This window comes from Enterococcus sp. C50 (assembly GCF_040887505.1).
GTDB classification, from domain to species: domain Bacteria; phylum Bacillota; class Bacilli; order Lactobacillales; family Enterococcaceae; genus Enterococcus_B; species Enterococcus_B thailandicus.
In genome coordinates this window covers 1-57671 of record NZ_JBFOFW010000007.1, presented here as the reverse complement: position 1 = coordinate 57671, position 57671 = coordinate 1, and the positions used below count along the sequence as shown (strand labels likewise).

Here is a 57671-nt window from a genome sequence, read left to right as displayed (position 1 = left end):
TTTACGCACTGCGCTTCTTGCACATATTGTGCACGCAGTGTTTGATACAATTCATTTTTTCGATACTCAGTTGTCTCATGGTTAAGTTTCCTAGCAATAAAATATTTAAGATGCGTCACAAAACGTAAATAGTAGAATGAATCTTCTGGGAACTCTTTATGAAAATGATACGTAATAATATTGTTCACATCACTGATAATTTTAATGTAAGGATCTACTTTTTCACGCTCACCAAGACTTGCTTGACTATTGATAAAATGTAAGGCGTAGGCGTGTGCTTCTTGTCTAGGAATTTGTTTACCTGTCTCTTCCGCCAAATAGTTCACCGCCCAATTTCCCAGCTCAAATTCTTTCGGGAAAAACTTTTCGATTTCAATTCGAAACGGTGCACTTAAAGAAATTCCTTGGTCTAAACGTTGCAACATGTAGTTCGTGTGATCCGCAACATTTAAAAACAAAAGATCTGTCGTTGGTAACTGGAGTTCTTGCTCAGCTTTTTTGACAATTTGATGAGAGTAGTTCATGACTTCTAGCGGAAACTGAGCCAAGTTAATCCCATTTAAATTGGAATCATTTAATTGATATACTTTTTCGACTTCATCTTCTGCAATCGTTTTAGGAAATTTTCCAAAGCCAATTCCCACTTCTGCAACAATAACTTCTTTGCCATCTTTCATCGCTAATGCAAAATTGTTGTTGATACTCTTGATGATCTCCAACTCGCCACCTCCAATCTAAGACAATAAAAAAGCCAACATTAATACACTGCTCCCACAGTCTATTACATGCTGGTTGATGCCTGGTCGGACCAGTAACACGCCTTTTATGTGAACATCATAACGGTAACTTCTTCAAAAGTCAATGATAAATGTAACCGTTTTTCGTTTTTATTACAAATGTTATACAATTTTCCTTATTTTTCTATCGAAAATAAGAAAAATTCTGTTATTACAAATACGCATCACTTATACAAGAGCAAGGGTTGAACCTCCTACTGTTTCTAGTCAGTAAAAAGTTCAACCCTTGCTCTTTTTATTCTTTAATGAAGTAAACGAACAAATTAAGACAGCCGCAATCAGTTGTTCTTAATTTGTTGCGTTAAGGAAATCATCTCGAGTAATCCTTGTGCCACGTTTGCCCCATTATTTCCAGCTTTTGTGCCTGAACGTTCAATTGCTTGTTCAATTGTTTCTGTCGTCAGAACACCAAACATAACTGGAATTTCTGATGCTAAACCAACTTGTGCCACACCTTTTGCTACTTCATTACTAACCAATTCGTAATGAGTCGTTGCTCCACGAATCACCGCCCCAAGAGTCAACACACCATCATATTGATTCGTTGCAACGATTTTTTTGGTCATAAAGGGAATTTCAAAGGCTCCTGGAACCCAATAAACATCAATATTTTCTTCTTCTACGCCGTGACGAACCAAGCTGTCAATTGCCCCGCTTAGTAGTTTTGATGTAATAAATTCGTTAAATCGTCCAATAACAATCCCAATTTTTTTCGTTTGTCCATGAAAGTTTCCTTCAAAAGTATGCATTGTTTTCTCCATTCTCAAATTGATAGTAAGTGATGAAATCTTGTTTTTTTCGTTTGTAGATACGTATAGTTTTCTTTTTCTGGCGGGATCTCAAGCGGCACGCGTTTAACGACCTCAATTCCTTGTTCCATCAACTGTGTCACTTTTTCTGGATTATTCGTCAATAATTCGATTCTCTGAATACCCGTTTTCTTTAACATTTCTACCGCAAATTGGTACGTTCGCTCATCTGGCTCAAATCCTAAAGCAAGATTCGCATCATAAGTATCAATACCTGTTTCTTGTAGTTGATAAGCCAATAATTTATTTTTTAAACCAATGCCTCTGCCTTCTTGACGTAAATAAAGAATAGCGCCTGTTCCTCTTTCCGAAATCATCCTCATAGCTTCATGAAGCTGGCCGCCACAGTCACAACGGTGGGAACCAAATACATCGCCAGTCAAACATTCAGAATGAATACGCACGAGTAAAGGTTCTTCACTCTTTCGCACATCACCTTTTGTTAGCAATAAATGTTCTTCACCAGCGTTGTCCTCAAACAAAGTTAATTCAAAGTCACCGTATGCTGTAGGTAGTTGAACAGTTGGTCGTTGCTCTTCCAAATATTGTTTCAACTCTTCGACAGTAATAAGTGGCATCTGCCAGCTATGCGCCAAAACTTTTAGTTGCTCCAAACGTGCCATTGTTCCATCTTCATTTAAAATCTCACATATATAGGCAGCTTCTGATTGATTGGTTAATTTTGCTAAATCAAGTGCAGCTTCCGTGTGTCCTCTTCGCTTCAAGACGCCGCCTTCCTTGCCTATCAACGGAAAAATGTGGCCTGGTTGATGGAACATCGTAGCTTTCGTTGTTGTTTGCCCTAAAGCTTTGATCGTCTTTGCTCGATCGTAAGCAGAAATACCAGTTACCGTTGTTTCATAATCAACACTGATCGTAAATGCCGTACCAAATGGATCGGTATTTTTTTGGACCATCTCCGTTAACTGTAGCTGCTTGGCACGTTGAAGAGAGATTGGCGCACAAATGAGTCCTCGAGCAAATTTAGTCATAAAATTAATTGTTTCTGGTGATACTAAGTTTGCAATCCCAACTAAATCTCCTTCTGCCTCCCGACTTTCATCATCTGCTACGATAATTAAGTTTCCTTTTCGTAATTCTAGTAAAGCTTCTTCAATTTTTTTATGGTTCATCTCTCTTGTCCTTCTTTCACCACTTAAGAATTCCTTGTGCTTTTACATACTTGCCTAGTAAGTCAGTTTCAATATTGACCAACTGTCCTTGAACCAGTTTTCCTAAATTCGTTTGTTCTTTTGAGTGTGGAATCAAGCTAACCGAAAAGGTCTGCTCGGTCACTGCTGTAACAGTTAAACTAACACCATTGATTGCAATCGATCCTTGCGGGATAATTTCACCTTTAAAAGTACCCGGTAATCCGAAAACAAAAACAAAGGCATTTTCTTGCATTCTTTTTTGTAGCAAACGAGTCGTACCATCTACGTGCCCGGTTACCAAGTGTCCTTCTAGTCGTCCGTTATAAGGCAATGCGCGTTCCAAATTGACCGGATCTCCGACTTTCATTTGCGAAAAAGTCGTTCGCTGATACGTTTCTGGCATCATTTCCACACAGAATCGTTGATTGTTGATTGCAATAGCCGTTAGACATGTCCCATTGATAGCCATACTGTCTCCAATTCGATAATTTTCTAACAATTGTTCAGACGCTTCGCAAGTAAGTTCGATTGTGTGTCCATGTCGTGTAATCTTAGTCACTTTTCCCTGCTCTTGAATCAATCCAGTAAACATTTTATACTCTGCTCCCCACGATTTTTATTGTGTTGTCTAACGCTTGGACTGTGACATTGTTCAATTCTGTTACTTTTTCAACATGTCGACCAGAGGACATACTCGCAACACTATCACCACCTAAAATTTTAGGTGCAACATAAGTAATCAGCTCTTCCCAACACGCACTTGCCAAAAAAGCATCATGGATTTTTGCACCACCTTCAACATACACAGATTGGATCAGTCGTTCTCCTAATTTTGTTAATACCTCGGAAATCAAAACTTTCGGCAGATAAATTACCTCAACATGTTTCGGTAATGTCCGACAAATTTCAGACTGTTCTGTAAAAATCAAAACTGGCGCTGTTTCATCTTGAAAAACAGCAAGATTTTCGTGTTCGAACACCCTTCCTCGTCGATCTAAGATTACTCGATAAAACGGAAAATCGTTTATCGTACTTGTTAACTTGGGATTGTCAGTCAAAATAGTTTGACTTCCTACCAAAATTGCTTGGTAATTCGCCCTTTCTTCGCGAACTTTTTGCACCACATATTCACTTGTTAATCTGGTTCGTTGGTTCAATAATGCTAACTTTCCATCTAATGATATTGCTTGTTTTAGCGCAACAAATGGCCGCTTCTTTTCAAAAAAATAATTGTAATGTCTGTTTAAATTTCGAACCTCTTCTTCTAACACACCAACTAAAACATGAATCCCATGATCTCGTAGTTTTTTTATTCCCTGACCAGACACTATAGGATTAGGGTCTACTTGTCCGACTACTACTTGCCTGATTCCAGCAGCAATAATTGCCTCTGTACAAGGTGGTTGTTTTCCGTGATGGTCACAAGGTTCTAGAGTGACATAAATTGTTGAATTGAGTAGTTTTTCGGGAGTATCGCATAAATAATCAATTGCTACTTTTTCCGCATGCGCATCGCCATATGCTAAATGTGCGCCGACTGCTAGGACTTGATTGCCTTTCACAATGACTGCACCGACTAAAGGGTTCGTAAATGTTTTCCCACGCCCTTTTTCCGCTGCTAGAATCGCTTTTTTCATAAATCGTTCATGCAAATGAATTCCTCCTTTCCAAACAAAAAAGCCCCGTGTAATTACACGAGGCTCATAGTCAAAATAAACTCAAAGAAGCACGACAAAAAAAGGGACACTTTTCCCGTCATTTTTTCGATAAGTTTTTCTTCTCCCATCCAGACTTTAACTGTCGGTTCTAGATTTTCACTAGATCAACCGCAAACTATTGCGGGTCACGGACTTCAAGTTAGACTTGTCACCGTCGGTCGGGAATTACACCCTGCCCCGAAGAAACATATTCAATTAACAAAAAAAGCATAACGTTCAAAAAAAAGAATGTCAACTGCTTTTTTCTTGTGCTTGATTCGCGACTTGCTTCAATCCATCGGAAAATGTTTGTGTCGCTTACGGTAATTCAATGGTGTGATTCCCTTGATTTTTTTGAATGAACGTACAAAGTAACTGGCCTCAACATAACCTAATTGATCACTAATTTCGCTGATTGTTAAATCTGTTGTCCTCAATAATTGTTCCGCCCAATAGATTTTTAATTTCGCATAAATTTGACTGAAAGGTTCTCCAAACTCTTCTTTCAACTGTCGGCTTAAGTAGCTTGGACTCAAATTCGTTACATCGGCTAACATATTTAGATCGACATGACTTCCTTTATTAGCAAAAATCAGATCAATTGCAGGTTGCAGCATTTTATTTTTGGCTAGATACCTATCTTTTTCTGTCCCTAATTGGTTTTCCAATAAAGATTGACGAATGTCTGCTTGCACTGTTTTTAAATCAACTGATTGATCCGGTACTTCTGCTTTTTTTGAAATGCGGAGTGTCTGCTTATACGCTTTGATTAAATAATCTTTTTTGATTGCTTCCGTTACGATGTATTCGCTTAAACTTTCTAACATTACAGCTGTTCTCTGCAAATCAGCCAAGGTAAACTGGGGATATTGTTCAAATAATTCGTGATGTTCTTCTTTAAATGCTTCCAATCTTTCTTGGTCTTCTACTTGTAAAACTTGTTCTAACTTTTCTTGTCCATCTATTAGCAGAACTTCTCCAGCCATGATTGCACCAACATATTGATTATCAACCATAATTGGGATTGCCATATCAACAATATTAAAATGACAACGGTAAATAAACGGCTCTCCTGTTCGAACAGCTTCCAGGCCTCCTCTTGAATCACATTTTTCACAATAAACAGCCAATTCAGGGTGATTACGTACTAACTGGCAAAAAGGTTGAACTTGGCTGTGTTTCGTAATTGGTCTACCCCGATAATCTACTAAAATAATGGCCAAATGTGTAGCGAGGGCTAGACTTTCTTGAACTTTTTCCCATTTATCTAAATCTAAAACTTGTTCGATATCAAATAAAGTTGTGCTCATTTTCTCACCTCTAGTTAGTAGTATAGGACGATTTTCTAAAAATGACAAAATAATCCTATTTCACAAAATACTTCAACACATTCTCGAAAGAAAGCGGTATCAAAGTTCAATGATTCTTTGATGATAACGCTTTATGCTATAATAGTAAACGATAACAAGGAGGAACTACTGATGAGAAAAGCACTAATTTTACCAACCAAATATGTACAAGGTGAAGATGAATTACTGAACTTAGGTTACTTCGTATCGACTTTTGGGTCTTCTGCATTACTGATTGCAAACCCGGCTGATGTGGATCGTATTCGACCACAACTAGATGCTACCGCAGAGAAATTTGGCGTATCATTTATTGAAGGCGGTTTCAGTGGTGAAGTCACTCGAGCAGAAACAAAACGATTGCAACAAGTAGCTAAAGAACAACACACTGATTGCATTATTGGTTTAGGTGGCGGAAAAGCGATTGATGCTTCAAAAGTTGTAGCTGAGGGTGAAAAACTAATTATTGTTCCAACAATTGCAGCACAAGATGCGCCAACCTCTCACTCGGCTGTTTTGTACCATGAAGACGGTTCATTTGACGACTATGCTTACTTTAAACAAAGTCCAAGCGTTGTCTTAGTGGATACAAAAGTGGTGGCAAAAGCACCTACTCGTTTCTTGGTTGCTGGTATGGGTGACGCATTATCAACTTATTTTGAAGCACGTGCAACGCATGATTCTTATTCCCGCGTTAACGCAAGTTTGCCAATGGGTTCAAGAGAAGGATTAACTCCTCCGGCTAGTGGCACTTATGCTGCCTTAGCGATGGCAAAATTATGTTGGGAACATTTACAAGAAGACGGCTTGAATGCAAAAATTGCTTGTGATGCGAATTTAGTGACTGAATCATTGAGTAAAATTGTCGAAACAAATATTTTGTTATCTGGTTTAGGATTTGAAAGTGGTGGTTTAGCTGCAGCTCATGCCATTCATAACGGAATGACTGTTTTACCTGGTGCACATAGTTACCTTCATGGTGAAAAAGTTGCTTTTGCCACCTTAACTCAGTTAGTTCTGGAAGATGCAAAAACGGAAGAAATGAATGACGTCATGGACTTCATGGCTTCTGTTGGATTGCCATTGACGCTAGCTGATCTAGGTGTGGATCACATTACTTATGAAGAAGCACTTGAAGTAGCAAAAATCGCTTGCATTCCTGAAGAATCCATTCATTCAATGCCGTTCCCAATTGTTGTCGAAGATGTCGCAAACGCTCTAATCGTCGCTGATCGAATTGGACAAGCCTACAAAGATAGAATGCGTAACTAAAAAGGAGTTTTTTGGAATGAAAAAAAGTATCTTACTCGTTTCTCATAGTCAAATGATTACAGATGGGCTCAAAGAAATGATTGAGCAAATGGGCAAAAGTGAGAATGTCGTGCTCTTTTCCCTGGGTGGAACTTCTGACGGAGAATTAGGTAGCGATCCAACCAAAATTGTAGATGCAATCAATGAAGCAACTGATAGTGATATCTTTTTTGTCTTCGCTGATCTTGGCAGTGCTGTCTTAAGTGCTGAACTTGCATATGATTTATTAGAACCAGAACAACAAGAAAAATATGTGTTAGTTGATGCCCCCTTAGTTGAAGGAGCATTCGCAGCTGGAATCACAGCAAGTGTTTCTGACGATCCCGACCATATTGTCAATGAAGCAAAGCAGGCAGCAAAGAAAGGTTGGAAATAAAATGAAGAAAATCATTAATGAACCACAAAATATTATCGAAGAAATGCTTGAAGGAATGGTAAAAAGTTATTCAACACTTGTTCATCGCGTCGATGATTCCAGAGTAATTGCTAAAAATCAAACAGAGAATGCACAAGTCGGATTAGTTTCTGGTGGCGGAAGCGGACATGAGCCTGCACATGCTGGTTTTGTCGGTGACGGAATGTTAAGTGCAGCGGTTTTAGGTGATGTCTTCACTTCTCCTACACCAGATCAAATCGAACGCGCTATCGAAGCAACCAACCAAGGCAAAGGTGTTTTATTGATTGTTAAAAATTATACTGGTGACATCTTGAACTTTGAAATGGCAAAAGACTTAGCCGAAATGAACGACATTCCAACAGAAATCGTTGTTGTTGATGACGATATTGCTGTAGAAGACAGCACTTATACCGCTGGAAAGCGTGGTGTTGCCGGAACAGTTCTTGTTCATAAAATCTTAGGTGATGCTGCACGAAGTGGCGCTTCTTTAGCAGAATTAAAAGAGCTCGGTGAAAAGGTTGTCCAAGCAACCAAAACGATTGGCGTTGCTTTAGCAGCGGCAACTGTCCCTGAAGTTGGAAAACCTGGTTTTACTTTAGCAGAAGATGAAATCGAATTCGGCGTTGGTATTCATGGAGAGCCAGGATATCGTCGCGAAAAATTACAACCTTCAAAACAATTAGCACAAGAATTAGTTGAAAAATTAGTTCAGGCTTATCCAGAAACGCCAAAAAAAGTTGGTGTCTTGGTCAATGGTATGGGTGGCACTCCTTTAATGGAACAATTTGTCTTTATAAATGATGTGTTAACTTTACTTGCGGCTAAAGATATTGACGTTGATTTCCACAAGGTTGGGAACTATATGACCTCTATTGATATGCAAGGTCTTTCTCTAACATTAATTGATTTGACGACACCAGCTTGGACGGAAGCTTTAACAAGTCCAGTTACAACCATTTCATGGGGCTAACTTAAGAAAATGTTTGACTAAAGGAGAATGACAATGGATTTAACAGTCGAAAAAATACAAGCATGGTTGAATGATTTTTCTCAAGAAATCGAACAAAATAAACACATGCTTAGTGAATTAGATACGCCAATTGGTGATGGTGACCATGGAAACAATATGGCTCGTGGCATGGCAGCTTATCAAGAAGCATTTGCTGCACAACAACCAAAAACCATTACTGATACATTTAAAATCTTAGCTATGTCTTTGATTTCAAAAGTTGGTGGAGCTTCTGGTCCGTTGTATGGTACGGCATTCATGAATTTTGCCAAAGCAACAAAAGAAGTTACTGCCATTACAAATGAAGAACAGCTAGGTGAACTTATACAAGAAGGATTGAACGGGATCCAATTACGTGGAAAAGCCAATGTAGACGATAAAACAATGGTCGATGTTTGGGCTCCTGTAGCTGAAATACTCAAAAAAAATCAACCTTTAACAGTGGAAGAAATCACAGCTGCCAAAGAACATACAAAAGAGTTACAAGCCAAAAAAGGACGCGCTTCTTACCTTGGTGAGCGTTCTATTGGCCATATTGATCCGGGTGCTGCTTCCAGCGCTATTTTGTTCCAAACGTTATTACCTTATCTTAACTAGAAAGAAGCAACTGACATGAAAACAAATTATGATTTTATGATGCCTAGCGTCAATTTCTTTGGTCCTGGGGTCATTGCCAAAATTGGTGAACGTGCAAAATTGTTAGGCATGAACAATATTTTGATTGTAACTGATTCTTTTTTACATCATTTAAAAGATGGACCTGTCAAACAAACAGAAGAAAGCTTACGATTAGCTGGGATTTCTTATACTATTTTTGACGGTGTCGAGCCAAATCCTAAAATTCGTAACGTTCAAGCCGGAGCTGCGATGTATCAAGAAAATAATTGTGATAGTATCATCACTGTTGGTGGTGGTTCTGCCCATGATTGTGGTAAAGGAATTGGGATTGCCCTGACAAATGGTGAAGATCTTGCAAAATTAGCTGGAATCGAAACGTTGACCCAACCATTACCACCACTGATGGCCGTGAATACCACCGCTGGAACAGCTTCTGAAATTACACGACATGCCGTGCTAACAAACGAAGATACACATTTGAAATTTGTCATTGTTTCGTGGCGAAATGTACCTTTAGTTTCTTTCAATGATCCATTGTTGATGCTTGATGTTCCAAGTAAATTAACAGCAGCTACTGGAATGGACGCTTTGTGTCACTGTGTAGAATCTTACGTTTCAGAAAATCGTAATCCAATTACAGATGCTCAAGCAATTCAAGGAATGAAATTGATTGGCCAATATTTACGTCGAGCAGTTGCGAATGGTCATGATGTTGAAGCACGTACCAATATGGCTTATGCTTCTTTACTTGCCGGAATGGCATTCAACAATGCCGACCTAGGTTACGTTCATGCGATGGCACATCAATTAGGTGGTCAATATGATGCCCCACATGGCGTTTGCTGCGCTGTGTTAATGCCGACTGTTGAACGTTGGAATATGATTGCTAGTCCAGAACGCTTTGCTGATATTGCTACTTTCTTAGGAGAAAACATTACTGGATTATCTCCAATGGAAGCAGCTGAAAAGGGAATTCATGCACTCGAAAGAATTTCTGAAGATGTTGGTATCCCAACAAATATCAAATCAATTGGGGCAGACCCAAAAGATTTTGAATTGATGGCTGAAAATGCGTTAAAAGACGGCAACGCCTTTTCAAATCCACGCAAAGGTACAAAGTCAGACATCGTTGAATTATTCACCCGTTCTTACGAAGCCTAATTTTTACTTAACAGAGAAAAAAGGATGAAGCAAAACGAAATAACGTTTTGCCTCATCCTTTTTCGTGCATAAAATTGATTAATTCAAAACAACTTTTTCTAACAATTCACCAGATTGATGCGTGCCATCCAACCTTTTTTCACCATGAAGTGTCACTACGCGCTCCATGTTCAAGATGATGACCATGACTATTGTTGATTTTTTTTGCGTGCGAATATAATCTAAATCCATCTTTGCAATTTTTGTTTTACTTGAAACTTTATCTCCAGCTTGAACAAATAGCTCAAATCCTTCGCCATTCAACGAAACTGTGTCGATTCCCATATGAACCAAAATTTCCACGCCATTAGTTGTTTTGATTCCAATCGCATGTTTAGAAGGAAAAATTGTGGTAACAACTCCGGATACTGGCGCATAAATTTCACCATTGATCGGCTCAATAGCAAATCCATCTCCCATCATTTTTGTCGAGAATACTTCATCGGGAACATCCTCTAAAGGTACATAAGCACCTTGGGCTACCGCATGTAAATCAACTTCATTGGTTACAAAATCTTCTGTTTCTTCTTTTGGTACAAGTAGATATGTCACTAGAAACGAAGAAACTAAAGCAATCAAAATACCTAGCACTGCAAAAATAAAATATTGCCCAATGTAGGCCGGCAAACTAAAAATACTCGACAAAATATAACCATAAATTCTAACCCCAAAAAAGCTAATGAATGCTGAAGCTAAGGCACTACCAATCGTAGCCGCAGCAAAAGCTTTCTTATACTTCGATAAAATACCAAATAGCGCTGGTTCAGTGATTCCTAAAATACCTGAAATTGCTGAAGATAAGACAAGTGTTTTTTCTTCTTTTGTCGTTACCTTGGTATAAATTGCTGCAGTTGCACCAGTGATTGCCATGTTCGCCATAAACATCATTGGCATCAACATATCATAGCCTTGATTTGCAAAATTTTGTAACGCAATCGGGGTCATTGCATGATGAAGCCCCGTAAATATCGCGATTGGGCGAATTGCGCCAACGACAATTCCAGCTAAGATCGGTGATATTGCAAATAGCCCTTCTACCCCACTTGCCAATAAGTTTCCTAGAAAAATACTGATGGGTCCAATGACCGTTAACGAAAGTATTCCTGCAATAAATAATGACAACGTTGGCGTGAAAACAGTTCGTAACACTTGCGGTAGAACTTTGTCGACCCAACGATAAATATAACTTAATGCTAATACGGCAAAAATAATTGGAATAACTGTTCCAGCATAATTAAATACAGGAACTGGAACTAAGCCAAATAATAAGAATTGAGAGACTTCTCCTTGTGCAACAGCTGCCGTCATAGTTGGAAATTGCATAGCTGCTGCAATCGCAATTGCTAAATACTGATTCGTTTGAAAAATTTTCGCAGCAGATGCTGCTACAAAAAATGGCAAGAAAGTAAACACACCGCTTGCAATCATATCAATAACCAAATAGGAATCTGTTTGATTTGAAAGTACATTCAATGCTACCAATCCAGCCATCAGTCCCTTGATCATCCCAGCACCAGCAATCGCCGGCACCAGCGGACCAAAAACTCCAGAAACCGTATCCATAAACAATGATACAAGTCCCTTCTTTTCACCTGAATCAACTATCCGTGTTTCCTCCAACCCTAATTCCTTTGCCAATGGACGAAAATAGTCTGCGACATCCGTTCCAATAACTACTTGTAGTTGGTCGCTCTGATACTTTGTCCCAACCACATGTGGAATTTTTTCTAACGCCTCATAATCAACTGCTTCAACTTTTTTTAAGTTAAATCGTAAGCGTGTCATACAGTGCCAAGCATTATTAACATTCTCTTTTCCACCAACAGCTTCAATGATTGCTTGTGAAGTTTCTTTATGATTCATTTCCCGCTCCTCCTTGTTTGCGTTTACACGAGCTATATTAGCATGGAGACATCTCGTTGTAAAACCAGTCCTATTATACAAATAACTAACAAAAAACTTTATTTAACAACATTTTCAAACAAAAAAAATGATAATTGGACTGATTTTTAAAGCTATACGATCTTTTTTTTAGACCAAATTGACAGCGCTATAAATGACATGTTTTACTAACTACGAAGCACAAGATTATTTTCTATAGGAGTGAATATAATGACACCAACAATTATTACGAACATAAAAAGTTTTGCGATCAAACCAGATCGGCATAATTTATTAGTGGTCAAAGTTGAAACAAATAAGGGCGTTTTTGGCTTAGGTTGTGGTACTTTTCAGTTCCGCCCACTAGCTGTCAAAACTGTTGTGGATGACTACCTCAAACCTCTACTTATAGGGCGAGATGCAAATCAAATTGAAGATCTTTGGCAAATGATGAACGTTAATTCTTATTGGCGAAATGGTCCAATTACTAATAATGCAATTTCAGGCGTTGACATGGCTTTATGGGATATCAAAGCAAAGTTAGCAGATATGCCACTCTATCAACTACTAGGCGGAAAAGCACGCACGGCAATTCCCGCATACACACATGCAGTTGCTGATAATATTGACGATTTATTCAGTGAAATCGATCGTTTCTTGTCTGATGGATACCAGTATATTCGTTGCCAATTAGGTTTTTATGGAGGTAATCCAAAAAATTTGCAAACACCTGAAAATCCAATCGCTGGTTCTTATTTCAATCAAGAAGAATACATGGATACCACACTAAAAATGTTTGCTACCATTCAACAAAAATATGGTCATCGATTTCAGATGCTTCATGATGTTCATGAACGTCTTCATCCAAATCAGGCGATTCGTTTTGCAAAGGCTGCTGAACCTTATCATTTATTTTTCCTAGAAGACCTTTTGCCTCCTAATCAAAATGAATGGCTTACACAACTCAGAAATCAAGCTTCTACACCTATTGCTACTGGGGAACTATTTAATAATCCAATGGAGTGGCAAGAACTTGTACGAAATCGAATGATCGACTATCTGCGTGCACACGTTTCTCAGATTGGTGGAATTACACCTGCACTAAAATTAGCTCATTTTTGTGATGCAATGGGAATTCGTATTGCTTGGCATACTCCATCAGATATCACACCAATTGGCTTAGCTGTAAATACACATTTAAATATTCATCTTCATAATGCTGCTATTCAAGAAAATATTGATGTGCCAAAAAATACACAACAGCTTTTTGGGCATATTCCTCAACCTAAAAATGGTTTCTTCTATCCAATTGAAGAAGTCGGCATTGGTGTTACATTTAATGAAGAACTAGCGGCTGAATTTCCGGTTGTTTATCGACCGCATGAATGGACACAAAGTAGGACGCCAGATGGGGCAATTGTTACGCCGTGAGAAAGGTTGTGAGAGAAGTGCTTAGCTCCAATAAATAAGAAAAAATTACCAGAAATTGCTTCCCAAATTTTTGAGTAATTTAGGCTTATTTGGAAGGAGTTACTTCTTGAACACCGAGGAAAAGGTTGTGGCGCAAAACGCTCAGCTCCGACAAGATAGTAAGCAGGCACTCAAAATAGCTTCTCATATTTTGTAGTGAATGCAAACTATCTTGTCAGAGTTGTTTTGGGAACACCGTGAATAAGGTTGCAGCATAAAGCGGTTAGATTTGAAAAAAACAAGTACCAACAAAAAAATTCAAGATATACACTAAGAGGCAAAGACAATTCAACTGATTGTCCTTGCCTCTTTCTCATTAGCTCATCAATCAATTCTTGATTGATGAATCATTCGATCAAATGGACGAATATAGGTAACCGAGTAATCAATAGCTGTAATCTCACTATATTCAAAAATCCGACCATCAGCCAATAAAGCTCGATTTTTGATTTGCATTGCTGGTGTTCCTCTTCTAACCATTAAAACTTCTGATTGTGCCTTTGTTAAAGTCACTGGTGTGTAGTTACTAATATAATGTGAAATTCGGTACCCTTCTTTTTCAACAAAGCGTTGAATCGAATGTTCGACTACTTCTTTTGTTACTTTAGGGAACAATTTAACTGGCAACAATGATTTTTCTAGTTGCTCAATTTTATAGTTCACTAATCGAATTCGCGAAAATGACCAGATTTCTTCTCCAACTTCTAATTGAAATAGTTGACACTCTTCACTACTTGCTAAACGTTTTTCTAACGTCAACATTTTAGACTCTATTCGATCATAAGGCGTGCGTGTCAAAGAATTAAATATCAATGGGTTCTTAACCCATTTTTCGTGAACAAAGATTCCTGACCCTTGAACGACGCGCACAATTCCAATCTCCTCTAAGCTTTTGATTGCTTGTTGAATCGTAAAACGAGATACTTGGTATTTTTGTGCGAGTGTTCGTTGGGCAGGCAACTTACCATCCTTGAACTCTTCTTGATAAATTTTACTCAGCAAATCTTGAACAATAAATTCCTTTTTTTTCATAAAAAAACTCCTCATCCATACATGATGACAACTCATGATAAGCAGACCTATCTTTCATTTTTCCCAGTTATTTCTTCTAGTATAGCAAATATTCACACGTTTTATTATTCATCAAAAAAAGGCTACGACAAAAGTCGCAACCTTTTTTAGTTACATGAGTTGATTCAAAGTGACTCTTCTATATAGATATAACTTACATTTACTACAAAGCATTGGAAGTTACTTTGAGTGCCTGCTCATTATCTAGTCGGAGCTAAATGTTTTGCGCCACAACCTCTATTTACGGTGTTCCCAAAGCAACTTCTTCGGCAATAAGTCCTCTTTTCTTAAAATATGGAAAACTATTTTTAGAAAAGCATTCTTATTGCTTGAAGCTAAACGCTTTGCGCCACAACCTTATCCACGGTGTTCCCAAAGCAACTTCTCGAAATAACTCACAACTGGTCAAAAATATGAAAAACTATTTTTGGCAGTTGCTCTTTATTCTTTCGAAGCGAACCGCTTTGCGCCACAACCTCTATTTACTCGTTACCGTCCCAATAATTTCGTTCACTTCACCATCTTGGCCAGTTGTTACTGAGAATGTATCGATTTTATCTGGATTTGTAAAGACAACGATCATGTCAGCTTCTTTACCACTTGCCTTCAAACTTGCTAGATTGACTTTTGCAAGCATTTGTCCACGTCCCACTTGTTGTCCTTCTTTAACAAAGACAGTGAATGGTTCACCATTTAATTGAACAGTATCGATTCCCATGTGAACTAAGACTTCAATTCCAGAGTCAGTTACTAAACCAATCGCATGTTTTGTAGGAAAGACACTTGTCACTTTCCCAGCAACTGGCGCAAAAATTTCGCCTGATTCAGGAATAACTGCAAAACCGTCACCCATCATTTTTTGTGAGAACACTTCGTCACCGACTTCAGTGATTGGAATCACTTTCCCAGTAGCTACAGCATATACATCTTGTGTTTGTGGTCCTTCTGGTTTGCTGATTTCTTCGGTAACTACTACTGTCCCAGCTGATTGGCTGACAGGACTTCCATGTAATTTACTCATTTCATCTGCTACAAATTGAACCTCTGTTCCAACAATAACTTGGATATTTTGATCATCAATTACTTTCAATCCCGGAACACCAGTTGCTTTGATTTTTGATTGATCAACTTGTTTTGTATCTTTCACTTGTAAACGAAGACGTGTTGTACAGTTATCAATTGATGTCACATTGCTTGCTCCACCAAGAGCCGCATAGATGCTATCTGCTAAAGCAGAAAACTTATCGTTACCAGTTGCTAAATCAGGCGTTTCTTCACCTGTACCTTCTTCGCGGCCTGGTGTCATCAAGTTAAATTTCTTGATAACAAACATAAAGGTAACATAGTAAACGACAGCCATAACCAAACCTAGTAAAATCAACATGTATGGTTTATTCGCAATTGGTACGCGTAAACTCAAGAAGAAATCAATAAAACCAGCACTAAAGTTAAATCCTGCTGTCCAATGGAAAAGTGCTGCTACAAACATTGAAATACCTGTTAAAGCTGCATGAACAACATACAGTGGCCAAGCAACAAACATAAATGAAAATTCTAGTGGTTCAGTAACACCAGTAAAGAATGAAGCAAATGCAGCTGCTAACATCAATGAAGCTGTTTGTTTTTTCTTCTCTGGACGAGCACATTGATAAATGGCTAACGCACCTGCTGGCAATCCAAACATCATTACTGGGAAGAACCCAGCTTGATACATTCCTGTAATTCCTTTTGTTCCTTCACTTGCCCAGAATTTACCAATATCATCAATTCCTGCAAGGTTGAACCAGAACACATTGTTCAACGCATGATGCAAACCTGTTGGGATCAATAGACGGTTAAAGAAACCATATAGTCCAGCACCGACTGCTCCCATTCCAGAAATTAATTCACCAAATGAAACAAGCGTATTGTAAACTGGTGGCCAAATAAAAATCAATAATGCCGAAATCAAAGTCATTACACCAGCAGTTACAATGGGAACTGCGCGCTTCCCGCTAAAGAAAGATAAAGCCATTGGCAATTTTACTTTACTAAAACGATTGTACATTGCTGCGGCAACTAGCCCAGCCAAAATCCCAATAAAGACATTTTTGTTGTTAATTGCGCCAAACGCAATGTTTACTTGTTCAACATCAACTTTTGTGAACAATGCAACTGATGCACTACTTACCAAAGTCATCGGTGTCAAGAAAGCAACCAACCCTGCCAAAGCAGAAGAACCATCTTTGTCTTTCGACATTCCTAATGCCAAGCCGACCGCGAACAACAATCCTAAATTATCTAAAATCGTACTACCAGCTTTAATTAAAAAAGCCGCCAAAATATTATTGCCACCCCAACCACTTGGGTCAATCCAATAACCAATCCCCATGAACAAAGCTGCTACAGGTAATGTTGCAACTGGCAACATCAATGAGCGACCCATTCTTTGCATATAAGCTTTCATCTTTTTCTCTCCCTAATTTTTAATCACAAACGGCGCTACGTAAGCGTTCAATGTGGATTGCTAAGTATCCCATTTCCTCACTCGTAATCGACATTTGATATTGTTTAAGTAATAAAACACGAATTTTTTTCGTCATTTCATAACTTGCTATATATTTTTTCTTGACCATTTTTAAAATATCTTCATCCAAAACAGCGTACTGCTGGTTCTTATAACGTTGTAATAATAATCTCAAGTGATTTGCTAAACGCGTGTAGCTCAAAGACATCTCTTGCGTATGCAAATCAACCTCAAGCTCTGCTTCGATTAAACGAATCACATCTGAAATAATTGTCACCTCTCGAATACTTCGATGATTGTTCAATTGATTTCTGCGACTCGAATGAATATGAATGGCAATATAGCCTGCCTGATCGTAAGTAAATGGCACATCTAACGTTTTCGTCAAATGTTCTACTGCCCATTGTGCAATTTGAAATTCTTCAGCGTACAAAACTTCGATTTCTCGTAATAGTTTGTTACGAATCACGATACCATTTTTCATATTTTCGGCAGCAAATGCGATATGGTCTGTTAATGCAATCAAAATATGTTCATTCAACGGCTCCATTAAAATCGTTTCTGCATGCTGAATGATTTCCTCAGCTGCAAATAAATATTTTTCATCAATTTGATTCAATAAGTTTTGCAAACGAAGTTGTCCTTCCGGTTCCATGACAAAGAGGCGCTCGATGTCCTTCATAAAAATAAGGTCATTTCGTTTCTTCTCAAAGCTGATTCCTTTTCCAATTGCAACTTTTTCTTGTCCGTCATCGTCTACCAACACAGCATTTTGATTAAAGATTTTTTTGATTTTCATAATGAGTTCCTTTTCTGCAGAAATAGGTTTTTGATTTCACAACTAACAATCATTTTCCAGAAATTTTTTGGCCTAAAGAATTTCCAGACAAAAGAAAAGCATGGAAAAATCACCTGGAAAATTGCTCTCCCACGTCATCTTTCCATGCCTAGTATGATCTAGTCACATGAAATCAATATTGTTAACAATTAAATTGTATAGACCAAATAGTATTTTGTCAACCGCTTTCTTTATTTTTTTATTTTTTGCGTTTGACAGTTGCTTTAACTTAACTCTGGCCAGAACTCTTTGTTTGCTTCGTGAAGCTCATCTAAAACTTTTTTACCCACTGTATAGTTAGGAATTGTTTTATTTAACATAACTGCTTCTAATGCTGTTTGATACGAACCTGACAAAGCTGCATCGACTGTCATTTTTTCGTAAGCTTTTTGCATCTCCATCAGTCCTTTTTGGAAAGTTGGTATGTGTCCGACGGTAATTGTTTCTGCCCCCATACTTCCCACATATGCTGGAACTTCGATTACTGCTTCTGGATCAAAATTTGCGATTGAGCCCTGATTTTTTTTGTTGACCGTAAAGCGTTCGCGCGTATTGTGGATAATCGCATAGGCAATATCCACAATATAATTTCCGTGGACACCCGCGTGTAAGCTTGAATCTTTGGCACTGCCATTAGCAATCACACGCCGACATTCTTCGTAAATTCGTTTTTCACGACCTTGCATTACGTAATCGCCACGAGTAAACGAAGGATCATCATGCACAATCATTTCGTCTGGTGTTAAATAATACTGCAAGTAGCAATTTGGGAAATATTCTGGGAACCGTTTGAATAAACTAATCATCTGACGATAGGTATCGATCCAATATTGATCTTCTTTCGTTTCATCATTTGATTGTAATAATGTATCGATTTTACCAGAAAGAACGTCTTCTCTTAAGATTGGTAAAAGGTCTGTTCCTGTCTCATCAATAATATTCGTCCACCAACCAAAATGATTCATTCCAAAATATTTAAAGGTTAAGTCACGTAAATCTTTATTGAAATATTTAGCTATCGCACCTTCAATTGAAATCGGCATATCACAAATACACAATACATTTGCATCAGGAAATTCTCGATAGATTGCTTCTGACAAAATGGCTTCTGGATTTGTGTAATTGAGAATCCACGCCTTTGGACAAATTTCTTTTACCTTTCGAATAATTTCTAACACTGCTGGAATCACACGCATAGCAAATGAAAATCCACCTAGTCCACAAGTTTCTTGCCCAACAACACCATTGTTAAGACAAATTTTTTCATCAATTGCACGTTGTTTGTTCAAGCCTGGTCTAATTTGCATGAATAAGAAATCAGCATCAACTAATGCTTCATCAATGTTTGTTGTATAACTAACTGCCACTTTTGAACCTAGTTCTTGATAGTACATTTTCGTATATTGGCCAAGTAGTGACACTCTTTCTTCATCAATATCATATAAAACTAATTCACTTAGATTCAATTCTTCTGCACGTTTTCGTAAAACTTCTAAAATTCCTGGTGACTGTGTTGATCCTCCACCAATCATTACAAATTTATTTCCCACTGTTTTTTTCCTCCATTTATCTTAATTATTCATTTCTTTTAGATGAGTCAGATACGCTTCTACTTTTTCCCGTTCTTCTTCTACACCCATCCCAATAATAATCTGGATATGCTTTCCTTTATCCACAATACCTGACGCCTTCACTTTTTGTTTCAGTAAGTCGATGTCAACTTTTTGTTCATCTTTTACATCTACTCGTAGACGCGTATAGCAGTTAACGATGCTTTCAATATTTTCCGCACCGCCTAAACCAGCAACAATTGTTTGTGTTTGCGGCTCAAATTCGCTATCGATACCTGTTGTAACAACTGTTTCATCAAGTGCCGCAAGTTGAGCTTCACTTTTCTCGCGTCCTAAAGTCGGAATATCTAAACGAACAATCAATTGCTTAAATACGACATATTCTAAGACAGCCGTTGCAAGAAACATAATTGGAATCAAGTACTGATGACCTAGCCGACTTGGAAATGCAAAGCTGTTGATAATCATATTGATGCCTGTATCAAATTGGATATTGATACCCACTAAATTTGTAAAGAATAAGCTTAGTCCGTAAACAACTGAATGTGCTAACCATAAAACAGGTGACAAGAATAAAAATAAAAATTCTAATGGTTCAGTCACACCCGCTAAAAATGCCGTTGTAACCATTGGAATTAAAATAGCCGCAACTTTTTTACGATTCTCGATTCTAGCTGTTTTCCAAATAGCAAAAGCAATCCCAATAGGCAATGAAATCGAACCAAAATTAGATAGATAACCAATAGATGGATGCATTGATGTGATTTGACTAGCATTCCCCAATTCTGCCAGCCAAATATTGTAAGCTCCTTCATAAACTTGACCTGCAATTTCGGCGCTTCCCCCTAATGGTGTATAAAAAATCGGCATCCATAAGAAATGATGTAATCCAAGTGGTAGCAATAAACGATTTAAGAAACCATAAAAGAAAAATCCGGCTGAGCCAGCAGTTGTTGTTGCCTTAACTAAGCTTTCAACACCGAAATTAATCATTGGCCAAACATAAGTAATACCCATTGCAAACAAAATCGTAACAAAGACAATCAATAAGTAAACAGACTTTGTCCCAGAGTAAGGTGAAAGATACCGGTGCAACTTAATCTCACCAAATCGATTCACCATCCAGCCAACCATCACTCCTAATGAGATTCCTAAAAAGACACCCATGTCTGTGACTTGAATCCCGAAGACCATTCCTTGACCAGTTCCATAAAGACCTTGTTCACCTGCGGTTGCCAAACGATCAGTTATTGTTAACCATGAATTATTTGCGTATAAGAAAAGCAAGTAAGTAATAATTCCTAAAATGGCGGCATCCGTTTTGAACTTTGGTTTTGCTAAAGCTGCAGCAATCCCCACACAAAAAATCGCACTTAGCTGGCCAATCATACCTGAAGACAAAATATTAAATACAAAATTCCCGACATCTTTGGTGAAAGTTGGCATCATCTCAAGTTTTAAGATTGCACAGACAGACAAAATAATCCCTGTAACAGCCATGAACATCACTGGTTGGATAATTGCTTTAGAAAAAACACTAGCCGACTTCATAACTTTCTCTTTCATTCTATTTCTCCTTTTTTAGTTTGGCTTTATGCTACTAAGCTACTTGCTAATGATTGACAATCAAGTGACCTGCTGAGATCTCTTGATAATTACACAACGTGATCTCTTGCTCATCCAATAAATTTTTTAATTGTTCAGCACACAAAATGGCAACTTCTTTGGTTCGTTGAAGATGAAAACTTGAGCCAAAGTATAACGACTCATCAACAAATGCTGGATGAACCATCAATTCAGTCACCTCATCATCTTCTACTTGTTCCACTACTGATTGGATCTCGGCCAAACAAGCAGCCATATTTTCAGCAAATGATTGATTCAAATCACGAATCGAAGGATAATTCATCAAATCAAGAAATCCACTGATATTTTTTTGATAAGGTAAGTTGATTTGTTTTTCCAAATCAAATGCGTTTCGAAAACATAGCTGGTATTTTTCAGCAATTCGTTGCGTAATCGCTAAATTTTCTGGGAATGTATGCACATGATGATGGCTATCTAAATGGGTTAGTTTCAAACCATTTTCCAACAAGTAATCGATTTGACTTGACCATTCATGGAAAATCTCTTCTTCTTTCATAAGCGGACGATTTTTTTTATAATCTTCCAAATGATAAAATTGCCCTTCTTCATTTGTTAATGACGTTGCAGGTGTCAATGGTTGCCCGCAAGTCAATACAAGATGCCCACCTACGCCAAGTCCCTGATTCTCTTTTGCAAGCTGAATCGCTCCGTCTCTTCCTGACATGTTCGCCATCAAAGTAGTCGAAGTTAATACCCCATCTTGATAGGCTTTGATAATTCCTGCGTTGACAGCTGCAGAATAACCAAAATCATCTGCATTGATAATTACTTTTTTCATGCTTAACCTTCTTTCATCAAAGAAAATAGATTCATACAATTGTATTTGCTTTCTTTATAGCCATAGTATAGTATCTTAATAAAGCGCATACAATGCTTATTTAACAGGTTGGCTCCGTTTTCACACACTGAAAATATTTTCAAGAGAGGAACTATTCAATGACAAAAATTTATTATCTTAATCGTTTATTCCCAAATAACTCATTTCATTCAGACGATGAACGAATGATTGAAAAAATTGTCGAAGCAATCCATAGTGATGAAAACTTAGATATTCGCAATATTGCCAAGATCAATTACACCTCGCCTTCATCAATCAGCCGTCTAGCTAAACGAGCAGGATTTAATAATTTCAAAGAACTTATTTTTTTTCTTTCCAATAAGTTTTCTGCCTCTTCAGTCAATCAAATCGAAGAACTTTCTTTTGTGACAACTAATCATGGGTGGGAAAAAATTGATTGTTACTTCAATGAAGCTTTTTCTGAGAGAAAGATTTATCTGTTTGGCGAGGGATTTTGCCAGTTCCTCGTTGATTATACTTACCGAAAATTATTACTAAAAAAAATTTATGCAATCGACTTAGAGGGAGTGGAAATTAGCCTCGTTACTGACGAAACCCCTCATACCTTGATTACTTTTTCTCAATCTGGTGAAAATCAAAATGGTTTAATCAAGATGAACGAGTGCAAAAATTACGGTGGACATGTTATCACGATTACGGCTAACGAAAACAGCAGTTATGCCAAAAAAGGAGATCTCTCATTTCTAGTCGAAAGTGGTACTGTTGACTCTGGACCAGAAAATCAACAACTGAATTATTTTTTCGGTAATGCTTTAAATTTGATTGAGTATCTGATTGCTCGTTATGCCAATTGATAACACTACTAAATTTGCTATTGTTTCTATTCACTTGTTGAATCAACGCATGGATTTTTACCAATCAGCGATGCAAAAAAAGGACGCTAATCTTGTACCCACTTCCAAAACATTAGATTTTTAATCTATTTTTTTGGGCGGTACATTCCTCGCGTCCTTTTTCTGATATTATTTATTATTTTATAAGCCTCACCGTTTCCCGTAGAAAAAACAAAATTTCCTTTGGTCTTTTTAGTCAATCATTTCCCATTGACTTCTCCAAGCGCCAGTGTGAATAGGACTACATTCAAGGTAGCCTAGGTTATTTTCTATATGGATTACTTGTGTCGGTTTCCAACGATTCACGAACCGAGTGTAATTACCGACGGTTTCTTTTTTCCACTGTGCACTGTAATACGTTTCTGGCACTACGCCGTGTTCTACATAACCTTTTTGGTGCTCATTGTGTAACAACTCATTTGTCCTTGCATTTTTAATCAAAAAATACTCACCTTTAGGAATCATTTGCCACTTTTCAAGATTTTCGTTTGTCGTAGACAGAATCACCTTGTCTGATTCCGTAGCCAAACTAAGAAATTCACCTGTCTCACGATTTTTAATTCCTTGTTTTGGTATATCATAGCCCGCATCTTTTTTATAAACCCGTACATAATCAATCGCCCATTCTTTAGGATAGACCTCATTGTGTTTTCCTGATCCTGCGTCTGTGTATATATTTAAAATCATCCCCATTGGATAATCTGGTGCTTGATTAATTGTCCTGAACAATTGACCATCAAAATAAAATTTCAGTGAACCAGGTTCCCATTCCATACCATACGTATGAAATTCATTAGTTAAGCTATCTACTCCAACTGCTCCTGGAACAACAGCTTCTGCACCGCCAATTGTTGCTGTCGTGCTATCTGTCCACGATCTTGAAAAGAAAGGATCATTCCAACCATATGTGCATACTTGCCATAAGCCTTTCTGGCGATTGTCTTCTGTAACGTTCTTTGTTCCAACTGGTCGCTGAACATTTTTACTGTAATCAAAAAAAGTTTCAATAATATCAATTTCGCCTGTTTCTTTTGAATTTTCCCAATCATTCGTGTCATTTTGCATACCAACTAACCACCATGCCTGATGGCCGCCACCACTACTATTTGATAATTTTGCTCGAATTTCAAAATAACCATACGTTGTCGCATACCCACCAGTTTTCTCATCCCCCAACATTTCATTTTCAGGTGAGATAGGAGACATTAGCTTCTTGCTGCCACTAAAATTATGAATCCAGTTTTTATTAAATGATTGAATTGCACTGGATTTGACACCTGTTGTTCCGTATCCATAATTATCCTTGTCTAGTGTTGGTGCCCAAGCTTTTTGATCTGGTTGAATAGACTCAATCAATTTTCCTTCTTCAAAACGATAATTTGCTTTGGCATCATCCGGATTATCTGCCCAATGTTCCAAATACTTATCGCTCCATTTTGATTGATCCAAAGTTGGTCCATTAAATTCATCATGAAAATCTAGGGTATATCCATTTTTTTCTGGAATTTGTTCCTCTGCTGCTACCACTTTTTCTAAACTCAATCCAACACTTACCACAGCCAATACACAAACTAACTTTTTCATAAAAGAAACCCCTTTCATCTTTATTCAACCAAAGTGTAGCACAGCTTTTTAGCGACTTGATTGTGATTTGTTATCATGAATCTATTTTTACATTTTGAAAATAGTTGCAAAAAGAAGAAATGAAACCCAAAGGCTCATTTCTTCTTTTTCAGCTACTTTAATTACTTTGGATTTAGTGGTAATACACTTCATCAAGAAATAGTCCTTGCGCTGGCACTGTTTCTCCCGCACTTTTCCGCACTTTTTGTTCAAAAATCTCATCAATGGCAGCCACTGGCATCTTTCCTGCACCAATCTCTAACAATGTGCCCATCATAATTCGAACCATTTTATATAAAAAACCATTACCAACAAAAGTAAAGTGAAGCATACTTCCATCTTTTTCAATCGTAATTTTTTCAACCGTTCTTGTTGTAGATTTCTTGCTCTTTTTCAAGGCAGAAAAACCAATAAAATCATGTGTACCTACTAATCGTTTGCAAGCCTCGTTCATCGCATCCAGATTTAACTCTTGTGGAACATAAAAGCTGTGATAACGTTCAAAAGCTGTTGGAATTGGGTTATTCCAAACATAATAGCTGTACTTTTTCCCACTTGCGTTGTAACGAGCGTGGAATCTTTCTGGCACTTCTTCAACCTTCTTAACGACAATATCACCAGGTAAGAAACGATTCAAAAATTCACACATAGCCAAACAATCCATTGTTGACTCTGTCTTAAAATTAGCAATCTGTCCTCTCGCATGTGCACCAGCGTCTGTACGCCCTGAGCCAATAATCTCAATGGTTTCACCTGTCATTTGTTTTAACACAGCTTCAATTTTACCTTGAATCGTTTTATCTGAATCACCAAGACGTTGCCAGCCAAGATAGCGACGTCCATCATACTCAATTGTTAGTTTGATATTTCTCATGTGTCTGCTCCTCTTATTATGAATGATGCGTTGTGAATGACGCAATTTCGTTTCTTAACTCATCGCTCATTATACCAAAGATCATTGCTCATATTAAAAAAAGGAACTGTTTTCTACTAACAACTTTTTCGCGCCAATAAAAAACAATCAGAAACAACGAATTGAGCGCTGTCCTGATTGTTTTATTGTTTTTATTTTACAGAAGCACTCGAAACTGCATCTACTGCAGTTTCATCGTGTGTGCTGGCGCTGGTTACTGCATCTGTTTTTTCATCATGAACAGATGCACTTGAAACCGCATCTTCATTTCCAACAAGTTGTTGACCCGTTTGTTGTAAATACCACTCAATGATTGGTTTGAAATCAAGAATGTATTCATTGATTCCAGCATACTCGCCATTTTCATCATGCATTGCTTGGTAATTATGCACAATATATTTTTCTGGCACTTGTTTTGGTACATGAACACGTACCGCATCTGTTGCTCCGCTTCGCAGTTGTTGAATTACCCACTCTACATTTTTATACGATTTTTCTGGGTGACAGTTGGCTAATGGATTCCCTACCTGACCGGGCACACGAGCAGCTAACATCTCTTTCGCTTCTTGGCGCAAATTATAATATAAAAATTGGTTATTATTATCTGCAAAAGTTAATTCCATCGGCATCGAATCTAAAAAGTAATTGATTTGATCCACTGTCAATAACCCACGATTTAATTTGACGTAAGTATTTCCAGAAACGGCACCGACTGCTTCAGAAGCTTTTTCCAACCAATGATCATCTGACATATCAACATCGGGTATTGTCGTAGCAATTGTTCCTGTCGCATGCAAATCTTCTGGTGGAAGCTTTTTAGGCCCTGCTAAGGTAGACACGACTTTAATGAATTTTACAAAACTTGCTAATGTACTGCCTAAAAAGTCAACAGTTCGTGGATCAATCAAGCGACCTTCTTGGTCAAATGCTTCTTTTGCTTTTCCCAATAAAAATTCATTTCCGGGCATCACTAATGCATTCACGCCTGGTGCGTCCAAAATTTGGCGCAAGTGTAATTGCGCGCGTGAAGTTCCTTGATCGTAGTAAGAAGCACCCACAACCATTACAGGTTTATTTTCAAGTGGATGGATTTTAAATGATAGCCATTCAAGTGCACTTTTCAATCCTGCTGGAACCGTATGATTGTGTTCTGGCGTAGCAATAATTACCCCATCAGCCATTAAGATTTTGCGATTTAGCTGTTGAATAGCAGGACTATTTGTTTGATCATCATCTTGATTGAACAGAGGCAAATCTTTGATTTCAATGATTTCTAAATTAAATAGTTCATGATATTGTTTTTGGATAAATGTTAATAATTTACGGTTATATGAAAGTTCAGCTGCTGATCCGACGATACCTATTAATTTCATCTTTGTTTGCTCCCCTCGATTAAATCGTTTCCCATGAAAAGTTTTCGGCTTCACGTTTATTTGCTTGGTGCGCATGTTGCAATTGACTAGTGATTGTGACAAAGAGTAAGAAATCTTTGAATAGTTCACGTAATTTTGCGACTTGTTCTTCATCAATGAGTCGTCCTTGCTCATCAAAGGCTTGGAGTGAATGACCCAATAAAAATTCTGAGCTTGGCATAATTCGTGCCTTTAACTCTGGTGAATCCAATATTTGGCGCAAATGTGCTTGTGCGCGTGAAGAACCTAACGTGCCGTAAGACGCTCCGGTAATCATCACTGGTTTATCCACAAACGGAAAAATACCATATGAAAGCCAATTTAATGCGTTAATCAATGAAGCAGGAACCGCATGGTCATACTCTGGTGTGCTGATGATTACGCCATCTGCTTGTTCAATTTTTCCAGCAATTTCTTTAACAACATTTGGTAGTTCTGTGTTTTCAGGTTTGTTAAATAGTGGCAGCTCCTTGATTTCGACAATTTCGATTTCTGCCTCATTTACAAAATAATTTTTCATAAACTGTAATAATTCACGGTTTGTTGCCCGCGTTGAATTTGTTCCTACTAATCCAATAAATTTCATCTTCATTCTCTTTCCTTTCTAACATCGATTTCTGACTGTTCGCACGTACTAAATTTTTTCAAATCCTTTTGTATACAAGAATTGATTCTCTTTTGTTACAACTGCTCCCTCGATACCCGGCTGTTCTTCAAGCGCTTTCAACACTTCTAAAGAAGATGCTCCAAATAAACGTGTAGTCCAGATTTCTCCATCTACAGAAGAATCAGACAAAATCGTCAGGCTTGCTACGTCATTTTTAACTGGAAAGCCAGTTTTCGGATCAATGATGTGATGATACACTGACGAACCATTTTGTAGATAACGTTCGTAGATTCCAGAGGTAACTAAAGATTGGTTGCTTAGTTTAACCACCGCAAGCGATTCTTCATGTGAACCTTTAGGATTTCGCAAACCAATACGCCAAGCACCATCCGAACGTCTTGGTGATTCACCAAAAACAACGATATTTCCTCCTAAGTTAACTAAAGCAAACGCTGCATTTCGCTCTCGGCAATGTGTAATTAATTTATCTGCAATGTAACCTTTTGCTAACGCCCCCAAGTCAATCATCATTCCTGGTTTGGTTAAAAAAACGGTTTTCATTTTTTCATCTAATTGAATTTGGTGTGGATCCGTTAGCAGAAGTAACTCAGTTATCTCTGCTTTTGTTGGAACCAATGCATCTTCAAATCCAATATGCCATTTTTGTACAACCGGACCAATAGCAATATTCAGATAACTATTTCTTGCACAACTATGTGCTTTTCCTAATTTGATGAACTCAAAAAGTTCAGGATGTACAATCACAGCTTGTCGTCCAGCAGCTTGATTGATGGCCATTAATTCAGATGTTGCATCATGTGCGCTGAAGCGATGTTCATAAACGTGCAACCATTCGCCTAACTCTGCTAGTAATCGACTAGGCTCTTCATGCCCAACTTGTAATGTAATTGTTGTCCCCATCATTTGCCAGATTTTCGTTTCTTCGATCACCTGATTCATTTTTGTACCTTCTTTACTTGAACTACGGATTACATGAGTAATTAGTTTTTATTTTTGTTACTGTTTTCACAATCAGAGGATACGCCTGCTAGATTTATTTGTCAACCGATTTTATATATTTTTTTATATAATAAGGTAATTTTAATATAAAATTTTATATTGCAAAAAAACAAATAAGGGAAACAAACAACACATTTTTGTGTGTTGCTTATTTCCCTCTAACTATCGTTTTCTATTTGATGGTTAACCTACTTAAAATAAATACTGCAACGACAAACGGAGATCAAGCATGCTTTGTAACGTATTTTACGAGAATTACGACTTTATTTTATTACTCTATCTTGCTGCCATACCCGTCTATCCCTAATCATCTTTGGTGAATTTTTTCAAAGTTAGCATAACAAAAATAAGTATTTTTTCCTTCGTTAATCAATAGTATCATTTTTTTTCATACGATTTAATTCATCAATTAATTTTTTGTTTTTATTAATTTTAGCAAAAGCTAGTGCATCTTGAATCAATTCGAGCACTTCTGCCTTCGACTTATTTTTAGCCTGTGCGTTCTTCGCTAATTGGGCAGCAGCTCGTGCTAAGTAATAAGTCAAATGGTTATCCGAACAAATATCGATTGCGTAATTTAGTAGTGCATCACTTGTTTCCAAATCACCGTCTTGCGCAAAAAAAACACCACAATGAAAGACGATATTTAACACCCGCCAGATATCTTCTGTTGTACGAATCGGATACGTATAAATTTTTTCAAACACTCGATTGAAATAAACTTCTGCTTTTTCCAACTCTTTTTCTCTAGCATAGACCATTCCAATACCTGTATATGCCAATAAACGAAACAACGTGTTGGCTGTTTCTGCCATCAACAACTGATCAAAATGGAACAACACATCCGTAATTGGTGCATTCGTAAAAATCATTTCAAATCCTTTTAGATAGTAGTAACGTGCAATCAGCTCAGACTCGTCAATTACCTTGGGATCAATGGCTGCTAAAATCTGTGTCAATTGTTCATATTCACTCGTAATCAATGAAAACTCTGCTTTTTCTAGCTGTTCATCAAGTTGTGTATTGATCACGTTCATCGAAGAAAAAAGTTCAACTAACGGAAGATTGATTCGATTACATAATTTAATTAAAATTTTTAACGAAGGGACTTGACCATTGTTCTCAAATTTACTTAATGTTGCTTGTGTACAAATTCCTTCAGACACTTCTTTTTGAGATAAGTTGGCAGCCTTTCTTGCCGTAATAAATTTTTCAATGTTCATTATTTTCTCTCCAATCAGACCTCACACGAAAATCATTTCTGTCTCGATTTTAGCATGTTTTCTTTGGGAATGCTTTAATTGGTTAAGATATCAATAGTTTTTTGCTTTTGTTTATTCAACAGCATAATTTTTCAGCCATACTGAAAAATTCAAGAATATCAATCTTTTTCTCAGTCAGTCTTCTAGAAAACTGACTGAGAAAAAGAACAAAGACAAACCAAAAAAAGGACTCTGCAGTCATCCCCACAGAGTCCTTTGTTGCCATTCATTTTTAAATGATGTTTACTTATTTTTTAGTTGTTTTTTCTATAGTTATTAAAAGAGATAAATAGTCATAAGGTTGGATCGTTGTTGACGCTTGTTTTCTTTCAATAGCATTCACCACGTCACCCATTTCCAGAATTTCTTTTGGCAAAATCACTTCCTTCGCTGTTGGATTGGCAAAACGAACCACATAATAGCCTTCATTAAAATAGGAGGGGTAAATTGCTGACACGAGTAGCTCTTCGGGAAACTCAACCAATGAAAATTCTGTTGGAATAGTTAATTCATTTTGCAACGGCCAAATCTTATTGTCTATCCGATGAATAAAGACGTTTAAACTTTGCTTTTGATAGGAAATCGATTGATCTAAACGTGACTCGGTTAGTTTGGCTACTTTCCATTCATCAAACGCACCCTGACTTACCGTAAATCCAAAAGTAAAATGATATTCACCTATTTCCTGTGCTAATGGTGTTTGCATCATGATATGTCCTTCATTAGTCGTATCTCCGGAAGCACGCCCTGGACGCCATGCAAGGTTTGGCTTTCCAAGTTCACCAGTTGTTGCCATTAATGTGATGTACAATTTTTGGCCAATCCGTTCGTATTCCTTCAAACCATCTGCGTAAAAAGTTAGATAAGAATCATCCTTGACAACTGACACACTTTTATCAAAAATTTCTAAATTCACTGGCTTCTCAACCATTCGTTCTTGCCAATCTTCAGGAATAATGTCCGGTTTATTTTCGATAAAGCCATTTTGAATTTGGGCAATTGATTTTTCAGAGTCATCCAATACATTTACTACCATTCGAATACGATGTGAGTAAATAGTATTTTTTATTTTAATGGAACCTTCCACGACTTCCCCAGCACCAATGCTCAGAGTAATTTGATAGTCCACTTCTGCTTCCTCTGGATGTTTTGCTAGTCGATCTTCCAAGTTTTTCGGTAGCTTAGTCTTTCCATTAATAATCAAGGTTTCTTTAGAAGAATCAAGTAACACTTCTGCTTTGTCGAAGTTCAACGGTACCTCGTGATCTCCTTCAAGAGGTGAATAATCATAAGTGTCACCCGCATTCCCTGAATCAACCAAACGAATAAAATCAGGGTATTCAACGTCCCCGGCTATCAGTTTCAGAGAACCTTTGCTGAAGGTAATTGTTAGTGCATCATTTTTGATTTCTGTCTTATTCATTTTCACAGCTGCTTCTAATTCTTCTTCGCTCTCCTCGAATTCAACAATTGTGTATCCTAACGCGGGGACTTCTACTTCTATTTTGACATCTAACTCATAGTAAGCTGGTTCGTCAAAATATTCATAGCCAATGGCGGTCATCCGATAAGCATTCTGACGTTCAGGATAAAATATTTCTTTTTCAACAATGGCATAAGAGCTTCCTTTGAATTGAATTTTTTTTGAATTAGCAACAATATGAACTGTCTTAGGACCTTGATACTGTGCAGTTGTCGTATTGAAGACCAAAACTTGATTTGCATTTAAATCTAAAGCATCTGCAATTCTTTTGACAATGAGATTTTCTATCCCATCTGCAATCTCATTAGCTTCTTTGATTCTATGGTTGATGTCCTCCATAACATTATCAGAAACACAGCCGCCGATACTGTCATGCGCTTGATTTTCTAATACCTTTTTCCATAGACGGCGTAGTAAACCTTTTCCGATACGAATTCCATTTTTTTCAGCAATCAGCATCAATGGCTCAATTCGTTTCAAAATCTTTTGCTCCAGTTTAAAATTAGCTAATTTCATCTGTGTTCGAACAGAACCAATTGAACGATGAACCCGAGAATAAACTGGTTGTCTCAACTCTCCTTCATATTGTGGTAAGTCTTTTTTACTCCGAATGACTTCCACATAAGAAGGATAATCCGAAATTACATTGTCATACTTACTCGAATGATTCATTTCATTGATGATTTGGTCAAAGTTAAGTACCATTGACTTTTGATCCACACCAGCTGGAACCAAAATATCTTCATTGTTCCCATGCGTATGAAGCATTTCTACAGCAACATCCAACTTATCTTTCACAAACTTCGGCACATCATTAATGGCATCAAGATTCATCATGCCAGTCATATAACCGTATGGGAAGTTCATCGCATAAACAATTTTATCCCCTAAACCTTTCCAAATAAAATATGGTGACGATACCATCGTTTCAAAATTCAATCCCCGCCAGCACATAAAATTATCAATTTCTGCTTGATGCAACAATGTTGGTAAGTTTGCATTAAATCCAAAGGTATCTGGTAAGTAGCCTACCATCATTGGTTCACCATATTTATTAATTGTGTCGCTGATGCCAATCATTAAATTACGTAAAATAGATTCTGCGTCAACTAACAAAGCATCTGTTTGTGCGTACCAAGGGCCAACAAAAAGCCGACCTTCTTTCATTAATCGTTGAATTGTTTCTAGTTTCTCTGGATTGATTTCTACATATTCATCAACAATAGATGTTTGACCATCCAAACAAAAATTCACGTTTGGGTTACGCTCTAACTCATCCAAAACTTCAGTAAATACTTGATCGGATAACACGATGGCATCTTCTTTTGTAAAATACCATTCACGATCCCAATGAGTATGCTGAATAACGTGTGCTTTTACCATTTACGATTACCCTACTTTCTTTATTCTACTGATGTTTCTTGTGTCGTTTTTAGATCTTTCTTGTATTTAATTGATTTCAAAGCATTTACCATTAACGCAGTAATGATTCCGCCAACTGCAATAGATACTAGGTATAATGGAATATTTGTGACAAATGGAATCGCCATGAAAGTAGAAAGCATCGTTTCTTGCGTAATTCCAAAGAAACCACTCAATCCACAGCCGATTGAAGTTCCGACTACAATACTTGGAATAACACGTAATGGATCTTTCACCGCAAAAGGAATCGTTCCTTCTGTAATACCAACTAATCCCATAATCATGGCAGTCTTAGCGTTATCACGTTCTGCATCATCATATAATTTTTTATTTAATAAAGTTGCTAAAAACATGCCAAATGGGGGAATTGCAATAGCTAACAGCATTGCTGTACTTGGTCCAAAACTTCCACTTGAAAATGATGCAACACCAAAAGCATACGCAATTTTATTGATTGGTCCACCCATATCAAAGGCCATCATGGCACCTAATATTGCGGACATTAGTGCTGCATTAACACCAGACATCCCTTCTAACCAAGCCGTTAAGCCAGCTGTCATTCCTTGAATTGGTGCTGCTAATACATACCATAAAACTAGCCCTACTACTAAAGTTGTTACAAAAGGAATCAGCATGATTGATTTTAAACTGATTACTTGCATCGGAACTTTCACTTTTTTCAACGCATTTGCTAAGTAACCACAGGCTAAACCAGCAACCATCCCTCCAATAAAGCCCATTCCTAAGTTTTGACACATCATACCTGTAATAAATGCAGGTGCTAAACCAGGACGATCAGCAATCGAGTACGCGATATAGGCGGAAATCATTGGCACAATAAATTGTAACCCTGTTTGACCAATCATTCGCAAGACACCCCAGAAAGTATCCGTCTGATCCCAAACACCGGTTCCACCAAATATTACAGCAATTGAAGTCAACAAACCTGCAGCTACTACTAGTGGAATCATATAGGAAACTCCACTTTGGAAATGGTTTAATATTTCTTTTCCCTGTTTCTTGATATCCATTGATCCTACCCCCAAAAAATTATTAGTTATTGATTCGTGCAATTGCTTCCTTGATTGTTTCTTCTCCATCTTTTACCACTTCGGAAGTGCTCACGGTAAGAATTTTTTTTCCGTCAAACCGGCTACGTTCTGCCACATTCGTATCTACCGCAAAGATGACTACGTCGGCGTCGGCAATTTCTGCTTCAGACAATTTATTTTCCATTCCCATTGCGCCTTGTGTTTCAACTTTGATTTCAATACCATTTTTCTTAGCAAATTTTTCCAAGTTTGCTTTCGCCATATAAGTGTGCGCGATTCCTGCGATACATGCTGTTACTGCAACCATTTTTGTCATATTCCTTCTCCTCCAATTGTTAAAAAGTCAATGCTTTGATTAACTCCTCTTTATTTTTTGATTCTTTGATTTCCTTCACAAAATCATCATCCATTAATTTCCCAGATAGCTCTGCAAGAACACGTAAATGCTCGTTTCCCTTATCAGCTTCTTTGATAGCTAATAAGAAAACGATGTTTACTGGCTGATTGTCCAATGAACCCCAGTCGACTTCATTCTTTAGTTTGGCAACTGCAACCGTTGAATCAATCACTGCTTGGCTTTTTCCGTGCGGAATCGCTATGTTGTGACCAATTCCAGTTGTCATATGTTCTTCTCGTTCAAAAACATCTTTTTTAAATTGATTAACTTCAGAGACAAACCCGTTAGTTGTCAGTAACGTTGCTAATTGATCTACTACTTCTTCTTTAGAGCCAGCCTCTAAGTCTAATACGACATTTCGTTCGTCGATTTTTTCACGTATCATCTATACCGCCTCTTTCAATATTTTTACTAATTCTTCAAAAGAGGAACTAGCTCTTAGTGTTGTTAGGGCTTGTTGATTCGAAACAATTTCATTAAATGTTTCATACAAGCTATTTAATTCTGGTTTTACTTGCTCATTTAACGCGAAGAAAAACACTGAATGTACAACAGTTCCGTTCCAGTCGATGCCTTGTGGATTAACATAGATGCTAATAACAGGTTCATTGACATAGGCTATCTCCGCATGCGGCATTGCAAAATCATTTAGTGCAGTAGAAGACAACTGCTCTCTACGGGTTGCACTTTCTAAGATACCTATCTTCGCATAGCCCATTTCTTGAAGGGTGCAAGTAATCATTCTAAGAACATTTTTCTGTGTATCCCCTTTTTGTTTGCTAAAAAAGCAAAATTTCTTATCAAGTAATGCGAAAAATGTACTTTCTGGATCTAATGAAACTTTCAAGTATCGTTGAACTCTTTTGATATCTGTTTCAAGCATCAATGGGCTAACGACTACTACCGGAAATTTAGCGTTCTTAATTGGAATCGTACTGATTACTAATTCATCTGTGATATGTTCTTCCTGAAGTTCATTGATGCTCAGGACTTTTTTGATTTTTATCGAATCTGCAAAGTTTCTATTGATTCGTTGTTCCAATAATTTTGAAGTTCCATATCCACTGCTGCAAACTAACAACACTTCAGATTTATTAGGTCTGTACCTGTCCAAAAAGGATTGGATATGAAGTGTCACATAAGCAATTTCGTCATCATCAAACCTCACCAAAAATTGTTCTTCTATTTTTTCGAGTAAATCGACACTAAGAAAGAAGGCTTGTTTAAATGATGATTTAATTTTTTCTGTATATGGATTATGGATGTTCACGCCTAAACGTAATCGTTTAACAGCTGCATTGAGATGAAGCACAAGATTGTTAATGAGCTCTGCATCTGCATGAAACTCATTCAGCTCATCAAGTACCAGTTGCTTAAGTTGCTCTCCCAGATCAAGATTAGGTAAAGTGGTCTCACTCAAGTTATGGTTCATGGCATTTTTTTCGATCGCTGAGATATGAATATCAATATATTCTTGCTCATACTTTGGAATGTTAAAATGAAAGGCTTGTTCTAACATGTCAATCAAGTAGCTAGTGTTTTCTAAAATTTCTTTTTCTGTCCCGCCTTCTTGTAATAAAAAATTATTGGAATCAATTCGTTCCAGCGCAATTGCTAGATGAATAGCTAGCGTTTGAAATTCGTAATCCGTAAATTGTAACTGGGTTTCTTCCATGAAGCGATTAAGAATCATTGCTACTTTTTTCAAAATTTCTTTATCCAAAAAATTATTTGCTTCACCCAAGAGATTAATATTCAAATCCAATAAATCTGATTTATTACTAGACGCCGTAAAACCACCCCAATAATAATTCAATACTTCTGACATTAGCTTACGTTTGCCCTTCTCACCCGCATTGATTTTCAATCCATTGCGGTCAGAAATTACTGCCATACCGTGCTTCATCACTCTCTTTTTTACTTCCTTGATCGTACTTTCCATCGTTGATCTGCTAACAAAAAGCTCATCTGCAAGATCTTGTATTTTCAAAGAGCCAGTTGTATTCAGTAACTTAGCAAAGACATAAGTGATACGATCTTCTGATGTATCAACTTTAGTAATCTCAAAATCTGGCAGTAGTTTTCTTAAATCTTCTTTATCACCTACTAACGAAACACCTTTTTTTGGTTGAACAACAATTTGTAGATTTATCTCCTTTTCAACTACAGTTTTTAAATTAGCAATAGCTTTACTAATTGTTTTCGTCGAAACTTGAAGTTGCTCAGCTAATTCTTGATAAGTGGTGTGATCATTTTCCAATAGAAAATTTAAAATTCTCATTTGACGATCGTCTAACTTGATACTCACATAAGCACCTCCTGAATACATTTTTATTTTATAGTTATTGTTTGCGCTTTCATACGGAATTTAGTTCATCATTAATGTGGAATTCGATTAGGTGTCTATTAATTATCAAGATGATTCTCTACAAAATTCCATAGAAAAATCAAGATTCTACAATTCGAATTCTCTTTCACATGGAAATAAAGGCTAGTAAAAAAACAGGAGTTGTGACAAAAGACTTGTCATCCCTCCTGTTTCCTTGCGACTTGAAGCTGAATGCTTTGCGCCACAACCTTTTCCTCGGTGTTCCCAAAGCAACTCTTCGAAATAATTCATAACTGTCCAAAAATATGAAAAGCTATTTTTGTCAGTTGCTCATTATTTTGTCGGAGCTGAACGCTTTGCGCCACAACCTTTTCCTCGGTGTTCCCAAAGCAACTCCTCGAAATAATTCATAACTGTCCAAAAATATGAAAAGCTATTTTTGTCAATTGCTCATTATTCTGTCGGAGCTGAACGCTTTGCGCCACAACCTTCCTCTATCTATGTCGCTGAAAAAATAAATGAAGCTGATGCGAATGCTTGATCTTTTTATATCTTTTAGGTTGCTTCTGATAAAATTGTTGATGATGATTTTCAGCTGGCCAAAAAGTCTTTGCTTGGCGAATCTCTGTAACGATAGGACGGCTAAATCGGTTAGATTGAATCAGTTGTTCTCTTGATTTTTCAGCCAATTGCCTTTGCTTTTCATTAACAACAAATAGAATTGAACGATATTGTTTCCCCCGATCTTGAAATTGACCAAAGGCATCTGTAGGGTCTGAAATTTGCCAATAAATCTCCAACAGCTCTTCATAGGTTATTTGACGTGTATCAAATATGATCTCAACAGCTTCAACATGCCCAGTATATCCACCACTGACTTGATCGTAATTTGGTTTTTTGGTCTCTCCACCTGTATAACCAGATAACACTGAGATTACACCTGGTTTTGTTTCAAAAGGCTCAACCATACACCAGAAACAGCCACCGGCAAAAATCGCCCGTTCTTGGTATAAGGGTGAAGTTATCTTATGTTTGGCATAATCATAAGCTTTTGCACTCGCTGACTCCCCTGTGATTCTTAAATAAAAATCCATCGCATCTGGTGTCAAATTATCTCGTAGTGCTAGCGGACGCAAGTTGACCTCTAGTTTTTCTATCACCTGCTTTATCGACATTTTTGCTAGGTCTTCTTTTGCCTCTTCAAATTGTGTTCTTTCCCATTCTCTTGTATTTCGATTTAAAATAATATTATAAAGGTCTATTTCCATCTGCTCCACATCTAACATGAAGTCACCCTCTTTCAAGTTTTCTTCTTATTCATTCAAAAAATGACTACCTGAAATTTAGCACAACGCATAACAAGTTAAGACTAACTTGCTTTTCGCTCTCCTCATCTCTATTCTTAGTCGAACACATCCACACGAATGGTTACCCATAGAGAAATTCTTTTACTTAATCAACTTCACACTGCTTTTTCTACTTTCGTAGTTGAAAAAAACTTAAACAAATCATCGGCAAATAGTTAAAGAAAAAACTTAAGCGTTGAAAGAAGCCCAATTGCTTAAAGAAGGCAAACTGACTAATCGACGGAATCCGTGCTAATCCGTAAAGACCTGCAATTAGTAAACTAATAACTGTTAAAACAAGATAAAAATGGCTAAGCGTACCTTGACCACTTTGACGATAAAGCAGAACAAGTAACAATGGGAAAAGTAGAAAGCCTGCATAGCCTAGCCCAGAACCTATATTATGGATCCAAGTCGATAGATTCCAAGAGCTTTCATTCGTATTGATACTGAATAACCCAGTAAAAACACAATCACCTATCCCATATAAACCAACTGTTGCAACAGCAAGTATTGCAAGTGTTTTTGATGTTCCAACAAATAGGTGATACAACGCAGGCAACGAAAGAACAAAAAAAAGTCCAGATACAACTGACCAGACCAAGAAAGCACGTCTGACTGGACTATCTACGTCACCAAACACACTAATTACGGTAGTCATTTGATTCAGTTTGGGATAAAAAAGGCCAAGGATATACGGTGTCGATAAATCACTAATCACACCTAATAATAAAAAATAAAAACCATATTTTTGCAAAAAAATCATTTTCTTCCCCTACTTTTTAGTGATTATTCGATACATCCAACAATCAAATTTTTTCTCATTTTAACACATATTTTTATTCTAGTTGCCTTTTGAACAATCAATAACATAAAGGTGAGTTTCTTCTACATTTTAAAAAATCGAATGGCACTGAAGAGTTCAGTTGTCAGCATCAATCCTACTCAAAAAGGCAAAAAAACGTAAGTCAGATGTTGTTGACATCTCACTTACGCATCCATTGATTGAAAATTTCTTAGTAAAATCTACTAGCCTAAAAATTTGAAGACTTCTTCTCGATCATACAGTTTAAATACTTTCTCGCATAAAAATTGAGTAATTAGTGCCGCAAAAACAGGGATGACTAACCAACAAAGAACAACAAGAAAGCCATTTAGCCCTGCATCTAAAGAAGCCAACGGACCAACAAGTCCGACCACGCCGAAACCAGCAGAAGCAGGCGTACCTGAAATAGAAAATAGAGCGACAGGAATAGCTGTAATCACTGCACTAACTAAACAAGGAATAAGAATCACAGGTTTTCTAAATAGATTAGGCATCATCATCTTCATAGCGCCTAAAGCAATCGCAATTGTCACACCTGACTTATTAACCTTCCAAGAGTTCACTACTAAAACAAAAGTGGTTGCAGCTACGCCCATCGCAGCCGCACCAGCAGAAACACCATCTAGTTGGATTGCCATTCCGATTGCTACTGTTGAAATAGGAGAGACAATCAAAAAGGCAAAGGAACAACCAATCAAGATAGACATTAACAGCGGTTGTAAGGTAGTGAAGTTATTAATCAATGATCCAATTGCAGAAGTAATTGCTGTTACAAAAGGGAATAAATAAAAACCAAGTAAACCTGCACCTACACCTACAACAATCGGTGTTAACACAATCGACACTGACCCAAAACTATTTCCAATCAGTAAAATCAGCCCGACAGCAATCGACGCTGTCAGCATCGTATTAATAATATCGCCTGTACCAGCACCAACGTAAACACCTGTTTCACCCAAATCAGGTGTGAATTTGACTACACCAGAACCAACAAAAGAAGCTCCGGCTACAACCATCATTCTCATCGGATCAAATCCAAATTGTAAGGCAATCAAACCACCAATGATCAAAGGTGTTGCTAGTTGAAAAATAACTGCTAACTGTGCGATTGTTACCGCAAAGGGATACGCACTAAAATATTTTAAAATGGCACCTAATACTGCATTAGGAATCAATCCAATAATGATTCCTGTTGCTGTACCAGCGAGGACTTTATTCAGAAAAATTTTCGGTGATATTTTTTGTGAAGTTTCCATTCAATCTCTCCTTTATTTTACGTTCAAACTATCTTCTTTTGCATGGACAAGCTCAGTCAAGAAATCACAATAAGGCGTCGCAACACCATATTTCTTCCCTTTTCTAGAAATTGCGCCATTGATATAATCGATTTCTGTTAATCGATGGTTCTTAATCAAGTCTTGATACATTGAAGGATAATGTAACCCAATTGTTTCCGGGTCAAAACAAGATTCACAATGTGCAATGACTTCTGGGACATCTAGTTCAATCTTCTCTACTGCTGCTACTTTGGCAAACTCATTGACAATCGTCGCCACCATTTTATGAGCAGTCGATGTTTTTCCTAGCTCAGCCATATTAACGTCTAAGATTGTGCATAGTCCGTTCATTGTTCCGTTCACACATGCTTTGCGATAAATAGAATAGTGAATATTATCAGAAAAATGAGCATTTAATCCTGATTCAGACAATTTGTCTGCTAATTTTTTTGCAGCTGCTTCTTTTCCATCACCTAAATTTTGTAATTCTACTGAACCACTTCCAAATAATTTGACCTGACCAGGACCTTCAAGACCTGCCGTCCACATGGTATTTCCAATATAGATATTTTCCATTGGTACAAATTTCTCAATAATATCTTCATGCCCGATACCATTTAATAGACATAAGACCCCTGTATCTTTTTTGATTAATGATTGGATATCCTGCAGCATTTTTTCCAGCTGCATCGCTTTGGTAAATAGAATAATCAGATCAACTTGATCTTCTTTTTCTACTTCGGATTGAAGAACGATTGGTAGTTTTGCTTCTACCTCTTTACCATTAAAATTTGCTTGTAATCCATGTTCTTTGATTTGTTGGACATGTTCTGCCCAGCCATCGATTAATAATACCTCGTTCCCACCTTGGTGAAGCATTAACCCAAAGCGACTTCCCATTGCGCCAGCGCCTGCAATTGCTATTTTCATTGATTCTTCCTCCTTTTTCTTTCTATTATACTCATTTGAGAATCATTTCACAATCTTGTTTTGTTATTCTTCTCTTATTTATCATGTTTATATCCACCATTCAAGTTATTTTATCAGCAAATCAATAAAAACTGGAATAGAATCCCAATTTCATCGTAAGAGAAACTAGACTAGCAATAAGAAAATAGAAACATTCATAGAAAAAACCTCACTCCTCTGATTATAAAAGAGTGGGGCATTAACCTCGTGTATACTAAAACCTTCCATTCATTCGATAGATGATTTTCTTTTTGTGAAAAACTATTCATTTTAGTACGATGTTGCGCAACACAGACGGATGGTATTGCTTAGTATTTATTAAGCATCGAACAATACACTTATTTAAAAAGTTCTTTCCCAGATTTTCTTCCATTTTTACAGTTATAACTAGTATTATCATGAAAAATAGCCTTTTATTGTCTATGGGAATAATAATTTAAAATTGGTACTTTTTTATTAATTAGTTCATCGCCCAATAATCTCTCCAGTTTCTTAGCATCTCCTGACTCAACCGGAATTATCCAAGCCCAGTCCAAATAATTTTTTAAAAGCTCATCATATTTGGCAAATATTTCATTGCCATATTCCGTCCTTAAAATTATATTTTCAGTGCCAGACAAGTGATTTGTATTGAGTTGATAAAAAAGATCTCCATCTAAAAAAATATCATTAGAAGAAGATTTCCCCACAGTAATGACCATTCCATCAGCTCTATGTGTTACATACAAATAATTGTATGACCTCATTTCACCTAATGAATCAATTATTTCTTGCCCTTTAGCTCTAATATATTGATCTCTACTATCTATCGCACTCTTATTTAACAAAAGTTTTTTCATATCAAATTTAATCGGCTGTTTTATTTTTGTAAATTCGCTTCTACTACTAATCCAATCCGAGATTAATTTTTCAACATGTCCCAGAGTAAACTCTGATTTATTCGCTAAATACTTTTTTTGTTGTATTAAAGACATCTTTCCCCGAAGCTCAAAATTGAGCCTACATCGATTCTCTATCTCTTCAAAAAGCATCTTATCTTCATCATTCTTATATTCATCATTCATAGAACCAATCCAGCTCCTCGATTAAGATAATATTTTAATCTCATACAAAAACTAGCTCTCATCGAAACAACCATTGTTTTGATTTATCATGAAATTTCTTTATACTTTTCTCCGATTATAAATTCCTAACCCCTTGAGAAAATTACGCATATATTTATCTCCGCAAGGCTTAAAATTTCGTTGGCCTTCTTTTCTCAAAAATGCCCCGATTTCGCCTTTTGATGGATAGATTTCTGCCTCAGCAAAAACGTCTAAAATATCATCAGTGGTCATAGACAAGGCGATTTTTAATTTTTTTAGCAACACATTGTTGATATATTTGATTTCCTTGCTTTTTTGCGGCGTGTCTACTATCGGCTTATCTTTTTGCATACCACGCGCCAAGAGAATCAGGCCATTTAGGAATGCGTCAAAAACTTGGTTGTTGATGGTTTTTTCATACACATTATTTTCTGCATTATCTTTGTTCTTATCCTGTACTTTGGTCAGTACCGCCTGAGCTTCTTCTTTAGTCAGTGGTACACCGCCTAGCTCAAAAGCTTTAATCAAATCCGTATCTTTCAAATCAATCGCATAACGCAATCGCAATAACCTATCATTGTTATTCATTTGTTCCTCCGAAGTATTTAGTCTTTATTTTCTTACGTACTTTTTGTCTTGCTAAGATTTTTAGGATCAATGATAACAATCGCATCACTTATGATAAGGTGCCCCAGCATTAATCCGAAACACACGATAGATTTGCTCCACTAAAATCAGGCGCATCAATTGATGTGGATAAGTCATTTTTCCAAATGAGATTTGCGTATTGCTCCGTTTCATGACAGATTCGCTTAGTCCAAGCGACCCACCAATCACAAATGTTAGATGACTCTTCCCTTGAATACCTAACTGATCAATTTGTTTTGCAAATGCTTCACTCGTTGGATTTTCCCCTTCAATTGCCAATGCAAAGACATAATCATGTTCCTTAATCTTTGAAAGAATACGCTCGCCTTCCTTATCTTTAACCTGTTGCATCTGTGCATCGCTTAAATTTTCTGGTGCTTTTTCATCAGGTACTTCAATCAATTCCATTTTTGCATAAGCACCAAGACGTTTTACATATTCGTTGATTCCTTGAATGAGATACTTTTCTTTTAATTTCCCAACAGATATTATTTTAATATTCATGTTCTACTCCTTTATCAACACAAAATTGCTACTATTAGCACTTCACCTTAGTTTATCATGCTTCTTTCTTTTTTTCTTCAGCACAAGTGGAAAAGTTTTACACACATACTTATGCACAACATCCACAGGTTTATCCACAGAAACTGCGCTTTTTTTCCTTATTTTATCACTATTTCTTATACAAACATATGTTTCCACCTTTTTTATCCCCTTTATCAACAACCTGTGGATAACTTTTTTATCTGAGTTTTCCTCAATAAAATGAAAAAGTTTTACACAGATACTGTGGAAAACTAAAACGCGATTTTTTCATCTGAAAACAGATATTTTTCCTAAAGTTTTTCATAAAAAGTTCACAGTCTAAAAGTAGACTAAATTTATCAAATGAGTCTATACTAATGATAGATAAAAAAGTGAACGGAGGAGGAAACACATGGATAAAAAAGATGTGACACCTAAAATGAAAAAAAATAAGTATGGATTTTGGAAGAAGTTAGGCCTCGGACTTGTTGGTGGCGTCCTTGGTGGATTGATTACTGCAGGAATTTTTTACGTCGCTATGGGATCGTCTTTTACAACTTCTTCGACAAGCGCAAGTGGAAATCAAAATTCTGCTGGTGAGACAGTCGTTGAGAATGTCAAAGTAAACGTTGAATCAGATATTACTAGCGCTGTTGATAAAGTACAAGGCGCTGTTGTTTCAGTAATCAATTTACAAAATCAAAATCAATCAAGTGAATTCGGTCAGCTCTTTGGACAACAGGAACAAAGCAGCTCTGATGAAGCTTTAGAAGCTTATAGTGAAGGCAGTGGTGTCATTTATAAGAAAGATGGCGACTCTGCCTACATCGTTACAAATAATCACGTGGTTGATGGGCAACAAGGCTTGGAAGTTTTACTGAAAGATGGCAGTAAAGTGAAGGCTGAACTAGTTGGAACAGACGCCTACTCTGACTTAGCTGTATTAAAAATCAGTGCTGACAAAGTCGACACAGTCGCTTCATTTGGCGACTCTGAATCCTTAAAAGTTGGTGAACCTGCTATTGCGATTGGCTCACCATTAGGCTCAGCTTATGCTAACTCAGTAACTTCAGGTATCGTGTCTTCTTTAAATCGTCAAGTAACTAGTACGAATGAATCAAACGAAACAGTCAACATCAACGCAATCCAAACAGATGCTGCAATCAATCCTGGTAATTCAGGTGGCCCATTAGTAAACATTGAAGGACAAGTAATCGGAATCAATTCAAGTAAGATTGCTAGTACCTCAGAATCTTCCTCTGATGTGAATGTGGAAGGAATGGGTTTTGCAATTCCAAGTAATGATGTAGTAAATGTAATCAATCAATTAGAAAAAGACGGAAAAGTAACCCGTCCAGCTCTTGGAATTACGATGGTCGATTTATCTGCTGTTTCTACACAACAACAAGAACAAGTCTTGAAGATTCCAACTTCTGTAACAAATGGTGTCATTGTAACCAATGTTCAAGCAGCTACTCCTGCTGAAAAGGCGGGATTGAAACAATACGATGTTATCACTAAGATTGATGATACCGAAGTTTCTTCTGGTGTTGAGTTACAAACTGCACTTTACAAGAAAAAAGTCGGCGACAGTGTCAAAGTGACTTATTACCGAGGATCTGAAGAAAAAACTGCTACGGTAGAGTTGACAATCGATCAATCTTCATTGAAACAAAATAATTCGAATGAGTAATGAAGTGGAACAAAAAAGGTGGGACAAAACGAAACACGTTTTGTCCCACCTTTTTCTATTCATTTAATTTCTATTTAGGAAATGCTTCACCAACAACTGCATCTTCTGGTAAGACTAAAATTCCTTTTTCTGTTGGTGCATCCGGTAAATGCAATTCACGAGCTGAGCAGATCATCCCATAGCTCTCTACGCCACGTAATGAGCCTGGCCAAATCATCAAGCCATCAGGCATCATTGCACCTGGTTTTGCTACAACTACTTTTTGACCCGCTTCAATATTTGGCGCACCACAAACGATTTGTAAGACATGTCCATTATCAACTTCTGTTTCAGTAATAGATAAATGATCAGAGTCTGGATGTGGAACACACGTTTTGACATAACCAACAACGATTTTAGGTTCGTTATCTGCAATCAAAGTTTCAGTAAAACCAGCCTCTTTAATCAAACGATTTAATTCCGTTAATTGTTCTTCATTAATTGTTACTTGACCATTGCCTTCAATGGTCAAATGATCAGAAATATGGAAAAAGTTCCAAGCAACGATTTGGCCAGAGGCATCTTTCACTTGAGCTACATTCCATTTTCGTTCAACCGTGTTCTCAGTTCCTTTATCGTCGGCTACAACTACCATTAAGGTATCTCCGACATGTGCTTTGTTATAAGCAAAAATCATGTTCTTTCCTCCATTATCTCTTGCTGAGGTTTATCTTAACAAAAAAAATATACTCCTGCATGAGATTTTTTTCATTCGTGTCATGAAAAATGACCAAAAAAAGGGAGTGACAAAAGTCAACTTTCGAGTTTGCCACCCACTTCTTTTCAACATAATACTTTACAACAATTATTAACTAAAAGAAAGCAAAGATTCTATTCCTCGTCCTCTTTTGTTTCTGTCACAATCAAAACATCACAAGGTGCACGACGAATGACGTGGCTAGCCACACTACCAGTCATAAAACGTTCAACAGCATTTAAGCCAGATTGTCCAACCATGATCAGATCAATCTGATATTTTTTTGGTAAATTAACAGCCATTGCTTCTTTGACTGAGCCATAGGCAATAATTCCTTCAATTTTTGTGTAGTTTACAGATTTACCATAGTCTTTACAACTTTGAATCATTTCTTTGGCATTTTCTGTTCCTTGATCGATCAAGTTTTGATCCATTGGTGCATAACCCATAAAATTATAAAATTGTTGGTCAATCACATTGGCAACGTAGACTGTCCCGTTATTTCGACGAGCGACTTCTACTGCTTTTTTAAATGCTGCACTCGCTTGTTCACTACCATCAATACCTACTAAAATATTTTTATACTCTTGATCCATTTTGACCCCTCCTAATAGATGCTAATCAACTGTGACACTTTTTAGGAAATCTTCAATCTCTTGCTTGGTTTTACGATTTTTATTAACTAATCGTCCTAATTCTTTACCATCTTCAATGACTACAAAGCTAGGGATACCAAAAATACTCCAACTTGCAGCAAGATCGATATATTTATCACGATCGACTTCAATGAAGCGCCAATCAGAAAAATCTTGTTCAATTTCTGGCATTTGTGGTTTGATAAATCGACAATCACCACACCAATCAGCTGTGAAGAAAAAAACATTTTTTCCTTTTTCTACATAGCCTGCTAATTCCTCTAAATTTTCTGGAATAATCATCCGTTTTCGTTCCTCCTACTGTCACATTCTTTACCTAAATTATACACCTTTCTCACAAAGTGACAAACGTTTGAAGTTTTTTATTCTGATATAAAAAAATCTGATAAAATAGAAAGTTTCTATCTTATCAGATTTCTTATTTTAAGCTTCAATTATTTCCCGTAAACAATCGTGTTCACTGTTGATTTGTCTAAGCCTTTCAATGTTTGAATCAACATTTCTCTTGCTGCTTCAAAGTCGCTGATGCTAAACATTGTTTGATGTGTATGAATATAACGTCCAACTACTCCAATAACTGTACTTGGGATTCCTTCATTTTGAGTATGAGCAGCGCCTGCGTCTGTTCCACCTTTTGAAACGAAGTATTGGTATGGAATATTATTTGTTTCTGCTACATCTAATAAATATTCACGCAAACGTGGTAACATGATCAAGCCCGGATCTTGGATACGCATCAAAGTGCCTTCACCTAAGTGTCCAAATGTTCCTTTTTTCGTTACAGTATCATCTGCAGCAGAACAATCTACTGCAAAGAATAAATCAGGTTTAAATTTATTGACAGATGCTTTTGATCCACGCAAGCCAACTTCTTCTTGCACGTTTGCCCCTGCAATCAATGTGTGCCCTAATTTTTCATTTTGTAACGCTTCTAGTGCTTCTAAAACCATTGTACAACCATAACGATTGTCCCAAGATTTGCTAATGATATTTTTTCCATTTGCTGTTTTGATTGTTTCAGCAAAAGGTACGATTGTATCACCAGGTAAAACGCCATAGCTTATGGCTTCTTCACGTGATTCAAATCCTGCATCAAATAAAATATCTGTTACTTCAACTGATTTTTGACCGCTTGTTCCACGTAACAAATGTGGTGGAACAGATGAAGAAATACAAGGATAGTTTTTACCAGATGATGTCTTCAAAGTAAAACGTTGTGCTGAAACAACGTAAGGATTCCAGCCACCTAAAGGAACTACTTTAAATAAACCATTATCTTGGATTTGAGTTAGCATAAACCCAACTTCATCCATGTGTGCCGCAACCATTACTCGTGGTGCATCTGCATCTTCATGGTTACGTAACCCAAAAATGCCACCAAGACCATCTAATTGTAACTCATCAACTAATGGTTCCATGTGGCCTTCCATGTATGCACGAATATCTTGTTCAAATCCGCTTGTTCCTTGTAACTCTGTTAATTCTTTAATACGTTGAAATGTTTTTTCTTCCATAATACATCGTCTAAATTTCAGACTAAACTCCTCTCAGACTTTTATTTGATCCATTCAAAAAAAGTTTTCTCCGAATAAATCGACGTTTTCATTATAACTTATTTTGCTAAAGTTTGGTTATTTATTTCTGAGAAAAACAGAGAGTATGGTAGAATAAACCCAGATACATGAAGTCAAAGAAGGAGGGTTACCTGAATGTCCAAAGAAAAAGACTACAATTATTTTAAAGGCGGACTAGCGCTTGGTGTTGGCCTTGGTCTCTTGACTGGCGTTGCTTCGACAGTCTGGTATCATCGCAAAAAATCATTGACCGCTGATCAAGTCCTTTCCAAAATTAAAAATGCCTTTTTAAAAGAAGGTTCTATCGAAGGTTCATGGATTTCTTTTGAAAAAGAACCAATCAGAAAATTTGCTATCCATTCAAATGGTTATCGCGGGGGAATTTCTCGAATGGAAGATGGCGAAATCGTCTACTATGAGTTTTTAGCTGATGCTTATACTGGAACTGTGTTAGATATTTCCCGAGAGAAGTATGAATCCTCTTTTTAATACCTTGAATTGTCAAATAAAGTGCAACGTTACTCCAAAAAATATTTCGTAGGGTGTTTTCCAGTGTAAACATTTTCTTGGCCGTAAATTTAATTTAAGAATATATTGATCAATTGTTTCATCAGTAACACTATCCATCTCTTTATTTTTTGGTAAATACTCTCTGAGTAAACCATTGGTGTTCTCATTTGTCCCTCGTTGCCAAGGCGCATGCGGATCAGGAAAATAGAAAGGAACACCATTAAGAGCTTTCGTGATTTCTGAATGTTTTGAAAACTCTTTTCCACGATCAGGAGTGATTGATTTCACTCGACTAGGATGGATAGAGGAAAATAATTCAATGAACGTGTCCTTAACAAATAGGGATAGTTTCTTCTCAATTTTTCCACCTAATAGATATCTCGACCTACGGTCAGTCAATGTAACTAGGCAAGCACCACCCGTCTTCCCAGCTACTGTATCTGCCTCCCAATGACCAATTTCAGAGTGGTCGTTGGCAGAATCGGGTCGTTCATGAATCGTGTTGGATATCTGGATTTTTTCTCTTCTCTCAACATGATGTTTGGCATGTCTTGTTTTTCCGCGGCGTCTAAGTGAACGAACCAATCCTCGATTTCCATGGCTTAGAGGCTCTGTTTCAAAAAGTCCATTATAAATACCACGATAAATTGTCGTGTAGCTTATAGCAATACCAGTTCGTTCACTTTTTAAACGATGAGAAATTTCTTCAGGAGACCATTGTTCTTCTACAAATAATCTTCGAACGACAGTCCAGACCCTGTTGTTAGACAAGAGTAATTTTCGCCCACAGTTCTGTTTTCTATAAGAATATATAGTTTGAGCAAGCACAGGAGAATACGTAGTATTTTTTGTATTACGTTTAAGTTCTCTAGATATTGTAGAAGGGCTACGCTTCATAAGAGAAGCAATGAAACGTATAGACTTTCCTTGATTGAAGAATAAAAATATGTTTTCTCGCTCGAGTATTGTAAGATGGTTATAGTGGCTCATAGCTATTTTCCTTTCAAATAGTGTTCTAGACAAACCTATTTTAACTGGATTTTAGCTATGAGTTTTTTTTTTGTAATCAACTGTTGCACTTAAAGTGTATATTCAAGACAAAAAAACAACCCCCATTAGAAGAAAATCTGCACTTTTTCTAATGGGGGTTGTTTTATTAAAAAATAACTTTGCTTTTAGCAAAAATGACCTTTATATCTCTGAACTTAACTAGCATTCTAAGCTAATATACGTTATTCTTAAACTAGTTTTTAAATTAAGGAGAGTGCAACATGAAACAACGTGAAAAAATTGCTGTATTGATTCCCTGCTACAATGAAGAAGCAACGATTTCAACAGTTATTGCTGATTTCAAACGGGAATTACCTGAGGCAGATATTTATGTTTATGACAATAATTCAACCGACAAAACTTATGAACTTGCTGTTCGAGGTGGCGCTATCGTCAAAAAAGAACCACGTCAAGGTAAGGGAAACGTGATTCGTCAAATGTTTTTTGATATTGATGCTGATTATTACTTGATGGTTGATGGCGATGATACGTACCCAGCTGAAGCTGTTCACGGTTTATTAGAAAAATTACGTTCAGGTGAGGCTGACATGGTAATCGGTGACCGTTTATCAAACGGTACGTATTTCGATGAAAATAAACGACCTTTTCATGATTTTGGTAATAACTTAGTCAAAAACTCGATTGCAAAATTGTATAAAACAGATATTAAAGATGTTATGACTGGCTATCGTGGGTTCAATCGAATTTTCGTCAAGAGTTTTCCAATTATGAGTTCGGGTTTTCAAATCGAAACAGAATTAACAATCCATGCTTTGGATAAAAAATTCAAGCTAGTCGAAGTACCGATTGACTACCGAGACCGCCCAGAAGGTAGTGAGTCAAAATTAAATACTTTTTCAGATGGTTTTAAAGTAATCATGATGATCATCAAAATGTGTAAAGACTACAAACCATTACTTTTCTTTGGTATTTGGACGATTCTTTTCTTCATACTAGGTTTACTTGTAGGTGTTCCAGTTATCCGCGAATTTATGGTAACAGGATTCATCGATCGCATTCCTTCTGCTATTTTAAGTACTGGGTTAATGACAATGGCCATGCTTTCTTTGATTACTGGTTTAATTCTAGATACTGTTGTATCTAATGCTAAAAAAGAATATGAATTGAATTTATACCATGTCTATCATGAACAACAAAAAGAAGAGTAGTTTGCGGAGGTTAGTATGAAAATAAATGTCTCCCATCTTTTTTCTAATTTTCTATTGCTTTTGACTACTTTTTTCATTTCATTTTTAACAGCTTACAGTTTTGGTTCACTGAATCCAGTAATTATTATCTTCCTAGTTGGATTACTTCTAATCGCATTGATCCAAGAAGGAAAACAGCTATTTTCATTTAAACAACCTGAACTTGTTTTTTTAAGTGTGTTTTTTTCAATAATTTTTGCACTGATTTTAACGACTAAAAATCGGATTCATTTTGAGAAAGTCTCTGGAAACTATCACGAAACAACGATTGATTCTTTTGGTATTTTTCATTTTGCTCTTTTTATTGCGATACTATTCTATTTCTTTTTGATTTTACAATATGTACAAATCTTATTACCTAAAATAAAAGCTAAACTGGAAACATTTGAAACTCAAAGTTTTCCATATGCTAGATACTTCATCTCCTTCACGCTACTCCTATTAGTCTGTTGGAGTCCTTATGCATTAACTTTATATCCTGGTGTAGTTTTACCTGATTCATTAAGTTCAATCGCACAAGCCATGGGTGATCGACCAATAAATAATCATCATCCTGTTTTATTTACATTGATCGTAAAATTTTTTGTTCATGATTTACCTACTAAGAGCATCAATCATGGCGTCTTCCTTTTTTCAATTATGCAATCAATTCTTTTAGCAACTACCATCAGTTATTCTCTCTGTTGGCTACTAAAGAAGAAAGTTAATAAATTTGTAATTCTTCTAGCAACTAGTTACTTTGCTTTGGCACCTGTTTTTCCAATTTATTCATTAAATATGCAAAAAGATATTTTATTTGCTGTTGCCTGTTTATTATTCTCATTAACATTGTTTGATTTTATCGTTGAAAAAAAAGTAACTTTTACAAGAAAATTAGTTATTATTTTATTTGCTTTACTAACCACTTATCTAAGAAATAATGGATTGTATGTTGTGATTGGGACAGGGATTACTGCTTTATGTATCTCACTCAAGGATCGACAAACCAAGCCCCTTTTCCAAGTGATCGTAGGTTATTTTTTACTCACAATCTTAGTTATTCAACCACTAATGACTAGGTATGCAGTTCCAACAGCTTCCGCTGAACGATTAGGCCTGCCCATGCAACAGGTCACCAGAGCAATCGTTATGGATGGAGATTTAGCTAAAGATGATTTAGCCTTAATGGATAAAATCCTACCTCTACAAGACTATGAAGCTTATACACCAAGCTTAGCAGATTCCATTAAATGGCATAAAAATTTCGACAATACTTTCTTAGATGAGCACAATAAAGAATTCTTACTTTTGTGGGGGAGAAATTTACCAAAAAACTTTTCTATTTACACTGATGCTTATATTCTAGAAACATTTGGTTTTTGGATCCCTGGCGTAAAAAATGATTATGGTTTTCTTGATATTCGAGTTAACACTAATAATTATGGTATCACTCAAAGCAATTTAATTGAGCGTTTTACAGGTATCTCAGGTACAACAAAATTGATTGACGCACGAAATTTTTTTGGTTCTGGTACACTATTTTGGTTACTTATTTTTAGTGTCTTTCTTCTACTATCACAAAAAAAATATCGATTTTTATTACTTCTATCACCAGGAATACTTGTCTTTCTAACTATCGTGATTGCTACTCCTGTTGCTTTTAGCTTACGTTATGTCTTTATTTTAGCATTGGGACTACCTATTTATCTTTTGATACCATTTATAAAATTTGATTTTGAAAAAAAGAAGGGAGCAATCCATTATGAAAGTATTTAAAAAAACAACAATTATTTTCTTTTTATTAATTCTTAGTTATTGTCTAACTTTAGCTGCTGCTTATAGCATTCCGGATCGTTTTCTTTCATCTCATGTAGACAGCTCAATCAAAGTATTTGAAAAAGAAGGCGAGTATCCTGCAATCAATTCCGCCAACGAAACTGGTACAAAATTAGATAATTTTACTGATAAATTGATGGTCAAAAAATCAATGAAGAATCATAAATTATCCCTTATAGAAAATATCATGTCGATAAACGGCTATCCTCGGTATTGGCATGGCTATCAAGTGTTTTTACGTCCTTTGTTAGCAGTCATGTCTCTTGGCAGTATTCGAATGATTTATGCTTCCCTTTTATTTCTCTTGATTGGAATTATCTCTCACTTTTTAATCAAAAGAACAGACATTTATTTGGGAATTGCTTTCCTGCTGTCTTTAGCTGTAGCTAATGTAGCAGTTTTCTTTTTCAGTATGCAGTTTTCAAATATTTTGCTTCTGACTTTATTCGCTTTATTATTACTTCTAGTAAAACCAAAATTATTTCAAGAAAAGAGTAATACTCTTCTTTATTTTTTTAGTATTGGTTCCCTAGCAAACTTTTTTGATTTACTAACAACTCCTTTAATTTCTTGGGGACTTCCTATCATCGTTCTCTTCTATATCAATAGTAAAGACATTAGTAGGCAGGATACTTCTTTAGGAAAAAAATTAGGATTGTTCTTATCCACTGGATTTTTCTGGTCAATCGGTTACGGATTGACTTGGTTAAGTAAATGGCTTATTTCTTCAGTTATTCTTAAACAAAATGTTGTAAGAGATGCCTTCAATCGGATTCTTTTTCGAACAGAAGGCAGTGATAAATACCCTTTACAACGATTAACAATGCTAAAAGAAAACTTTGCTTTGATGTATCCTAAAGTAGTTATCTTATTGTTAGCAACAACCTGTTTAGTTTTCTTATATCTTGCCTATAAAAATCGAACAGGACATTTACCACTTCAATTTGTGTGTATGTTTCTGCTTATTGCAATGACACCTTATATTTGGTATAACGTTTTAGCGAATCATTCACAGATCCATCGTTGGTTTACTTATCGGACGCAAATCGTCACCACTTTTGCTATACTAAGTGGATTTGCTTGCCTTATTCCACCTAAAAAAATGAGTAAATAAAAAAGAGACTGGGATAATAGTCAGAAGAACATCTGATCATTGTCCCACTTTTTTGATTTAGTGTACATAAAAAGCACACAACCTTGTATGGTCAAAATATCCAAGTTCATCCAAAAGAAACCTGCTTTTATGTTAAAAAATTATGCCATCAATCAAACAATTTTACTGTTGGATATGTAACACTATACCCTTGAAACAGATGTTGCCTTTGCGATCGATTTTTTGTCGAATCTATTTCTCAACATCTATTTGACAAATTAGAATAAGAACTTGGCGACCTTGCCTATCACCCTAAAATTATGTTCAAAATTATCTTGTATGCCTATACGCACCACGCGCTTTCAGGTCAGAAAATTGAATTTCTATTTAGCGATAGTTACCGTTTACGTTGGTTAGCCAATCATTAACAAGTGAATTACCAGACGATCAATTGCTTCAGAAGTCATGAAACGACTGCTGTTCTTTTATCAGAAGTTTTTATCTTGTTTCATCGATAGCGCTGAGTACCAATTATAGGATTGTCCAGTTCGTGGCGAATGTATGAAAGCCAAAAACAATAAAAATCGACAGATTCAAGTCAGTACTAAGTTGTGCTGCTTTAAAAAGAAGCTTTCAGAAGAAAAAACGGTTCGATCGATCGGAAACTAAAAAACTAAGTTGAGACAATGTTGAGACATTTGAAGGCATGTTTATCGCCCCATCATTTCATTTGCGTGGAAAATAAGGGACTAAGATTGATGTCGGCTTGGCCCTCATGCTACTAAAACTAAGTAAACTAGGAAAATATATGGAGAGAAAAAGACGAAAAAAAGAAAAACAAGCTCGATTTTGACATGGATTATCAAAATCGGACCTGTTTTTCGAGAGTGGATCATGTATGACCTACTCGCTTTTTTAATCCATATATACCAACTCTTACTTAGCCAAACGATAAATTGCATCCGCATAAATCGCAGTTGCTCTGAACAAGTCATCAAGACTCATAAATTCATTTGCTTGGTGCATTGTATCTGTATAGCCTGGGAACATTGCGCCATAGGCAACACCGCGTTTTAGCAAGCGACCATACGTTCCACCACCAATGATTTGTTCATAGCCTTTTTCACCAGTGTGATCTTCGTATACTTGTAATAGCGTTGCAACCAATGGATCATCCATTGGCACATAATGTGGTTCCATTACGCGTGCACCACGCGTAACAGTGGCACCTTCCATTCCAACTGTTTTTTCTACGCCAATTTCTAGCCCTTCAACAGTTACTCCTTTAGGGAAACGGAAGTTCATATTGATAAAGTTTTCTGCTTGTGTGCTGTCATCATCTGCCTTAAATGCAAACAACCCAGCATTCATTGTTAATTTACCCATTTTTTCATCTTCATAAGCCACGCCTAATTTTTCACCATAGAAATCTTCATGGACATAAGCAGCAGCTACATGGATAAATTGTTTTGCAGCACCACCAAAAGCGTAAGTGTCTAAGAATGTTGCTAAGAATGTTCCCGCATTGATTCCAGATTGAGGACTTGCACCGTGAGCCCCTTTTCCGACTAATTCGATTGATACAAATGTTTCATCCGCTTCAATCATTCCGCTAACAGGATTTGCTTCAATAAATTTAAAGAATGCTTCTTCCATCGCGATGGCAGCATCAACATTCGGTACTTCAAGTTTTGCTTCAGCTGTTCCTGGGACCATGTTTTCACGCAAACCAGAAGTGAAAGATTTTAAGACATAGTCGCCTCCGTTATTTCCTTGGAAGTGTAGTCCTAAAGAAACATTTCCTTTTTCACCATTGATAATTGGAAATTCTGCATCTGGTGAGAAACCAAAATCAGGCTCTTCTTCATGTTCGAAGTAATAAGCCATGTCGCCCCAGCCACTTTCTTCATCACTACCAACAACAAAGCGAACTTTTTTAGATAATTTTAAATCTAAATCTTTGATAATTTTCATTGCATAATAAGCTGCCATACTTGGTCCTTTATCATCACTTGAACCACGAGCAAAAATTTTGCCATCTTTGATTACTGGTTCATAAGGATCTGTATCCCAACCGTCGCCAGCAGGAACAACATCCATGTGTCCAAAGATACCTAACGTTTCATCGCCTTCACCCATATCAATGTGTCCAGCATAATTATCAACATTTTTCACTACGAAACCATCACGTTCACCATAAGCAAGCATGTGTTTTAGTGCATCACGTGGTCCAGGGCCAAACGGTGCATCTGCAGTCACCTTAGAATCATCGCGTTCACTGTTGACGCGTAACAAATTTTTTAAATCTTCAAGTAAGTCTTCTTTACGTGCTTCTACTTCTTTTTGCCAATCAATTGTCATAAAGTTAATCCTCCACCTTATTAAGTCTTCGTGTTTTATGATACCATAAAATCAAGAAAAAAATAGTTCAAAAAGTCTGACAATTTCGTCAGCTTGTAGTTCTTTTGTGAATGTTTAAGGCATTCAACTTATTGGAGGGGATACTGAATGATTCTTGATGAGCAACTGTTACGAGAGGTAATTACAAAACGACCTAAGCACTCTCACAAAGGTACTTTTGGTCGAGTTGTGTTGATTGGCGGAAATCAACAGTATGGCGGCGCAATCATCATGAGTGCTTTAGCTGCAGTTAACAGTGGTGCTGGATTGACCACAGTGATAACGGACAAGAAGAACCATGGTCCACTTCATGTTCAGCTCCCCGAAGCAATGGTTGTTGATTGGTACGATCAAGCGACCTGTCTAACAGTCATTCAACAGGCAGATGTGTTATTGATTGGTCCAGGATTAGGTAATTCCACTTTCAGTCTAGGCTTACTCCAAATGGTCTTGAAGGTGCAAACAAATCAGCAATGGTTAGTCATTGATGGTTCAGCATTAACTTTGCTTGCCGAAGCAAAACTTTCTTTGCCTTATCCGGAACATACTGTATTAACACCACATCAAATGGAATGGCAACGTCTAAGCGGAATTGCTATCGCTACGCAAACAGATCAATTGAATCAGGAGAAGCAACACGAATTAGGTGCAATTCTTGTCGTTAAAAGTCACCAAACTACTATTTATAATAAAGAAAATATCTATTATAATCAGGCTGGATCTGCCGCAATGGCAACTGGAGGAACTGGTGATACCTTGGCAGGAATGATTACGGCTTTTCTTGCCCAATTTCCTCAAAACGATCACACGGTCGCAGCCGCCGTTTACTTACACAGTTTCATTGGTGATCACTTAGCACAAACACACTATGTCGTACTGCCGACATTGATTAGCCAAGCCATTCCACAATGGATGGCACATTTTTGTACAGAATAAAAAGAGGAGTTTGAGTATGGAAAAATTTACAGGATATCTGCGCACACCTTTTTATTATGAAACGGATCAAATGGGGATCATTCATCACAGCAATTATATTCGCTGGTTTGAAGAAGCACGTGTCGCACTACTTGATCATCTTGATTTTAGTTACCAAAAAATTGAAGAAACAGAGATTATTATTCCAGTTCTTGAAGTCAATTGCCAATATAAAGAAATGATTCGCTATGGCGAGTCAGTCATTATTTATCCAACAATTGAAAAATATACGGGGACACGTTTAGATTTTAGTTATCAAATTTATGGTGCTGATGATCAAAAACTACGCACGATTGGCAGCAGTAAACATTGTTTCCTCTCCGCGGAAAATCAGCGTTTATTAAAGCTTAGCCGATTTTATCCAGAGTTGGATGCACTATTTAAAAACTATGCACAATTAGACAACGCGAAAGAAAAATAAAAAAGGATCAAGCATTTTTCTTGTTTTACGGCGTCAAGTTCGTATAATTATAAGAAAAAAGCAGGTGATGAGCATGTACGTTGTTAAAGTATTACATGGTTATATCGACAAAACTGGCTGCCGCACTCGTGAAAAGAATCCTGACAACCTACTCGTTTTTAAAGACAAAAAGAAATCTGAAACTTTCGCCAAACAAATCGGTGGTCGCGTGAAGCTTCTACAAGAAATGCGACCTGACTAAAGAAATACTTAAATCTGTCAATCAAGCAACACTCCCAGCTACTGGATGTTGCTTTTTTCTCACTTATAAAAAGCAAAGAGCCCGCTCAA

Annotated in this window: 52 protein-coding genes, 1 pseudogene and 1 riboswitch (1 of these 54 running past the window's edge); of the genes and pseudogenes, 16 read left to right on the top strand and 37 right to left on the bottom strand. The window is 36.8% G+C overall.

Annotation, left to right across the window (positions count from 1 at the left end):
• The 6 genes from AB3I20_RS09765 to AB3I20_RS09740 all read right to left on the bottom strand — a co-directional run.
• Positions 1–719: the 5' portion of a PRD domain-containing protein gene (locus AB3I20_RS09765; protein WP_071868582.1), read on the bottom strand. It extends 100 nt beyond the left edge of the window; only the first 719 of its 819 coding nucleotides appear in the window; its start codon is at positions 717–719; the stop codon falls past the left edge of the window.
• Between the two features lie 356 nt (positions 720–1075).
• On the bottom strand, positions 1076–1546 hold the full coding sequence (gene ribE, locus AB3I20_RS09760; RefSeq protein WP_368027242.1) for a 6,7-dimethyl-8-ribityllumazine synthase: 471 nt from the start codon (positions 1544–1546) through the stop codon (positions 1076–1078).
• Between the two features lie 14 nt (positions 1547–1560).
• A complete protein-coding gene (gene ribA, locus AB3I20_RS09755) occupies positions 1561–2739 on the bottom strand; it encodes a GTP cyclohydrolase II (RefSeq protein WP_271027286.1) in 1179 nt (392 codons plus the stop codon).
• A gap of 16 nt (positions 2740–2755) precedes the next feature.
• Positions 2756–3352, bottom strand: coding sequence for a riboflavin synthase (locus tag AB3I20_RS09750; protein WP_368027241.1), 597 nt, complete (start codon positions 3350–3352; stop codon positions 2756–2758).
• 1 nt (position 3353) lies between these two features.
• Positions 3354–4412, bottom strand: coding sequence for a bifunctional diaminohydroxyphosphoribosylaminopyrimidine deaminase/5-amino-6-(5-phosphoribosylamino)uracil reductase RibD (ribD, locus tag AB3I20_RS09745; RefSeq protein ID WP_368027240.1), 1059 nt, complete (start codon positions 4410–4412; stop codon positions 3354–3356).
• Between the two features lie 118 nt (positions 4413–4530).
• A riboswitch (FMN riboswitch) is annotated at positions 4531–4667 on the bottom strand.
• 80 nt (positions 4668–4747) lie between these two features.
• Entirely contained in the window at positions 4748–5767 is a 1020-nt protein-coding gene (locus AB3I20_RS09740) for a PocR ligand-binding domain-containing protein (protein ID WP_067483194.1), read from the bottom strand.
• 171 nt (positions 5768–5938) lie between these two features.
• Between AB3I20_RS09740 and AB3I20_RS09735 the strand changes: the two genes are divergently transcribed.
• Genes AB3I20_RS09735 through AB3I20_RS09715 form a run of 5 tightly spaced genes read left to right on the top strand, consistent with a single transcriptional unit; the run spans position 5939 to position 10299 of the window.
• Positions 5939–7075, top strand: a complete 1137-nt coding sequence (locus AB3I20_RS09735; RefSeq protein WP_067483196.1) for a glycerol dehydrogenase — start codon at positions 5939–5941, stop codon at positions 7073–7075.
• A 16-nt stretch (positions 7076–7091) separates the two neighbouring features.
• Complete coding sequence (dhaM, locus tag AB3I20_RS09730; RefSeq protein WP_067483198.1) at positions 7092–7490, top strand: dihydroxyacetone kinase phosphoryl donor subunit DhaM; 399 nt, start codon at positions 7092–7094, stop codon at positions 7488–7490.
• 1 nt (position 7491) lies between these two features.
• A complete protein-coding gene (gene dhaK, locus AB3I20_RS09725) occupies positions 7492–8481 on the top strand; it encodes a dihydroxyacetone kinase subunit DhaK (protein ID WP_095803377.1) in 990 nt (329 codons plus the stop codon).
• Between the two features lie 33 nt (positions 8482–8514).
• On the top strand, positions 8515–9117 hold the full coding sequence (gene dhaL, locus AB3I20_RS09720; protein WP_368027239.1) for a dihydroxyacetone kinase subunit DhaL: 603 nt from the start codon (positions 8515–8517) through the stop codon (positions 9115–9117).
• A 15-nt stretch (positions 9118–9132) separates the two neighbouring features.
• Positions 9133–10299, top strand: a complete 1167-nt coding sequence (locus AB3I20_RS09715; protein WP_368027237.1) for an iron-containing alcohol dehydrogenase — start codon at positions 9133–9135, stop codon at positions 10297–10299.
• Positions 10300–10377: 78 nt separating this feature from the next.
• On the opposite strand, the gene AB3I20_RS09710 is transcribed toward AB3I20_RS09715, so the two are convergent.
• A complete protein-coding gene (locus AB3I20_RS09710; protein WP_270607943.1) occupies positions 10378–12201 on the bottom strand; it encodes a glucose PTS transporter subunit IIA in 1824 nt (607 codons plus the stop codon).
• 249 nt (positions 12202–12450) lie between these two features.
• On the opposite strand from AB3I20_RS09710, the gene AB3I20_RS09705 reads away from it, so the two are divergent.
• Positions 12451–13650, top strand: a complete 1200-nt coding sequence (locus AB3I20_RS09705; protein WP_075491855.1) for an enolase C-terminal domain-like protein — start codon at positions 12451–12453, stop codon at positions 13648–13650.
• A 363-nt stretch (positions 13651–14013) separates the two neighbouring features.
• Here AB3I20_RS09705 and AB3I20_RS09700 read toward each other — a convergent pair whose 3' ends face one another.
• The 6 genes from AB3I20_RS09700 to AB3I20_RS09675 all read right to left on the bottom strand — a co-directional run bounded on the left by AB3I20_RS09700 (position 14014) and on the right by AB3I20_RS09675 (position 22100).
• On the bottom strand, positions 14014–14721 hold the full coding sequence (locus AB3I20_RS09700; protein ID WP_071868572.1) for a GntR family transcriptional regulator: 708 nt from the start codon (positions 14719–14721) through the stop codon (positions 14014–14016).
• A gap of 517 nt (positions 14722–15238) precedes the next feature.
• The gene (nagE, locus tag AB3I20_RS09695; RefSeq protein ID WP_067483212.1) at positions 15239–17206 is read right to left on the bottom strand and encodes an N-acetylglucosamine-specific PTS transporter subunit IIBC; all 1968 of its coding nucleotides are present in this window, start codon (positions 17204–17206) and stop codon (positions 15239–15241) included.
• 19 nt (positions 17207–17225) lie between these two features.
• Positions 17226–18065, bottom strand: a complete 840-nt coding sequence (locus AB3I20_RS09690) for a PRD domain-containing protein (RefSeq protein ID WP_067483214.1) — start codon at positions 18063–18065, stop codon at positions 17226–17228.
• Positions 18066–18328: 263 nt separating this feature from the next.
• Positions 18329–19654 carry a 6-phospho-alpha-glucosidase gene (locus tag AB3I20_RS09685; RefSeq protein ID WP_071868571.1) on the bottom strand — a complete coding sequence of 442 codons (1326 nt, stop codon included), beginning with the start codon at positions 19652–19654 and terminating at the stop codon, positions 18329–18331.
• Positions 19655–19675: 21 nt separating this feature from the next.
• Positions 19676–21241: a PTS transporter subunit EIIC gene (locus tag AB3I20_RS09680; protein ID WP_067483218.1), complete on the bottom strand. Its 1566-nt coding sequence runs from the start codon at positions 21239–21241 to the stop codon at positions 19676–19678.
• Between the two features lie 46 nt (positions 21242–21287).
• Positions 21288–22100, bottom strand: coding sequence for a carbohydrate deacetylase (locus tag AB3I20_RS09675; RefSeq protein WP_071868569.1), 813 nt, complete (start codon positions 22098–22100; stop codon positions 21288–21290).
• 158 nt (positions 22101–22258) lie between these two features.
• On the opposite strand from AB3I20_RS09675, the gene AB3I20_RS09670 reads away from it, so the two are divergent.
• Positions 22259–22975, top strand: a complete 717-nt coding sequence (locus AB3I20_RS09670; protein WP_368027235.1) for a MurR/RpiR family transcriptional regulator — start codon at positions 22259–22261, stop codon at positions 22973–22975.
• 231 nt (positions 22976–23206) lie between these two features.
• On the opposite strand, the gene AB3I20_RS09665 is transcribed toward AB3I20_RS09670, so the two are convergent.
• The 18 genes from AB3I20_RS09665 to rlmH form a co-directional block, all read right to left on the bottom strand.
• Positions 23207–24598, bottom strand: a complete 1392-nt coding sequence (locus AB3I20_RS09665) for a family 16 glycosylhydrolase (RefSeq protein ID WP_368027234.1) — start codon at positions 24596–24598, stop codon at positions 23207–23209.
• A gap of 172 nt (positions 24599–24770) precedes the next feature.
• Positions 24771–25511: a tRNA pseudouridine(38-40) synthase TruA gene (gene truA / locus AB3I20_RS09660; RefSeq protein WP_368027233.1), complete on the bottom strand. Its 741-nt coding sequence runs from the start codon at positions 25509–25511 to the stop codon at positions 24771–24773.
• A 191-nt stretch (positions 25512–25702) separates the two neighbouring features.
• Complete coding sequence (locus AB3I20_RS09655) at positions 25703–26923, bottom strand: NAD(P)H-dependent oxidoreductase (protein ID WP_368027232.1); 1221 nt, start codon at positions 26921–26923, stop codon at positions 25703–25705.
• A 19-nt stretch (positions 26924–26942) separates the two neighbouring features.
• Positions 26943–27554 carry an NADPH-dependent FMN reductase gene (locus tag AB3I20_RS09650; protein ID WP_368027231.1) on the bottom strand — a complete coding sequence of 204 codons (612 nt, stop codon included), beginning with the start codon at positions 27552–27554 and terminating at the stop codon, positions 26943–26945.
• 42 nt (positions 27555–27596) lie between these two features.
• A complete protein-coding gene (locus AB3I20_RS09645; protein ID WP_368027230.1) occupies positions 27597–28529 on the bottom strand; it encodes an FAD:protein FMN transferase in 933 nt (310 codons plus the stop codon).
• Between the two features lie 425 nt (positions 28530–28954).
• Positions 28955–29812 carry a helix-turn-helix domain-containing protein gene (locus tag AB3I20_RS09640; RefSeq protein ID WP_067483235.1) on the bottom strand — a complete coding sequence of 286 codons (858 nt, stop codon included), beginning with the start codon at positions 29810–29812 and terminating at the stop codon, positions 28955–28957.
• 286 nt (positions 29813–30098) lie between these two features.
• On the bottom strand, positions 30099–32717 hold the full coding sequence (locus tag AB3I20_RS09635) for an alpha-mannosidase (RefSeq protein ID WP_368027229.1): 2619 nt from the start codon (positions 32715–32717) through the stop codon (positions 30099–30101).
• Between the two features lie 20 nt (positions 32718–32737).
• A complete protein-coding gene (locus AB3I20_RS09630; protein ID WP_067483239.1) occupies positions 32738–33787 on the bottom strand; it encodes a PTS fructose transporter subunit IIC in 1050 nt (349 codons plus the stop codon).
• Positions 33788–33809: 22 nt separating this feature from the next.
• Positions 33810–34124: a PTS fructose transporter subunit IIB gene (locus AB3I20_RS09625; RefSeq protein WP_067483241.1), complete on the bottom strand. Its 315-nt coding sequence runs from the start codon at positions 34122–34124 to the stop codon at positions 33810–33812.
• Between the two features lie 19 nt (positions 34125–34143).
• On the bottom strand, positions 34144–34590 hold the full coding sequence (locus AB3I20_RS09620; RefSeq protein WP_067483242.1) for a PTS sugar transporter subunit IIA: 447 nt from the start codon (positions 34588–34590) through the stop codon (positions 34144–34146).
• Positions 34591–36513 carry a transcription antiterminator gene (locus AB3I20_RS09615; protein ID WP_368027228.1) on the bottom strand — a complete coding sequence of 641 codons (1923 nt, stop codon included), beginning with the start codon at positions 36511–36513 and terminating at the stop codon, positions 34591–34593.
• Between the two features lie 515 nt (positions 36514–37028).
• Positions 37029–37820 (bottom strand): peptide-methionine (S)-S-oxide reductase MsrA, encoded by a 792-nt coding sequence (msrA, locus tag AB3I20_RS09610; RefSeq protein ID WP_002296391.1) that lies wholly within the window; start codon positions 37818–37820, stop codon positions 37029–37031.
• 190 nt (positions 37821–38010) lie between these two features.
• Positions 38011–38646, bottom strand: a complete 636-nt coding sequence (locus AB3I20_RS09605) for a DUF998 domain-containing protein (protein WP_071868558.1) — start codon at positions 38644–38646, stop codon at positions 38011–38013.
• Between the two features lie 263 nt (positions 38647–38909).
• Positions 38910–39962, bottom strand: a complete 1053-nt coding sequence (locus tag AB3I20_RS09600; RefSeq protein WP_368027227.1) for a PTS sugar transporter subunit IIC — start codon at positions 39960–39962, stop codon at positions 38910–38912.
• 12 nt (positions 39963–39974) lie between these two features.
• Positions 39975–40913: a 2-dehydropantoate 2-reductase gene (locus AB3I20_RS09595; protein ID WP_368027226.1), complete on the bottom strand. Its 939-nt coding sequence runs from the start codon at positions 40911–40913 to the stop codon at positions 39975–39977.
• Between the two features lie 452 nt (positions 40914–41365).
• Positions 41366–42016: a hypothetical protein gene (locus tag AB3I20_RS09590; protein ID WP_270492930.1), complete on the bottom strand. Its 651-nt coding sequence runs from the start codon at positions 42014–42016 to the stop codon at positions 41366–41368.
• Positions 42017–42115: 99 nt separating this feature from the next.
• Complete coding sequence (locus AB3I20_RS09585) at positions 42116–42625, bottom strand: DUF1456 family protein (protein ID WP_270492931.1); 510 nt, start codon at positions 42623–42625, stop codon at positions 42116–42118.
• An 84-nt stretch (positions 42626–42709) separates the two neighbouring features.
• Positions 42710–43189: a 23S rRNA (pseudouridine(1915)-N(3))-methyltransferase RlmH gene (rlmH, locus tag AB3I20_RS09580; protein ID WP_270492932.1), complete on the bottom strand. Its 480-nt coding sequence runs from the start codon at positions 43187–43189 to the stop codon at positions 42710–42712.
• Positions 43190–43622: 433 nt separating this feature from the next.
• Between rlmH and AB3I20_RS09575 the strand changes: the two genes are divergently transcribed.
• Positions 43623–44903, top strand: coding sequence for a S1C family serine protease (locus AB3I20_RS09575; protein ID WP_086270550.1), 1281 nt, complete (start codon positions 43623–43625; stop codon positions 44901–44903).
• Between the two features lie 70 nt (positions 44904–44973).
• On the opposite strand, the gene ytpR is transcribed toward AB3I20_RS09575, so the two are convergent.
• From ytpR to pepA, 4 genes are all read right to left on the bottom strand, one after another.
• Positions 44974–45579 carry a YtpR family tRNA-binding protein gene (gene ytpR, locus AB3I20_RS09570; protein ID WP_067483255.1) on the bottom strand — a complete coding sequence of 202 codons (606 nt, stop codon included), beginning with the start codon at positions 45577–45579 and terminating at the stop codon, positions 44974–44976.
• A 194-nt stretch (positions 45580–45773) separates the two neighbouring features.
• The gene (locus AB3I20_RS09565; protein ID WP_067483256.1) at positions 45774–46235 is read right to left on the bottom strand and encodes a universal stress protein; all 462 of its coding nucleotides are present in this window, start codon (positions 46233–46235) and stop codon (positions 45774–45776) included.
• Positions 46236–46256: 21 nt separating this feature from the next.
• A complete protein-coding gene (locus AB3I20_RS09560; protein ID WP_067483258.1) occupies positions 46257–46577 on the bottom strand; it encodes a thioredoxin family protein in 321 nt (106 codons plus the stop codon).
• Positions 46578–46729: 152 nt separating this feature from the next.
• Positions 46730–47809 carry a glutamyl aminopeptidase gene (pepA, locus tag AB3I20_RS09555; protein WP_067483260.1) on the bottom strand — a complete coding sequence of 360 codons (1080 nt, stop codon included), beginning with the start codon at positions 47807–47809 and terminating at the stop codon, positions 46730–46732.
• A gap of 195 nt (positions 47810–48004) precedes the next feature.
• Between pepA and AB3I20_RS09550 the strand changes: the two genes are divergently transcribed.
• Positions 48005–48358, top strand: coding sequence for a PepSY domain-containing protein (locus tag AB3I20_RS09550; RefSeq protein WP_368027225.1), 354 nt, complete (start codon positions 48005–48007; stop codon positions 48356–48358).
• Positions 48359–48370: 12 nt separating this feature from the next.
• On the opposite strand, the gene AB3I20_RS09545 is transcribed toward AB3I20_RS09550, so the two are convergent.
• A complete protein-coding gene (locus AB3I20_RS09545) occupies positions 48371–49375 on the bottom strand; it encodes an IS30 family transposase (protein WP_368027273.1) in 1005 nt (334 codons plus the stop codon).
• A 275-nt stretch (positions 49376–49650) separates the two neighbouring features.
• Between AB3I20_RS09545 and AB3I20_RS09540 the strand changes: the two genes are divergently transcribed.
• The 4 genes and pseudogenes from AB3I20_RS09540 to AB3I20_RS09525 all read left to right on the top strand — a co-directional run.
• Positions 49651–50598 carry a glycosyltransferase gene (locus AB3I20_RS09540; RefSeq protein WP_368027224.1) on the top strand — a complete coding sequence of 316 codons (948 nt, stop codon included), beginning with the start codon at positions 49651–49653 and terminating at the stop codon, positions 50596–50598.
• A gap of 15 nt (positions 50599–50613) precedes the next feature.
• Complete coding sequence (locus tag AB3I20_RS09535; RefSeq protein WP_368027223.1) at positions 50614–52392, top strand: DUF6020 family protein; 1779 nt, start codon at positions 50614–50616, stop codon at positions 52390–52392.
• Positions 52379–53566, top strand: a complete 1188-nt coding sequence (locus AB3I20_RS09530) for a hypothetical protein (protein ID WP_368027222.1) — start codon at positions 52379–52381, stop codon at positions 53564–53566. Before AB3I20_RS09535 ends, AB3I20_RS09530 begins: the two co-directional genes overlap by 14 nt.
• Positions 53567–53695: 129 nt before the next feature.
• A pseudogene (locus tag AB3I20_RS09525) lies at positions 53696–54077 on the top strand (transposase); the annotation flags it as partial.
• A gap of 404 nt (positions 54078–54481) precedes the next feature.
• Here AB3I20_RS09525 and pepV read toward each other — a convergent pair.
• The gene (pepV, locus tag AB3I20_RS09520) at positions 54482–55906 is read right to left on the bottom strand and encodes a dipeptidase PepV (RefSeq protein ID WP_067483273.1); all 1425 of its coding nucleotides are present in this window, start codon (positions 55904–55906) and stop codon (positions 54482–54484) included.
• A gap of 147 nt (positions 55907–56053) precedes the next feature.
• Between pepV and AB3I20_RS09515 the strand changes: the two genes are divergently transcribed.
• The 3 genes from AB3I20_RS09515 to AB3I20_RS09505 all read left to right on the top strand — a co-directional run bounded on the left by AB3I20_RS09515 (position 56054) and on the right by AB3I20_RS09505 (position 57582).
• A complete protein-coding gene (locus tag AB3I20_RS09515) occupies positions 56054–56881 on the top strand; it encodes an NAD(P)H-hydrate dehydratase (protein WP_368027221.1) in 828 nt (275 codons plus the stop codon).
• Positions 56882–56897: 16 nt separating this feature from the next.
• Positions 56898–57341, top strand: a complete 444-nt coding sequence (locus AB3I20_RS09510) for an acyl-CoA thioesterase (protein ID WP_368027220.1) — start codon at positions 56898–56900, stop codon at positions 57339–57341.
• Positions 57342–57414: 73 nt separating this feature from the next.
• Positions 57415–57582 (top strand): hypothetical protein, encoded by a 168-nt coding sequence (locus AB3I20_RS09505; RefSeq protein WP_172843716.1) that lies wholly within the window; start codon positions 57415–57417, stop codon positions 57580–57582.
• Positions 57583–57671: the final 89 nt, after the last annotated feature.

Coding starts and splice junctions, on each gene's coding strand:
- ribE (WP_368027242.1), bottom strand. CDS start 1,546: ATGCATACTTTTGAAGGAAACTTTCATGGACAAACGAAAAAAATTGGG.
- ribA (WP_271027286.1), bottom strand. CDS start 2,739: ATGAACCATAAAAAAATTGAAGAAGCTTTACTAGAATTACGAAAAGGA.
- AB3I20_RS09750 (WP_368027241.1), bottom strand. CDS start 3,352: ATGTTTACTGGATTGATTCAAGAGCAGGGAAAAGTGACTAAGATTACA.
- AB3I20_RS09740 (WP_067483194.1), bottom strand. CDS start 5,767: ATGAGCACAACTTTATTTGATATCGAACAAGTTTTAGATTTAGATAAA.
- AB3I20_RS09735 (WP_067483196.1), top strand. CDS start 5,939: ATGAGAAAAGCACTAATTTTACCAACCAAATATGTACAAGGTGAAGAT.
- dhaM (WP_067483198.1), top strand. CDS start 7,092: ATGAAAAAAAGTATCTTACTCGTTTCTCATAGTCAAATGATTACAGAT.
- dhaK (WP_095803377.1), top strand. CDS start 7,492: ATGAAGAAAATCATTAATGAACCACAAAATATTATCGAAGAAATGCTT.
- dhaL (WP_368027239.1), top strand. CDS start 8,515: ATGGATTTAACAGTCGAAAAAATACAAGCATGGTTGAATGATTTTTCT.
- AB3I20_RS09715 (WP_368027237.1), top strand. CDS start 9,133: ATGAAAACAAATTATGATTTTATGATGCCTAGCGTCAATTTCTTTGGT.
- AB3I20_RS09710 (WP_270607943.1), bottom strand. CDS start 12,201: ATGAATCATAAAGAAACTTCACAAGCAATCATTGAAGCTGTTGGTGGA.
- AB3I20_RS09705 (WP_075491855.1), top strand. CDS start 12,451: ATGACACCAACAATTATTACGAACATAAAAAGTTTTGCGATCAAACCA.
- AB3I20_RS09700 (WP_071868572.1), bottom strand. CDS start 14,721: ATGAAAAAAAAGGAATTTATTGTTCAAGATTTGCTGAGTAAAATTTAT.
- nagE (WP_067483212.1), bottom strand. CDS start 17,206: ATGAAAGCTTATATGCAAAGAATGGGTCGCTCATTGATGTTGCCAGTT.
- AB3I20_RS09690 (WP_067483214.1), bottom strand. CDS start 18,065: ATGAAAATCAAAAAAATCTTTAATCAAAATGCTGTGTTGGTAGACGAT.
- AB3I20_RS09680 (WP_067483218.1), bottom strand. CDS start 21,241: ATGAAAGAGAAAGTTATGAAGTCGGCTAGTGTTTTTTCTAAAGCAATT.
- AB3I20_RS09675 (WP_071868569.1), bottom strand. CDS start 22,100: ATGAAAAAAGTAATTATCAATGCAGATGATTTTGGTTATTCTGCAGCT.
- AB3I20_RS09670 (WP_368027235.1), top strand. CDS start 22,259: ATGACAAAAATTTATTATCTTAATCGTTTATTCCCAAATAACTCATTT.
- AB3I20_RS09665 (WP_368027234.1), bottom strand. CDS start 24,598: ATGAAAAAGTTAGTTTGTGTATTGGCTGTGGTAAGTGTTGGATTGAGT.
- truA (WP_368027233.1), bottom strand. CDS start 25,511: ATGAGAAATATCAAACTAACAATTGAGTATGATGGACGTCGCTATCTT.
- AB3I20_RS09655 (WP_368027232.1), bottom strand. CDS start 26,923: ATGAAATTAATAGGTATCGTCGGATCAGCAGCTGAACTTTCATATAAC.
- AB3I20_RS09650 (WP_368027231.1), bottom strand. CDS start 27,554: ATGAAGATGAAATTTATTGGATTAGTAGGAACAAATTCAACGCGGGCA.
- AB3I20_RS09645 (WP_368027230.1), bottom strand. CDS start 28,529: ATGAATCAGGTGATCGAAGAAACGAAAATCTGGCAAATGATGGGGACA.
- AB3I20_RS09640 (WP_067483235.1), bottom strand. CDS start 29,812: ATGAACATTGAAAAATTTATTACGGCAAGAAAGGCTGCCAACTTATCT.
- AB3I20_RS09635 (WP_368027229.1), bottom strand. CDS start 32,717: ATGGTAAAAGCACACGTTATTCAGCATACTCATTGGGATCGTGAATGG.
- AB3I20_RS09630 (WP_067483239.1), bottom strand. CDS start 33,787: ATGGATATCAAGAAACAGGGAAAAGAAATATTAAACCATTTCCAAAGT.
- AB3I20_RS09625 (WP_067483241.1), bottom strand. CDS start 34,124: ATGACAAAAATGGTTGCAGTAACAGCATGTATCGCAGGAATCGCGCAC.
- AB3I20_RS09620 (WP_067483242.1), bottom strand. CDS start 34,590: ATGATACGTGAAAAAATCGACGAACGAAATGTCGTATTAGACTTAGAG.
- msrA (WP_002296391.1), bottom strand. CDS start 37,820: ATGTTAGATGTGGAGCAGATGGAAATAGACCTTTATAATATTATTTTA.
- AB3I20_RS09605 (WP_071868558.1), bottom strand. CDS start 38,646: ATGATTTTTTTGCAAAAATATGGTTTTTATTTTTTATTATTAGGTGTG.
- AB3I20_RS09600 (WP_368027227.1), bottom strand. CDS start 39,962: ATGGAAACTTCACAAAAAATATCACCGAAAATTTTTCTGAATAAAGTC.
- AB3I20_RS09595 (WP_368027226.1), bottom strand. CDS start 40,913: ATGAAAATAGCAATTGCAGGCGCTGGCGCAATGGGAAGTCGCTTTGGG.
- AB3I20_RS09590 (WP_270492930.1), bottom strand. CDS start 42,016: ATGAATGATGAATATAAGAATGATGAAGATAAGATGCTTTTTGAAGAG.
- AB3I20_RS09585 (WP_270492931.1), bottom strand. CDS start 42,625: ATGAATAACAATGATAGGTTATTGCGATTGCGTTATGCGATTGATTTG.
- rlmH (WP_270492932.1), bottom strand. CDS start 43,189: ATGAATATTAAAATAATATCTGTTGGGAAATTAAAAGAAAAGTATCTC.
- AB3I20_RS09575 (WP_086270550.1), top strand. CDS start 43,623: ATGGATAAAAAAGATGTGACACCTAAAATGAAAAAAAATAAGTATGGA.
- ytpR (WP_067483255.1), bottom strand. CDS start 45,579: ATGATTTTTGCTTATAACAAAGCACATGTCGGAGATACCTTAATGGTA.
- AB3I20_RS09565 (WP_067483256.1), bottom strand. CDS start 46,235: ATGGATCAAGAGTATAAAAATATTTTAGTAGGTATTGATGGTAGTGAA.
- AB3I20_RS09560 (WP_067483258.1), bottom strand. CDS start 46,577: ATGATTATTCCAGAAAATTTAGAGGAATTAGCAGGCTATGTAGAAAAA.
- pepA (WP_067483260.1), bottom strand. CDS start 47,809: ATGGAAGAAAAAACATTTCAACGTATTAAAGAATTAACAGAGTTACAA.
- AB3I20_RS09550 (WP_368027225.1), top strand. CDS start 48,005: ATGTCCAAAGAAAAAGACTACAATTATTTTAAAGGCGGACTAGCGCTT.
- AB3I20_RS09540 (WP_368027224.1), top strand. CDS start 49,651: ATGAAACAACGTGAAAAAATTGCTGTATTGATTCCCTGCTACAATGAA.
- AB3I20_RS09535 (WP_368027223.1), top strand. CDS start 50,614: ATGAAAATAAATGTCTCCCATCTTTTTTCTAATTTTCTATTGCTTTTG.
- AB3I20_RS09530 (WP_368027222.1), top strand. CDS start 52,379: ATGAAAGTATTTAAAAAAACAACAATTATTTTCTTTTTATTAATTCTT.
- pepV (WP_067483273.1), bottom strand. CDS start 55,906: ATGACAATTGATTGGCAAAAAGAAGTAGAAGCACGTAAAGAAGACTTA.
- AB3I20_RS09515 (WP_368027221.1), top strand. CDS start 56,054: ATGATTCTTGATGAGCAACTGTTACGAGAGGTAATTACAAAACGACCT.
- AB3I20_RS09510 (WP_368027220.1), top strand. CDS start 56,898: ATGGAAAAATTTACAGGATATCTGCGCACACCTTTTTATTATGAAACG.
- AB3I20_RS09505 (WP_172843716.1), top strand. CDS start 57,415: ATGTACGTTGTTAAAGTATTACATGGTTATATCGACAAAACTGGCTGC.